Annotated in this window: 45 protein-coding genes and 1 other RNA gene (1 of these 46 running past the window's edge); 15 read left to right on the forward strand and 31 right to left on the reverse strand. The window is 45.0% G+C overall.

From position 1 onward, the window contains the following. Positions 1 to 139: 139 nt before the first annotated feature. A complete protein-coding gene (locus F0231_RS18690; RefSeq protein WP_171761209.1) occupies positions 140 to 907 on the reverse strand; it encodes a general secretion pathway protein GspB in 768 nt (255 codons plus the stop codon). Beyond that, the gene (locus tag F0231_RS18695) at positions 907 to 2,541 is read right to left on the reverse strand and encodes an ExeA family protein (RefSeq protein WP_171761210.1); all 1,635 of its coding nucleotides are present in this window, start codon (positions 2,539 to 2,541) and stop codon (positions 907 to 909) included. Before F0231_RS18695 ends, F0231_RS18690 begins: the two co-directional genes overlap by 1 nt. Positions 2,542 to 2,629: 88 nt before the next feature. Between F0231_RS18695 and F0231_RS18700 the strand changes: the two genes are divergently transcribed. Continuing rightward, positions 2,630 to 3,841 carry a multifunctional CCA addition/repair protein gene (locus F0231_RS18700; RefSeq protein ID WP_171761211.1) on the forward strand — a complete coding sequence of 404 codons (1,212 nt, stop codon included), beginning with the start codon at positions 2,630 to 2,632 and terminating at the stop codon, positions 3,839 to 3,841. 177 nt (positions 3,842 to 4,018) lie between these two features. Here the strand turns inward: F0231_RS18700 and eno are convergent, their stop codons facing one another. The 5 genes from eno to rlmD form a co-directional block, all read right to left on the reverse strand. Continuing rightward, positions 4,019 to 5,317, reverse strand: a complete 1,299-nt coding sequence (gene eno, locus F0231_RS18705) for a phosphopyruvate hydratase (protein ID WP_112418346.1) — start codon at positions 5,315 to 5,317, stop codon at positions 4,019 to 4,021. A gap of 77 nt (positions 5,318 to 5,394) precedes the next feature. Continuing rightward, positions 5,395 to 7,035 (reverse strand): CTP synthase, encoded by a 1,641-nt coding sequence (locus F0231_RS18710; RefSeq protein WP_171761212.1) that lies wholly within the window; start codon positions 7,033 to 7,035, stop codon positions 5,395 to 5,397. Between the two features lie 146 nt (positions 7,036 to 7,181). Continuing rightward, the gene (gene mazG / locus F0231_RS18715) at positions 7,182 to 7,994 is read right to left on the reverse strand and encodes a nucleoside triphosphate pyrophosphohydrolase (protein ID WP_171761213.1); all 813 of its coding nucleotides are present in this window, start codon (positions 7,992 to 7,994) and stop codon (positions 7,182 to 7,184) included. A gap of 302 nt (positions 7,995 to 8,296) precedes the next feature. Then, on the reverse strand, positions 8,297 to 10,516 hold the full coding sequence (gene relA / locus F0231_RS18720; RefSeq protein ID WP_171761214.1) for a GTP diphosphokinase: 2,220 nt from the start codon (positions 10,514 to 10,516) through the stop codon (positions 8,297 to 8,299). Positions 10,517 to 10,586: 70 nt separating this feature from the next. Then, complete coding sequence (rlmD, locus tag F0231_RS18725) at positions 10,587 to 11,906, reverse strand: 23S rRNA (uracil(1939)-C(5))-methyltransferase RlmD (RefSeq protein WP_171761215.1); 1,320 nt, start codon at positions 11,904 to 11,906, stop codon at positions 10,587 to 10,589. A gap of 160 nt (positions 11,907 to 12,066) precedes the next feature. Between rlmD and barA the strand changes: the two genes are divergently transcribed. Beyond that, positions 12,067 to 14,856 carry a two-component sensor histidine kinase BarA gene (barA, locus tag F0231_RS18730; RefSeq protein ID WP_171761216.1) on the forward strand — a complete coding sequence of 930 codons (2,790 nt, stop codon included), beginning with the start codon at positions 12,067 to 12,069 and terminating at the stop codon, positions 14,854 to 14,856. 204 nt (positions 14,857 to 15,060) lie between these two features. Here barA and acpS read toward each other — a convergent pair whose 3' ends face one another. From acpS to rpoE, 11 genes are all read right to left on the reverse strand, one after another. Beyond that, positions 15,061 to 15,441, reverse strand: a complete 381-nt coding sequence (gene acpS / locus F0231_RS18735) for a holo-ACP synthase (RefSeq protein WP_171761217.1) — start codon at positions 15,439 to 15,441, stop codon at positions 15,061 to 15,063. A 5-nt stretch (positions 15,442 to 15,446) separates the two neighbouring features. Beyond that, a complete protein-coding gene (gene pdxJ / locus F0231_RS18740) occupies positions 15,447 to 16,178 on the reverse strand; it encodes a pyridoxine 5'-phosphate synthase (protein WP_171761218.1) in 732 nt (243 codons plus the stop codon). Further along, on the reverse strand, positions 16,175 to 16,900 hold the full coding sequence (gene recO / locus F0231_RS18745) for a DNA repair protein RecO (RefSeq protein WP_171761219.1): 726 nt from the start codon (positions 16,898 to 16,900) through the stop codon (positions 16,175 to 16,177). Before recO ends, pdxJ begins: the two co-directional genes overlap by 4 nt. A gap of 79 nt (positions 16,901 to 16,979) precedes the next feature. Next, positions 16,980 to 17,957: a GTPase Era gene (era, locus tag F0231_RS18750; RefSeq protein WP_171761220.1), complete on the reverse strand. Its 978-nt coding sequence runs from the start codon at positions 17,955 to 17,957 to the stop codon at positions 16,980 to 16,982. Continuing rightward, complete coding sequence (rnc, locus tag F0231_RS18755; RefSeq protein ID WP_004415613.1) at positions 17,950 to 18,627, reverse strand: ribonuclease III; 678 nt, start codon at positions 18,625 to 18,627, stop codon at positions 17,950 to 17,952. The genes era and rnc overlap by 8 nt, the downstream gene beginning before the upstream one ends. Positions 18,628 to 18,647: 20 nt before the next feature. After that, entirely contained in the window at positions 18,648 to 19,544 is an 897-nt protein-coding gene (gene lepB, locus F0231_RS18760) for a signal peptidase I (RefSeq protein ID WP_171761221.1), read from the reverse strand. 202 nt (positions 19,545 to 19,746) lie between these two features. Beyond that, positions 19,747 to 21,540 carry a translation elongation factor 4 gene (lepA, locus tag F0231_RS18765; protein WP_171761222.1) on the reverse strand — a complete coding sequence of 598 codons (1,794 nt, stop codon included), beginning with the start codon at positions 21,538 to 21,540 and terminating at the stop codon, positions 19,747 to 19,749. A gap of 127 nt (positions 21,541 to 21,667) precedes the next feature. Next, positions 21,668 to 22,138: a SoxR reducing system RseC family protein gene (locus tag F0231_RS18770; protein ID WP_171761223.1), complete on the reverse strand. Its 471-nt coding sequence runs from the start codon at positions 22,136 to 22,138 to the stop codon at positions 21,668 to 21,670. Next, positions 22,135 to 23,100, reverse strand: coding sequence for a sigma-E factor regulatory protein RseB (gene rseB / locus F0231_RS18775; protein WP_171761224.1), 966 nt, complete (start codon positions 23,098 to 23,100; stop codon positions 22,135 to 22,137). Before rseB ends, F0231_RS18770 begins: the two co-directional genes overlap by 4 nt. Then, positions 23,097 to 23,711 (reverse strand): RseA family anti-sigma factor, encoded by a 615-nt coding sequence (locus F0231_RS18780; RefSeq protein ID WP_171761225.1) that lies wholly within the window; start codon positions 23,709 to 23,711, stop codon positions 23,097 to 23,099. The genes rseB and F0231_RS18780 overlap by 4 nt, the downstream gene beginning before the upstream one ends. A 25-nt stretch (positions 23,712 to 23,736) precedes the next feature. Next, positions 23,737 to 24,315 (reverse strand): RNA polymerase sigma factor RpoE, encoded by a 579-nt coding sequence (gene rpoE, locus F0231_RS18785; protein WP_004415624.1) that lies wholly within the window; start codon positions 24,313 to 24,315, stop codon positions 23,737 to 23,739. 404 nt (positions 24,316 to 24,719) lie between these two features. Here rpoE and nadB point away from each other — a divergent pair, with 404 nt between their 5' ends. After that, on the forward strand, positions 24,720 to 26,333 hold the full coding sequence (gene nadB / locus F0231_RS18790) for an L-aspartate oxidase (protein WP_171761226.1): 1,614 nt from the start codon (positions 24,720 to 24,722) through the stop codon (positions 26,331 to 26,333). A gap of 33 nt (positions 26,334 to 26,366) precedes the next feature. Here nadB and F0231_RS21270 read toward each other — a convergent pair whose 3' ends face one another. Both F0231_RS21270 and F0231_RS18800 read right to left on the reverse strand, forming a co-directional pair. After that, positions 26,367 to 26,684 (reverse strand): hypothetical protein, encoded by a 318-nt coding sequence (locus F0231_RS21270; RefSeq protein WP_367613487.1) that lies wholly within the window; start codon positions 26,682 to 26,684, stop codon positions 26,367 to 26,369. Positions 26,685 to 26,733: 49 nt separating this feature from the next. Further along, the gene (locus F0231_RS18800) at positions 26,734 to 26,994 is read right to left on the reverse strand and encodes a succinate dehydrogenase assembly factor 2 (RefSeq protein ID WP_171761227.1); all 261 of its coding nucleotides are present in this window, start codon (positions 26,992 to 26,994) and stop codon (positions 26,734 to 26,736) included. 201 nt (positions 26,995 to 27,195) lie between these two features. On the opposite strand from F0231_RS18800, the gene ygfZ reads away from it, so the two are divergent. The 3 genes from ygfZ to F0231_RS18815 all read left to right on the forward strand — a co-directional run bounded on the left by ygfZ (position 27,196) and on the right by F0231_RS18815 (position 29,479). Continuing rightward, on the forward strand, positions 27,196 to 28,164 hold the full coding sequence (gene ygfZ / locus F0231_RS18805; RefSeq protein ID WP_171761228.1) for a tRNA-modifying protein YgfZ: 969 nt from the start codon (positions 27,196 to 27,198) through the stop codon (positions 28,162 to 28,164). After that, the gene (locus tag F0231_RS18810; protein WP_171761229.1) at positions 28,157 to 28,633 is read left to right on the forward strand and encodes an aminoacyl-tRNA deacylase; all 477 of its coding nucleotides are present in this window, start codon (positions 28,157 to 28,159) and stop codon (positions 28,631 to 28,633) included. The genes ygfZ and F0231_RS18810 overlap by 8 nt, the downstream gene beginning before the upstream one ends. Positions 28,634 to 29,272: 639 nt before the next feature. Next, positions 29,273 to 29,479 (forward strand): DUF1107 domain-containing protein, encoded by a 207-nt coding sequence (locus F0231_RS18815; RefSeq protein WP_171761230.1) that lies wholly within the window; start codon positions 29,273 to 29,275, stop codon positions 29,477 to 29,479. 41 nt (positions 29,480 to 29,520) lie between these two features. On the opposite strand, the gene F0231_RS18820 is transcribed toward F0231_RS18815, so the two are convergent. The 3 genes from F0231_RS18820 to F0231_RS18830 are packed head-to-tail and all read right to left on the reverse strand — an operon-like array spanning position 29,521 to position 32,559. After that, positions 29,521 to 30,750, reverse strand: a complete 1,230-nt coding sequence (locus F0231_RS18820) for an FAD-dependent 2-octaprenylphenol hydroxylase (RefSeq protein ID WP_171761231.1) — start codon at positions 30,748 to 30,750, stop codon at positions 29,521 to 29,523. A gap of 22 nt (positions 30,751 to 30,772) precedes the next feature. Next, the gene (gene ubiH / locus F0231_RS18825) at positions 30,773 to 31,948 is read right to left on the reverse strand and encodes a 2-octaprenyl-6-methoxyphenyl hydroxylase (protein ID WP_171761232.1); all 1,176 of its coding nucleotides are present in this window, start codon (positions 31,946 to 31,948) and stop codon (positions 30,773 to 30,775) included. Between the two features lie 29 nt (positions 31,949 to 31,977). Next, positions 31,978 to 32,559, reverse strand: a complete 582-nt coding sequence (locus tag F0231_RS18830; RefSeq protein ID WP_171761233.1) for a YecA family protein — start codon at positions 32,557 to 32,559, stop codon at positions 31,978 to 31,980. Between the two features lie 236 nt (positions 32,560 to 32,795). On the opposite strand from F0231_RS18830, the gene F0231_RS18835 reads away from it, so the two are divergent. From F0231_RS18835 to serA, 5 genes are all read left to right on the forward strand, one after another. Then, positions 32,796 to 33,104 carry a cell division protein ZapA gene (locus tag F0231_RS18835; protein ID WP_171761234.1) on the forward strand — a complete coding sequence of 103 codons (309 nt, stop codon included), beginning with the start codon at positions 32,796 to 32,798 and terminating at the stop codon, positions 33,102 to 33,104. A 20-nt stretch (positions 33,105 to 33,124) separates the two neighbouring features. Continuing rightward, positions 33,125 to 33,308: non-coding RNA, 6S RNA (gene ssrS, locus F0231_RS18840), on the forward strand. 32 nt (positions 33,309 to 33,340) lie between these two features. Then, a complete protein-coding gene (locus F0231_RS18845; protein WP_171761235.1) occupies positions 33,341 to 33,925 on the forward strand; it encodes a 5-formyltetrahydrofolate cyclo-ligase in 585 nt (194 codons plus the stop codon). Between the two features lie 90 nt (positions 33,926 to 34,015). Beyond that, positions 34,016 to 34,672 carry a ribose-5-phosphate isomerase RpiA gene (rpiA, locus tag F0231_RS18850; RefSeq protein WP_171761236.1) on the forward strand — a complete coding sequence of 219 codons (657 nt, stop codon included), beginning with the start codon at positions 34,016 to 34,018 and terminating at the stop codon, positions 34,670 to 34,672. Between the two features lie 258 nt (positions 34,673 to 34,930). Next, positions 34,931 to 36,160, forward strand: a complete 1,230-nt coding sequence (gene serA / locus F0231_RS18855) for a phosphoglycerate dehydrogenase (RefSeq protein WP_171761237.1) — start codon at positions 34,931 to 34,933, stop codon at positions 36,158 to 36,160. Between the two features lie 78 nt (positions 36,161 to 36,238). On the opposite strand, the gene ilvN is transcribed toward serA, so the two are convergent. The 8 genes from ilvN to F0231_RS18895 form a co-directional block, all read right to left on the reverse strand. Next, the gene (ilvN, locus tag F0231_RS18860; protein WP_004744777.1) at positions 36,239 to 36,733 is read right to left on the reverse strand and encodes an acetolactate synthase small subunit; all 495 of its coding nucleotides are present in this window, start codon (positions 36,731 to 36,733) and stop codon (positions 36,239 to 36,241) included. Position 36,734: 1 nt separating this feature from the next. Further along, positions 36,735 to 38,459, reverse strand: a complete 1,725-nt coding sequence (locus F0231_RS18865) for an acetolactate synthase 3 large subunit (RefSeq protein WP_171761238.1) — start codon at positions 38,457 to 38,459, stop codon at positions 36,735 to 36,737. Positions 38,460 to 38,895: 436 nt separating this feature from the next. Next, positions 38,896 to 40,704, reverse strand: coding sequence for a long-chain fatty acid--CoA ligase (locus F0231_RS18870; protein WP_171761239.1), 1,809 nt, complete (start codon positions 40,702 to 40,704; stop codon positions 38,896 to 38,898). 167 nt (positions 40,705 to 40,871) lie between these two features. Continuing rightward, positions 40,872 to 41,831, reverse strand: a complete 960-nt coding sequence (gene leuO, locus F0231_RS18875) for a transcriptional regulator LeuO (protein WP_171761240.1) — start codon at positions 41,829 to 41,831, stop codon at positions 40,872 to 40,874. A gap of 431 nt (positions 41,832 to 42,262) precedes the next feature. Then, complete coding sequence (locus F0231_RS18880) at positions 42,263 to 43,735, reverse strand: outer membrane beta-barrel protein (protein WP_171761241.1); 1,473 nt, start codon at positions 43,733 to 43,735, stop codon at positions 42,263 to 42,265. 216 nt (positions 43,736 to 43,951) lie between these two features. After that, positions 43,952 to 51,115, reverse strand: a complete 7,164-nt coding sequence (locus F0231_RS18885; RefSeq protein ID WP_171761242.1) for a putative Ig domain-containing protein — start codon at positions 51,113 to 51,115, stop codon at positions 43,952 to 43,954. Positions 51,116 to 51,332: 217 nt separating this feature from the next. Further along, positions 51,333 to 52,379, reverse strand: coding sequence for an MJ1255/VC2487 family glycosyltransferase (locus tag F0231_RS18890; RefSeq protein WP_171761243.1), 1,047 nt, complete (start codon positions 52,377 to 52,379; stop codon positions 51,333 to 51,335). Then, complete coding sequence (locus F0231_RS18895) at positions 52,376 to 52,909, reverse strand: phosphatase PAP2 family protein (RefSeq protein ID WP_171761244.1); 534 nt, start codon at positions 52,907 to 52,909, stop codon at positions 52,376 to 52,378. Before F0231_RS18895 ends, F0231_RS18890 begins: the two co-directional genes overlap by 4 nt. 538 nt (positions 52,910 to 53,447) lie before the next feature. Here F0231_RS18895 and leuA point away from each other — a divergent pair. The 4 genes from leuA to leuD all read left to right on the forward strand — a co-directional run. Continuing rightward, positions 53,448 to 54,995, forward strand: coding sequence for a 2-isopropylmalate synthase (gene leuA / locus F0231_RS18900; protein WP_171761245.1), 1,548 nt, complete (start codon positions 53,448 to 53,450; stop codon positions 54,993 to 54,995). Between the two features lie 92 nt (positions 54,996 to 55,087). Next, positions 55,088 to 56,179, forward strand: coding sequence for a 3-isopropylmalate dehydrogenase (leuB, locus tag F0231_RS18905; protein ID WP_171761246.1), 1,092 nt, complete (start codon positions 55,088 to 55,090; stop codon positions 56,177 to 56,179). 71 nt (positions 56,180 to 56,250) lie between these two features. Next, positions 56,251 to 57,648 carry a 3-isopropylmalate dehydratase large subunit gene (gene leuC, locus F0231_RS18910; RefSeq protein ID WP_171761247.1) on the forward strand — a complete coding sequence of 466 codons (1,398 nt, stop codon included), beginning with the start codon at positions 56,251 to 56,253 and terminating at the stop codon, positions 57,646 to 57,648. 11 nt (positions 57,649 to 57,659) lie between these two features. After that, positions 57,660 to 57,671: the 5' portion of a 3-isopropylmalate dehydratase small subunit gene (gene leuD, locus F0231_RS18915; protein WP_171761248.1), read on the forward strand. The gene runs 591 nt beyond the window's last position; 12 of the gene's 603 nt are visible here — the first part of the coding sequence; its start codon is at positions 57,660 to 57,662; the stop codon falls past the right edge of the window.

The raw sequence follows: 57,671 nt of genomic DNA on the forward strand, positions 1-57,671 counted from the left end.
AAGGCGGGATAGAAGTTATCCACGAGCGGTAAAAAGAAGGCCCAGTCGCTACGCGACTAGGCCTTCAAAAAGGTATTAAATGCTTCTTAACTTACAAGCATTACACTCGACGGTGACCTTTTTTATTGCCTGAAAATGACTAACCTTGCCAATCGTAGAGTGCAGGGATCTCAATCAACTCCCCTCTGAATTGAATCAAAGTAGAGTGTTGTTCTATCGAAATGAGTTCGACGCCATTTTTCATAGTCTCACCCTCGTTATATTCAATGCCGTTTATTTTTACCCAGCGCTTATCTGGTCGATTAGAATAAACATGAGTCTGAAAATTCATCGCCGGTAACTCTCCTGACCAACGCTCAGTCTGATGCTCTAAATAAGAGATATCATCGCGTTGAACCTGATCAACATCAGAGGTTGTCTTTATCGCACTTTCAAAGCGATGGGCTAACTCTGGTGACAGCTCAGAGAGATCCAGCCCTTTAAGCAAATCAGACTCTCTTACTTTATTGGCTGCCTTTGGCGGAGGTGCTTGCTCAGAAGCGCTTTCACTTAGACTCGCTTGCGTTGTTTGCTCTACTACCATCATGGCCGGTGGGATGAAAGGTTTGTATGTCGAAACAAGCCCTTTCGGCTCAGGCCACTCTGTTACAGTAAACTCAAATGGCACTTGACTGATAATTGGTTGTTGAGATTGTTTCTCAAACCAAAGGCTACGTTCTTCATGATAAGTTTTTACAGCCATAGCCACAGCAACACCCAATGGAACAGATAGAGCAAGTAGTACTAAAGAGACCAATTTTGTCTGTCTAGGAAGCTCTACTTGAGCCGGATAGTAACTGACGGCATAAGGTGCTGATGCGTTATATTGTGATTCAGAGCTCTCTAATGCTCTCATGACCTTAGACATTAGAGTTCTCCTTGTAAGTGAGATAAGTTGGGGCTGTCCATCTGAGACATTTTCTCCAACAGACGTAACGTTTGCTCCCCAGCAATGCCATCCGCCGTTAATCCTTGCCAACGCTGAAACAGCTCAACTTTGTGTTTCAAAGCTGCATCATAAGTCGAAGTATCAGATTCAGGTTTACCTAAGGCAAAAGAGAGGTGTTTATCTAGCAAGCGTACGGGTTCACCTTGCATGCCTGATTGCAGTGTATCATTCCAGTAGGTTTTCCATATACTAATGTACTGACCTTCCCAAACCGTATTCAGCCATTGCTTATCAAACTCAATCAGCTTGTTCTCAGCAAGCAACTGAACACGAGAGTCTGAAACTCCGCTCAAAACGGCATAACGTTCCTGACCATCAACATTCAGCAACAATACACTCGGTACATCTTGCTCCATAAGTTGTTCTAGCGTCGCTTGTGACTGCTCACAATGGAACAGTGAGCTGACATCACTCAAGCACTGTTTATCTAATATCGTTGCTCTATAACCCCAGACTTTATATAGGTCAGCAATCGCCACCTTTCGGTCATCGACTCGCTCAAGAATCTTTGTCAATTCACTTGGAAAAACCAACTTTTGAATGTTTTCTTGCTCAACTTTGGGGTATTCCCCTTTTAGATACCCAACAAAGAAAGGCTTAACAAATTGAGGGGTATAGACGTAAGCACCAACAGACAAAGCAGCCGCAAACGCCACTGAGACAAATTTAGAAACAAATCGAACTGCACTCTCTTTAGGTTGAGTAGAAACACTGGATAAAGGAGCACTCGATAGAATGGCACTTGTTTGAAAGCTCATGACTTCATTGCATGCAGCTTCCACGGTAGATGCCGAAAGCACTTTTTCACCGAGACTGTATGCACGTTTTAAACTTGCATCACAGACTAAATTAATCAAACGTGGGATACCATGCGCCTGCTGGGCTATATACTTAATCGATTGAGATGGAAATAGCTCTGGGGATCCACCAGCTAGTGATAATCGAAACTTAATATAGTCTCGGGTTTCATCTTGGTTTAGAGGCAATAAGTGATAACGCCCTGTCATTCTTTGTGCAAGCTGCCTCAGTTGAGGCATTTGCAACTTTTGCTGCAATTCAGGCTGACCGATCAGAAGAACTTTCAGCAATTTTTGACTTTCAGTTTCAAGGTTGGTTAACAGCCTTAATTGCTCGAGAACTTCGGCAGACAGGTGCTGTGCTTCATCAATAACTAATAGAGTTTGAATACGATTTGCATGGTTGCTTAAAAGGAACTGATAAATGGTTTGATTTAGCTGCTTTAGCGACGAACGAGGTTCATAAGTCAGGTCAAACTCATCACATATCGCCTCTAGTAACTCAGTGTTGGAGAAAGTAGGGTTAAGAATCAGTCCCGCTCGAACATTTTCACTCAATGTTTTAAGTATAGACTTAGCGATCGTCGTTTTACCGGTCCCGACTTCACCGGTTAACATCGCAAAACCGCCTCCTTCTCCAAGCCCGGCTTGAAGCTGAAAAATAGCTTCTTTATGACGACGACTTTGATAGAGAAAACGAGAGTTAGGCACAATCGAAAATGGCAATTCTGTTAGCGCAAAATGTTGCAGGTACATACTTCTCGTCTCTGGGAATTTCTTGTTAAGAAAAGTACCATTACTCACATAATTAGCCAATGGCAATATCACTAAAAGGGGTTCAAAGGTGCAAAGATACCTTGTAGGCGGCGCTGTTCGCGATCAGCTATTGAATATTGATGTCTATGACAAAGACTGGGTCGTTGTTGGTGCTACACCAGAAGAACTCATCAAGCAAGGTTACACGGCAGTCGGAAAAGACTTTCCCGTATTCCTTCACCCAAAAACAAAAGAGGAACATGCCCTTGCTCGAACCGAGCGTAAAGTTGGTCAGGGGTATACTGGGTTTGAGTGTTACTTTGCCGCCGACGTTACCTTAGAAGAGGATCTACTTCGCCGAGATCTGACCATCAACGCCATGGCTCAAGATCCACAAGGCAACCTCATCGATCCTTATAATGGACAGCAAGATCTCAACGATCGAGTATTACGTCACGTATCTGAGGCGTTTACTGAAGATCCTCTACGCGTGCTGCGTGTTGCTCGCTTTGCCGCTAAGCTTGATCATTTGGGGTTTAACGTTGCACCTGAAACGTTGAACTTAATGCGTGAGATCGCCGATTCTGGTGAGTTAGAGCACCTCACTCCCGAGCGTATTTGGCAAGAGTGGCACAAATCTCTTTCAACCCAGAACCCTCAAGTATTCTTATCCGTACTGCGTGACTGTGGTGCACTAAAGGTTGTTCTTCCTGAACTAGATGCTTTGTTCGGTGTTCCTCAACCGGAAAAGTGGCACCCAGAAATCGATACCGGCATTCACACGCTAATGGTTGCCAAGCAAGCAGCGAAGCTCAGTCACTCTCTCCCTGTGCGCTTTGCCTCTCAAGTGCATGATCTGGGTAAAGGCATCACACCTGAATCGGAATGGCCGAGTCATAAGATGCACTGCCACACTGGACTTAAGTTAATCAAAAAGCTTTGCGACCGTGTACGTGTGCCGAATGAGTTCCGAGATCTGGCGCTAATGGTCTGCGAGCAACACTCAAATATCCATAGAGCGGCTGAGCTTCGACCTGAAACCAAACTCAAAGTACTCAATAAGTTCGACGTTTGGCGTAAACCAGAACGTCTAGAAGATATTCTACTCTGCTGCATGGCTGATAGCCGAGGTCGAACAGGCTTTGAAGATATTGAATACCCGCAGAAAGCGCTTTTTGAGCAAGCTTATCAGGCAGCTTTAGCGGTGAATGTACAAGACATTATCAAAGATGGTTTTAAAGGTGCGGATATTCGTACTGAAATGGAAAAACGCAGAATTGAGGCTATTCGAGGAGCTTGAACGACAGTCATCATCCTCAAGAGTGAGGAATGAATTGGGGATCTCTTGAAGCGACCTGAGTGATTGAGGAGATTCCCTACTCTCTCCTGCGTCGCTCTATGGAATGACGAATTTTAGGCAAAAAAATGCCCCGCATAAGCGAGGCATTCAAAGCTTAGATTAATAATCTACTAGAGATTACTGACCTTTAACTTCTTTAAGACCGTTGTAAGGAGCTTTAGAACCTAGAGCTTCTTCGATACGGATAAGTTGGTTGTACTTAGCAACACGGTCAGAACGGCTCATAGAACCAGTCTTGATTTGACCTGCAGCTGTACCTACCGCTAGGTCTGCGATAGTTGCATCTTCAGTTTCGCCTGAACGGTGAGAGATTACTGCTGTGTAACCTGCATCTTTAGCCATCTTGATTGCAGCTAGAGTCTCAGTTAGAGAACCGATTTGGTTGAACTTGATAAGGATAGAGTTAGCTACGCCTTTCTCGATACCTTCAGCAAGGATCTTAGTGTTAGTAACGAATAGATCGTCACCTACTAGTTGAAGCTTGTCACCTAGTAGTTCAGTTTGGTGCTTGAAGCCATCCCAATCTGACTCGTCAAGACCGTCTTCGATAGAAACGATTGGGAAGTTGTTTGCTAGCTCAGCTAGGTAGTGGTTGAACTCTTCAGAAGAGAAAGTCTTACCTTCGCCTTTCATGTTGTAGATGCCAGCTTCTTTGTCGAAGAACTCAGATGCAGCACAGTCCATAGCTAGAGTAACGTCTTTACCTAGTTCGTAACCAGCAGCTGCAACAGCTTCTGCGATAACTTCTAGAGCTTCAGCGTTAGACTTAAGGTTAGGAGCGAAACCACCTTCGTCACCAACTGCAGTGCTGTAGCCTTTAGACTTAAGAACTTTAGCTAGGTTGTGGAATACTTCAGCACCTACACGTAGAGCTTCTTTAAGAGTCTTAGCACCAACTGGTTGGATCATGAACTCTTGGATGTCAACGTTGTTGTCTGCGTGCTCACCACCGTTGATGATGTTCATCATTGGTAGAGGCATAGAGAACTGACCAGCAGTACCGTTTAGTTCAGCGATGTGCTCGTATAGAGGCATGCCTTTAGCCGCTGCAGCAGCTTTAGCGTTTGCTAGAGAAACAGCTAGGATTGCGTTAGCGCCGAACTTAGATTTGTTGTCAGTACCGTCTAACTCGATCATTACTGCGTCGATTGCAGCTTGGTCTTTAGCGTCTTTACCAACTAGAGCTTCAGCGATTTCGCCGTTTACAGCTTCAACAGCTTTAAGAACACCTTTACCTAGGAAACGAGCTTTGTCGCCGTCACGAAGCTCAAGAGCTTCACGTGAACCAGTTGATGCGCCAGATGGAGCAGCAGCCATACCTACGAAACCGCCTTCTAGGTGTACTTCAGCTTCTACAGTTGGGTTACCACGTGAATCGATGATTTCACGACCTAGAACTTTAACGATCTTAGACATTGAATGTTTCCTTCTCGTTGAATATATAATGTCAAAACTAAGAGCAGCAGCACGACTAACGCTACTGCCCGTATCCTTTACTTCTCTAATTCGCCGCGTTGGTATTCACCAGCCGCTTTCACGAAACCTGCAAATAGTGGGTGACCATCGCGAGGCGTTGAAGTGAACTCTGGGTGGAATTGAGCCGCTACAAACCATGGGTGAGCTGGGTTCTCAATAACTTCTACCAGTTTCTTGTCTGCAGATAGACCCGATACTTTTAGGCCCGTTTTTTCAATCTGTGGACGAAGAACGTTGTTCACTTCGTAACGGTGACGGTGACGTTCATGGATTGTCGCGTTACCGTATAGCTCACGAGCTTTAGTCCCTTTCTCTAGGTGACATAGCTGTGAACCAAGACGCATAGTACCACCAAGGTCAGAGGTTTCAGTACGTTCTTCAACTTTACCTTCACCATCAACCCACTCAGTGATTAGACCAACAACTGGGTACTTCGTCTCTTTGTTAAATTCTGTTGAGTGTGCACCTTCCATACCCGCAACGTTACGCGCGTATTCGATAAGTGCTACTTGCATGCCTAGACAGATACCTAGGTAAGGTACTTTGTTTTCACGAGCGTATTTTGCTGCAAGGATCTTACCTTCAACACCACGGTCGCCAAAACCACCAGGAACAAGGATTGCGTCAAGGTCAGCCAGTGCTTCGTCACCTTTTGACTCAACATCTTGCGAATCTACGTATTTGATCTTCACGCTTAGACGGTTCTTAAGACCTGCGTGCTTCAGAGCTTCGTTCACTGACTTGTATGCGTCTGGTAGTTCAATGTACTTACCAACCATACCGATAGTCACTTCACCCGTTGGGTTCGCTTCTTCGTAGATTACTTGTTCCCACTCAGACAGATCAGCTTCAGGAGCTGTAATGCCAAAGCGTGTACATACTAGGTCATCTAGACCTTGAGATTTGATTAGTTGAGGGATCTTGTAGATTGAATCTACGTCCTTCATTGAGATTACTGCTTTTTCTGAAACGTTACAGAACAGAGCAATCTTCTTACGCTCGTTCGCTGGGATCATACGATCTGAGCGACAAACTAGAATATCTGGCTGGATACCGATAGACAATAGCTCTTTTACAGAGTGCTGAGTCGGTTTGGTTTTCACTTCGCCAGCTGCTGCTAGGTAAGGAACTAGAGTTAGGTGCATGAACATTGCGCGCTCACGGCCTAGTTCAACTGCTAGCTGACGAATCGCTTCCATAAATGGTAGAGATTCGATATCACCAACCGTACCACCAACTTCAACGATCGCTACGTCGTGGCCTTCAGAACCTGCGATTACGCGGTCTTTGATTGAGTTAGTGATGTGAGGGATAACCTGAATTGTTGCGCCAAGGTAATCACCGCGACGCTCTTTTGCTAGAACGTCTGAGTAAACACGACCTGCTGTGAAGTTGTTACGCTTAGTCATCTTGGTGCGAATGAATCGCTCGTAGTGACCAAGGTCAAGGTCAGTTTCAGCGCCATCTTCCGTAACGAACACTTCACCATGTTGAGTAGGGCTCATTGTGCCTGGGTCAACGTTGATGTAAGGGTCAAGCTTCATCATAGTCACTTTAAGACCACGAGCTTCTAGAATAGCCGCAAGAGATGCTGCTGCAATACCTTTACCTAGAGAGGATACAACCCCGCCAGTAACAAAAATGTAATTTGTCGTCATGTTTAACCTGAAATTGGTTGAATGAGGGAAAATGGATTTCTTCTGGACGGGATATAAATATACCAGAAGCCCTTAACCGCCACAACGTGAAATCTATCACACTGCAATTTTTTATTTTTTGCTTCAAATCAAATTAGAGTTGCACATTAACCCCGCTTGGTTTGATTAGCTTCTAACCGCTTCACTTCATCCCAAAAAGCATCCAACTGCTCAAGATTATAATCTGTCAGCTGTTTTCTTTGTTCAGCAACCAATCCTTCGACGGCTTTAAATCGACGCGAAAATTTAATGTTTGCCTTACCGAGCGCCACTTCTGGATCCTTTCCTAGGTGGCGCGCTAAGTTCACGGTAGCAAACAGTAAATCACCAAGTTCAAGTTCGACTTTTTCTTCATCTGGGGAGACTTGCAGCGCCTCCTCCATGACCTCTTCAATCTCTTCTTGCACCTTGCCGACAACAGGCCCTAACGAGTCCCAATCAAACCCAAATTTAGCACACTTTTTTTGAATTTTTGTGGCACGTGAAAGAGCAGGTAGTGAAGCTGGTACAGAGTCTAGAATACTTTCTTCTGTTTTGCCTACTTGCGCCTTTTCTTTCGCTTTCTCCGCTTCCCAATTGGCATTGATTTGCTCATCACTTTCAAACTGAGTATCAGAAAAAACATGCGGGTGACGACGAGTCAGCTTCTCATTAACAGTTTCTACCACCTCAGAGAAATCAAACAGGTCTTGCTCTTTTGCCAACTGACTATAGAAGATTACTTGGAACAATAAGTCACCTAACTCTTCTTTTAAATTAGTCCAATCTCGGTTTTGAATCGCATCAACGACCTCGTAAGTTTCTTCAATCGTATGCGGAACAATAGTGTCAAAACTCTGCTTCAAATCCCACGGACAACCACCCTCTGGGTCACGCAGCTTCGCCATGATCTGTTCTAACTGTTCAATTGGGTGACTCATTGTTCTTTTCCTATTGTTCTGTTCAATTGCTTAAATCTAAATCTTTTCTTAAAACTAAAAAAGGTGAGCAGTAAAAACCACTCACCTTTCATTTCTATCTGTCATCTTCACGAATGAAACTAGAAGTGACTCCCCATCACGTTCGTCCCTCACTGTAAGGAATAACCACATTCATTTTTACTAAGTAGTTGGTTCTTCTAGCAAGGCAGTAAACTTATGAGACTCCTGAGCATAGCTTGCCTATGTGATGGAGCGATATAAGTGCAACTAACGCCGCTAGAAAGCCAAATACGACGTAAAAACTAGCCGAGGCGCTTGACGCTCATAACATCCTTAATTTGCTCTACACGCTTAGAAACACGCGTAAGAATGTCTACGCTTGTTACCTCTAAATCAAAGTCCATGATCGACATTTGCGTGCGGTAGTCGACACGGCTCTTCATGCTGGTGATCTTAATTTTCTCATTGGCATACAGAGTAGTGATGTCTTTAAGTAGCCCACCGCGTTCCATTGCTTCTACACGTACTGTAATGATGTAGGAACCCACAAAACCGCTGCCCCATACCGTATCGATAATACGTTCCGCGGCATGATGTCTGAGCTCTTCTAGCTGCTCACAATCTGCGCGGTGAACTGAGATACCACGACCTTGAGTAATGTAGCCCGCGATGTCGTCCCCCGGAATAGGCTGGCAGCAACGAGCAAGGTGCGTCATAAGGTTATCAACACCTTCAACTACGACTGCATCTTTCTTAGGTCGGCTTTGTGCAGGCGTCTTGTTACCTGCCTCTTTAAGCTTTTCTAACGCTTGTTGATCTTCTTCTTCCGCGGTTGGCTTATTCACCAGTGCATTAATATGGTTAATGATCTGGTTGATACGTAAATCACCACTGCCAACCCCAACATAAAGCTCATCTGGGGTGTTCATGTTGAAGCGCTTGAGGCCATAGTGCTCAGCATCTTTTAGCGTAGCACCAATTTTAGTCAGCTCTTGCTCTAAGATTTCACGACCCGCTTCTAGGTTCTTCTCACGGCTTTGAGCACGGAACCATGCGTTGATCTTGGCACGAGCACGGCTAGAAGTGACGAAACCTGTCGTTGGGTTTAACCAGTCGCGTGATGGGTTTGGCTCTTTAGCAGTAATGATCTCAACTTGATCACCCATTGTCAGTTTATGAGTGAACGGAACAATACGACCCGCCACTTTTGCGCCGATACAGCGGTGACCAACCATTGAGTGAATATGGTAAGCGAAATCAAGTGGCGTCGCGCCCATAGGCAAATCGACTACGTCACCACGCGGCGTAAACGCATAAACTCGGTCATCAAACACTTGGCTTCGAACTTCATCAAGCATTTCACCTGAATCAGACATTTCTTCTTGCCAATCAAGTAGCTTACGTAGCCAAGTAATTTTCTCATCGTAACCACTACGGCCGCCGCCACCTTCTTTGTATTTCCAGTGAGCAGCTACACCGAGTTCAGAATCTTCGTGCATGTCTTTAGTACGAATCTGAATCTCGATGGTTTTGCCTTCAGGGCCAAGAATAACGGTATGGATAGACTGGTAACCATTTGGCTTAGGGTTTGCCACATAATCATCAAATTCGCTAGGAAGATGCTTATATTTGGTATGGACGGTACCTAGCGCGGCGTAACAGTCTTGCAATTTATCAGCAATGATACGCACTGCACGCACATCAAAGAGCTCATCAAATGCTAAGCCTTTCTTCTGCATTTTGCGCCAGATACTGTAGATGTGTTTTGGACGGCCACTCACTTCAGCATTAATCGATGAAGTCTTCATTTCAGACGTTAAATCATCGACAAAGTCGGTAATGTACTGCTCGCGAACAATACGCCTCTCAGAGAGTTGCTTGGCGATTTGTTTATAGGTATCAGGTTGTTGGTAACGGAATGCGTAGTCTTCCATCTCCCATTTAAGCTGACCAATACCGAGGCGGTTTGCGAGTGGAGCATAGATATTGGCACACTCTTTTGCGGCCGCTTGGCGAACTTCTTCTGGCGCTTGCTTAACTTCAACCAGATTGGCGATTCGCTCTGCCAGTTTGATGATAACGCAGCGGAAGTCATCCACCATGGCTAATAACATGCGTCGAACGTTATCGACTTGCGCAGACGCTGCACTGCCTTCCATGGTGATGTTAAGTTGGCCAAGAGCTGCCATCTCTTCCACGCCATCAATCAACTTTATGATCTCTTTACCGAAGTCTTCTTCGAATTGTACACGATCATAAGCTCCGTTACTGACTAACGGGAACAACAAAGCAGCGACTAATGTTGCTTTATCCATAGATAGAGTGATCAGAATTTCGATCATTTCTCGGCCACGCCATAACAGCAATGGGCCTTCTTCGTTGTCCTGAAGGATCACTTCAGCACGTTGGTAAACTTCTTTTAAGCGCTTGGCGATTTTCGCATCTTGGTTGAGGCTAGCAATCCACTTATCTAGCTCAAACTGTTCGTCTTGGTTTAAATGTGCGCTTCTTACCGCAACCATTATTTTCGTCCTGTTATATTTCTTATAGTCACTGATTCTTGATGAGGTTCACGGCACCCAGAGTCAGTCGTTAGTCCTTTACAAATAGCGCCATTGATTCTAAATGACTGGTATGCGGAAACATATCGAGCATACCTAATTTTTGTAACTTGAAACCTTGATTTAGCAAGCTTTGTGAGTCCCTAGCTAGAGTAGCAGGATTGCAAGAAACGTACACGGCCCTGCTTGCTCCTAGCTGAGAAACATGGTCAATCACACCACTTGCGCCGGCTCGGGCTGGATCGAGTAAGATTTTATCAAATTTTTCTGCCGCCCAAATCAGACCAGAAACATCTTGTTCCAAGTTCGCCTGATAAAAAGCGGCATTACTGATGCCGTTCACCTTGGCATTTTGAGACGCTTTTTCAACCATGGCATCAACCCCTTCGACACCAATGACGCTTTTGACACGTTTGGCTATCGGTAGGCTGAAGTTACCCAACCCACAAAACAGGTCAAGAACACGATCATCTTCATTGAGTTCTAACCACTCAAGCGCTTGCTCAACCATAGAGTGATTGACCTCTTGATTGACCTGAATAAAGTTGTTTGGTTCAAAAGGAATCGTCACTCCCGCTTCAAGATAGTGCGCTGACTCTCCGACAACTCGATTTAGTTGATCAGTTTCAGGCATCAAGTAGAGCGTGGCGTTGTTCTGCTTAGCAAACAACTCCAGAGATTGCTGGTCTTGCTCTTTCAATGGTTTCAAATGACGAAGAACAATTACATTGGTGTTGTCGCCTTTGACTAACTCTATATGGCCTAAGCTCTCTTGATTCGAAAAGCTTTGCAGTAGCTGATAAAGCGGAGTCATTAGCGCTTCTAAATCACTATCAAGCACAGGGCATTGAGTGACAGTGACGATCTCTTTGCTCTGTTTCTTACGAAAGCCAAACTCTAGCTGACGCGTTTTCTTATTCAGTTTAATGCTCACTCGAGCGCGGCGACGATAACCTTGAGCCTTACCAACAATAGGCGCATCCAATGCGATGCTTTGACCAGCAAATTTGCTCATCAGTTGGCTCAGAGTTTGTTGTTTGTACTCTTGCTGAGCATCACTACCTAAGTGCTGCATGTTACAGCCACCACATTCGTTGTAATGCGAACAGAAAGGTTCAATACGTTCTGGGCTAGGCTTTTGAATCTTGATGAGGTTCGCTCGGGCAAATTTGCTTTTGCTTTCCGTTAGCTGCGCCAATACCTGCTCCCCAGGCAAAGCCCCTTCGATGAAAATGGGCTTCTTATTTTGATAGGCCATACCCGCACCATGATGATCGAGTTTTTCAATCGTCAACGACTGGTGTTTGGTATTCAGTTGAGTTTTCTTCTTTGGTTGGAAAAAACGCGCCATGCTTTGTGCCTATTTAAATTGCTCTAATTACGGTTCAGGTTCCAGCTTTTATGCCTGAATCATTGTCTGGGCCGTCTGAGTTGATTATGCTTAAGGATTCGACGGCTTCTGTTATATGGAAGTTATTTTCCCATATCCACACCACGATGTTTAGACAATAATGACAAGATATGGCTTACGCGCCCGCGTTATTACCCTCACCTTAGCACCAACGCTAATTATTGGGTTGCTCTTGAGTGCTTTCTTCTCTTTCAACCGCTATCACGATCTTGAAAAACAGGTCGTCAACTCAGGACTGAATATTATCGAGCCATTGGCCATCGCCAGTGAGGATGGTTTAAAGAATAATAGTCGAGAATCCGTACGTCGCATCATCAGCTATGCGCATCGGAAAAACTCTAAGTTCGTGCGCAGTATCGCTGTGTTCGATTACAACCACGAACTGTTTGTTACCTCAAACTTCCACCCAAATTTCGAGTTACTCACCTTTCCTCGCACCGAACCGATCCCTCTTTTAGTAAGCTCTGACCTGCAAGAAAACACGTTAGTTCTTCGCGCCCCAGTAATTGCTGAATCTGGATTAGTGGCGACGATGAAGGGCCAAGGGACAAACCCTGCGTTAGGTTATGTCGCTATCGAACTGGACCTATCTTCATTGCGACTTCAGCAATACCAAGAAATTTTCTCAGCGTTTTTGGTCCTTCTAATTGGTCTTGGGCTTTCGGCGGTATTTGCTCATCGTTTAATGCATGATGTCACCCGACCTATATCGCATATGAAAAACATGGTGGATCGTATTCGTCGTGGTCATTTGGATGTTCGTATCGAAGGTAAAATGCATGGTGAGCTGGATTCGCTGAAAAACGGTATCAACGCCATGGCAGTGTCGCTGTCGGAATACCACGTTGAAATGCAACACAGCATCGATCAAGCTACATCCGATTTACGCGAAACACTCGAACAGTTAGAAATTCAAAACGTCGAGCTCGATATCGCCAAAAAACGCGCTCAAGAAGCGGCTCGGGTGAAATCAGAATTCTTAGCCAATATGTCACATGAGCTACGTACACCACTCAATGGTGTGATTGGCTTTACTCGACAAATGCTCAAAACCACGCTTACCAATAGCCAAACTGACTATCTGCAAACCATTGAAAAGTCAGCAAACAACCTGCTTAACATCATCAATGACATCTTAGACTTCTCGAAACTTGAAGCAGGCAAACTCGCTCTAGAGAACATTCCATTTGATTTCCAAGCTTCATTGGAGGAAGTAGTCAGCCTTCAAGCCACCAGCGCACACGAAAAAGGCCTAGAGCTAACACTAAAAATCGATCCTAAGATACCTGCAGGCTTGGTCGGTGACCCGCTACGTATTCAACAAGTCCTGACTAACCTAGTCGGTAACTCAATCAAGTTTACCGAGCGTGGAAACATCGATATCAGTGTCGAACTGCGCTCACAAAAAGAAGACGCCATTGAACTTCAGTTTATGGTTCGCGATACCGGCATTGGTATTTCTGAGCGCCAGCAAGCACAGTTATTCCAAGCATTCAGTCAAGCTGATGCAAGTATTTCCCGTCGTTATGGCGGTACAGGCCTTGGTTTGGTTATTACCCAAAAACTGGTCAGCCAAATGGGCGGGGAAATCAGCCTAACCAGTCGTCTTCACCAAGGTTCTACGTTCTGGTTCACTCTGCGCTTATCTTCAACGGATATGCCAGTCAGCGATCTACTAGAAACACAAATGCTACGTCAGCGCAGCTTGCTATTGGTGGAGCCGAACATGCAAGCTGCGTCTGTGATTCAGCAAACGCTGGTGCAGGAAGGGTTAATCGTGACTTACCGTTCGTCGCTGCCTGATCAAGAAGAGCGTTACGATTACGTATTGCTGAACCTTTCACCAAACAAAGACAACGACATCGAAGCTGTTGAGGGCTGGGTAGAACAAGCGATGCGCTGTACCTCTCATGTTGTCGTTGGTACGCCGAGTACGACATTGGCTCTGTCTGATCACTTAATTCAGAAGTATCAGATTCACTGTATTACTAAGCCATTGTCACGCAAAAAGTTACTGCAAACACTTGCTGCTAACCAAGAAAGCATCCCACTGCTAGAAAGCCCGGTTGAGAGCAGTGAAACTTTGCCACTCACTGTAATGGCGGTTGATGATAACCCTGCAAACTTGAAGCTTATCAGCGCTCTTCTGCATGAACGTGTAGAGAAAGTGGTGACATGTACGAATGGTGTCGATGCGGTGAAACAAGCCGAGATACAACACTTTGATGTCATTCTAATGGATATCCAGATGCCACACATGGACGGTGTCACGGCCTGCGGCAAGATAAAAGAGACAACAATCAATGGCAACACGCCTGTCATTGCTGTCACAGCACATGCAATGAGTGGTGAGCGAGACCGTCTGCTGCAAGCGGGTATGGATGACTACCTAACCAAACCTATTGAGGAACATGTTCTGCAACAAGTTCTCATGCACTGGAACCCTTACACGTCCGAGCAAGAGCTTGAGAAACTCGATATTTCTAGTACACCGGTCACGATTGAGCAGCAGCCTGAGCCAACTGGACAAGAAACGCATAAGAACATGATCATCGATTGGCAAGCCGCACTGAAGCAATCAGCCAATAAAGAAGATCTCGCGAAAGATATGCTGCAGATGCTGGTCGATTACATTCCAGAGGTTAATGCGATTGTAGATGGGGCATTGGAAGATGATCACTTTGATATTGAGCAGTTAATTCACCACGTGCATAAGCTGCATGGCAGCAGCTCATATTGTGGAGTACCACGATTGAAAAATGTCTGTGCCACAATCGAGAAAGAGCTACGTTCAGGTTCAAGCATTGAAGATATAGAACCAGAGCTTTTCGAACTACAAGACGAAATGGAGAAGGTGGCTGCGAGTGCAAAGCCTTATCTAGAAGGATAATACCAACCTAAATAAATATCTGGTCATTCTTGCTTGCTAAAATCGCTAATAGCTTCGTTATAGATTTTGTAGTTAGGTCCACTAGCTAGCTGCAATCTATGCCTTGCTCTAAGCGATTTTTTCCGCACAATTATCTGAACACCTATTTATCCAGATTGGTATAACTCTCTGTAAAGTAGACATAAAAATAGCGACGTAATGTCGCTATTTTTCTAGGATAACGGTCGCAACTGCGTAGTGCCGTTCATCTGAGATAGAAAGGTGTACGTGAGCGACCCCTTTCTGATCTGCTATTTCGAGCGCTTTGTTGGATAACGTCAGCACAGGAGCGCCATGCTCATCATTGCTCACGTTAAAATCTTGAAAGCTCACACCAAAGGCGATGCCTGTTCCGAGTGCTTTTGAAGCCGCTTCTTTGACAGCAAAGCGTTTTGCAAGAAAACGCCCTTGCTGTTTCAAGCCAAAGAAAGTCTTTAATTCACTTTCAGTCAAAATGCGCTTTGCAAACGCCTCTCCCGATCGAGCGAGCGCTTTTTCTACTCGCTCAATCTCAGCAATGTCTGTACCTAAACCGACAATCGCCATAAAGCTTACTTACGAGCCTCAACCATCAGAGCTTTCATATCGGCAACAGCTTTGTGTAAGCCATCAAAAACAGCGCGACCAATAATTGAGTGACCAATGTTTAGCTCGAAGATTTCTGGAATTGCCGCAATAGGTGCAACGTTGTGGTAAGTCAAACCGTGGCCAGCGTTAACAGTGATACCAAGATCGTCTGCGTAGCTTGCACCTGCTGCGATCTTCTTCAGCTCATCTTGCTGATCTTCTTCTGTTTCTGCGTCTGCATAGTGACCTGTGTGAAGCTCAATAAATGGCGCACCACACGCTTTTGCTGCATCAATCTGCTCACGATCAGCATCGATAAATAGCGAAACTTTGATCCCTGCTTCAGTCAGTTTTTGCGTTGCCGCTTTCACTTTCTCAAGTTGGCCAACAACGTCCAAGCCACCTTCAGTCGTCAACTCTTCACGCTTTTCAGGTACAAGACATACGTACTCTGGCTTGGTCTTTAGCGCGATCTCAACCATCTCTTCCGTTACGGCCATTTCTAGGTTCATACGTGTTTGCAAGGTTTCACGCAGAATACGAACATCGCGATCTAGGATATGACGACGGTCTTCACGAAGGTGGATCGTAATACCATCCGCACCTGCTCGTTCAGCAATTTCAGCAGCATGAACAGGATCTGGGTACTTAGTACCACGCGCATTACGTAGCGTAGCAATATGGTCGATGTTTACACCTAGGTAGATTGAGCTCATTTTCCAATACTCCGTTTGGGAACCATGGTCATAAAGAGTTCCCTGCTTTTTAATGGTTTGCCGCCAAGATACGGCTTTAAGGCTATTCGTGTAAAGCGTTTTGCCGCTTTAAGTTGTTCTTTTGTGGTAAATCTACGCTCACTGATAGCGATAAGTTCACTGCCATAAAACGTTAAGTTGTCTTTTCTTATCGATGCGATAAAACCCTTTTGCTCGCGGTAACGATAGGTCATATCGGGATCAACGGGCTCGCCTGTACCTGCACAATGAAGAAAGTCCACGCCGTACCCCATTGCGGATAACAACGCGAGTTCAAAACGTCTGAGGGCAGGCTCTGGGTTATCACACTGAGCAAGCTCTGTCAGTGAGTGAAGATAGTCATGAAATAGCGCGGGCATGGCGACTTCCGCCATTAATACTCTTCCCACTAACTCATTCACATACATTGCTGAGTAGAGATTAATCCCTGTGAGAGGTAAACCGAGACTGATAGGTTCAGCTTGGCGAAGGGTTTTCATCGAGCCGTTGCCCGACCATTTAAGCAATAACGGCGTAAAAGGCTGCAACGCCCCTTTCAAGTTAGAACGCTTGCTACGTGCCCCTTTTGACATCAACGTCAGTCGGCCAAACTCTTCACTAAAGACGTCAAGAATAAGGCTCGACTCACTATACGGGCGACGATGAAGAACAAAACAACGCTGTAAGCCTTCTGATGAGGACATGTCATTACCAAACTAAAAAAGGAGCCAATGGCCCCTTTTGTACAATGAATCAGGAGCGAAGCGTGTCGCTGCTCACTGCTTATAAATCGTCGATGTAACCTAAAGAGCGTAGAGCTCGTTCGTCGTCAGCCCAACCCGATTTAACCTTAACCCAAGTTTCTAGGTAAACTTTACGGCCAAACAACTCTTCCATATCTAGGCGAGCTTCACGACCAATGGTCTTAATCTTCTCACCACCTTTACCAATCACCATCTTCTTCTGGCCATGACGTTCAACCAAAATAAGGGCATTGATGTGGAAGCCGTCAGTGTCTGGGTTGTAATCGAAACGCTCGATTTCCACTGTCACTGAATACGGTAGTTCTTCACCAGTAAAGCGCATCAGCTTTTCACGCACGATTTCGGAAGCCATAAAACGCTGAGAGCGGTCAGTCACATACTCTTCTGGGAAGTGGTGCGTCGCTTTCGGTAAGTGCTCACGTACGTGCTTACGTAAAACGTCAATGTTCTTGCCGTGTTTAGCCGAGATAGGCACAACATCAACAAAGTCCATCTTGCTCGACATCTCTTGCATGTGCATCATGACTTCGTTGCGGTCTTGTACAACATCCACCTTGTTGACACAAAGTACAACTGGGAAGTTCGACTTTTGAAGCTTGGTCAGAACCATTTCATCGTCAGCCGTCCAATGCGTACCATCCACAAGGAAGAACACAAGGTTTACATCACTCAAAGATGAGTTTGCTGCACGATTCATCAAGCGGTTGATCGCACGTTTCTCTTCAATGTGAAGACCAGGAGTATCAACGAAAATAGCTTGATAGTCCCCTTCCGTGTCAACACCCATGATGCGGTGACGAGTCGTTTGAGGCTTACGTGATGTGATCGAAATCTTCTGACCTAAGATGCGGTTAAGAAGCGTCGATTTACCTACGTTTGGGCGACCTACAATCGCCACAAAGCCACAATGCTGATTTTCTGGTGAGGTCGCTTGCTCGCCACCTGAAGAGAAAAATGCATCGATATCAAATTCGTTGTTGTCGTTTGAATCAGTCATTGGTCAATTGCTCTAGTGCTAATTCAGCAGCCGCTTGTTCTGCCTTGCGGCGGCTGGTGCCTTTACCAATAACAGGTTGTCCAATACCTGCCACTTCGCACGAAACCGTAAATTCTTGGTTGTGTGCTTCACCTTTAATATTAGTCACTGTGTAAGCAGGTAGCGGCTTTCTTCGACCTTGAAGGAACTCTTGAAGGCGAGTCTTCGGATCTTTTTGTGATACACCCGGCTTGATGGCATCAAGGCGCGTTTTGTACCAGCTAAGAATAATGCCACGTACGACTTCAATGTCGCTATCAAGGTAGATAGCACCAATGATCGCCTCCACAGCGTCGGCAAGAATTGAATCACGACGGAAACCGCCACTTTTTAATTCACCTGGACCTAATTTTAAGTGATCTCCTAGTTCGAATTCACGACCTAGTTCCGCTAGCGTATTTCCACGTACCAGTGTTGCACGCATGCGGCTCATATCCCCTTCGTTTACTTTAGGGAAACGGTGATAAAGATCATCAGCAATGACAAAACTTAAAATTGAATCGCCCAGAAACTCAAGACGCTCATTGTGTTTTCCATTAGCGCTGCGGTGTGTCAGCGCTAAACTGATTAGCTCAGCATCATTGAATTGATAGCCGAGCTTCTTCTCTAGTTTTGGTGTAGGAGAATTCATGCTCTCTCGATATCTATTAATTAGTGAATGCCACCGATGCGGTTAAAACGCACACCAGTTGGAATCCATGAAGGTAAAACACTGTCTTCGCCACGTTCAAACTCGAAGCTGATCCAAATGGCAACGGCTTTACCTACTAGGTTTGCCTCTGGAACAAAGCCCCAGTAACGGCTGTCTGCACTGTTGTCACGGTTATCGCCCATCACAAAGTATTGACCTTCTGGCACTACCCATTCATTCACGCCATTGCGTGGTTGATACATTTCAACACGATCACGACGTAGCGGATTAACCAGGATTTGGTGACCAGTCTCACTCAACTGTTCATCAAGCTGAATCAGTGGAATCCCGTTTTGGATAAACTGACTCTCTTCCACATTAGACAATTTCACTGGCTGACAACTTGTTTCGCCAGGAGATTGAATGCAGATTTCTTTCTTACTGTTATAGCGAACCGTATCACCTGGTAGACCAACGACACGTTTAATGTAATCAATATTTGGCTGCGGTGGGTATTTGAATACCACAGTATCACCGCGCTCTGGCTTGCCTGTTTCTACCAGTTGAGTGCGCCATACCGGATCTTTCAATCCATACGCGTACTTCTCAACTAGAATAAAATCACCCACTAATAGGGTTGGCATCATTGAGCCCGATGGAATCTGAAACGGTTCATAGATAAAAGAGCGCAATACGAGTACTGCCGCGATAACGGGGAAAATAGACACACTATTTTCAATCCACCACGGTTGAGTCTTCACTTTTTCCAGAACAGCAGCGTCTAAGCCATTAGTTTGAGCTTCAACTTCCGCGACTTTTGCTTGGCGCTTCTTTGCAAAAACAAGCTTTTCTAGCACCCAAACAATTCCCGTTACCAAAGTAACAATTACAAGGATGAGTGAAAATGTATTCGCCATTGACTTCCCTTATCTCAAAAATACGAAAGTGAAAGAGCCGAAACCCTTCCACTTACTCATTGAATTTAATTCTAATAATCCCATAAATAGTTGGCGTTACAGCTAGGCGACTAGCAAACTCAGCCCTATGAGCATAGAGGCTCTATGTGATTAGGGTGAGTTTGCGCTGGCAACAACGCTGTAGCGTCAAATATGACAGGGATTAATCTTTGCCTACGTGAAGAATTGCTAAGAACGCTTCTTGAGGCAGCTCTACGTTACCGATCTGCTTCATACGCTTCTTACCTTCTTTCTGCTTCTTCAGTAGCTTTTTCTTACGACTCACGTCACCACCGTAACACTTCGCGATTACGTTCTTACGCAGCTGTTTCACTGTTGAACGTGCGATGATGTGGTTACCGATCGCTGCCTGAATAGCAATGTCGAACATCTGACGAGGGATGAACTCTTTCATCTTCTCTACCAGCTGACGACCACGAGTCTGAGACTGATCTTTGTGTGTGATCATCGCTAGGGCATCAACCGTATCACCGTTAAGAAGTACATCCACACGAACCATGTTTGAAGCTTCAAAACGTTGGAAGTTGTAGTCCAGTGATGCGTAACCACGAGAGGTAGACTTCAGACGGTCGAAGAAGTCTAGAACCACTTCTGCCATCGGAATATCGTAAGTCACTGCAACTTGGTTACCGTGGTAAACCATATCAACCTGAACACCACGCTTCTCTACACATAGTGTGATTACGTTACCTAAGTAATCTGATGGCACAAGGATGTTACAACGAGCAATTGGCTCACGAATTTCTTCGATGTCATTAACCGCAGGAAGCTTCGCTGGGCTATCAACGTATAGAGTATTACCGTTCGTTTCTTCAACTTCGTACACTACTGTTGGCGCAGTGGTGATCAGATCTAGGTCGTATTCACGCTCTAGACGTTCTTGGATGATCTCCATGTGCAGCATACCAAGGAAGCCACAACGGAAACCGAAGCCAAGTGCTGCTGAGTTTTCTGGCTCGTAGAATAGCGATGCGTCATTCAGACTTAGTTTACCCAGTGCATCACGGAAGCTTTCGTAGTCATCAGAAGATACAGGGAATAGACCCGCGTATACCTGAGGTTTTACTTTCTTAAAGCCTGGTAGCGCCACGTCACTGCCGTTTTTAGCCAGTGTTAGCGTATCACCTACTGGTGCGCCTAGGATGTCTTTAATACCACAAACAACCCAACCAACTTCACCAGTACGCAGAATATCTGTATCGACTTGCTTCGGTGTGAAGATACCAAGACGGTCTACCCCCCAAACCTGACCAGTACTCATTACTTTGATCTTGTCGTTCTTCTTAAGAACGCCGTTCTTAATTCGAACTAGAGAAACTACACCTAGGTAGTTATCGAACCATGAGTCAATGATCAATGCTTGTAGCGGCGCTTCTGGATCACCCTCTGGTGCTGGAATCGCAGACACAATGTTTTCTAGAACATCGTCAACACCGATACCAGTCTTCGCACTACAGCGCGTCGCTTCCATCGCGTCGATACCAACGATTTCTTCAATTTCTTCTGATACACGTTCAGGATCGGCTGCAGGAAGGTCAATCTTGTTAAGGATTGGCACAACCTCAAGATCCATTTCGATCGCTGTGTAACAGTTAGCAAGAGTTTGAGCCTCTACACCCTGACCCGCATCAACAACCAGTAGTGCGCCTTCACAAGCCGCTAGAGAACGTGATACTTCGTAAGCGAAGTCAACGTGCCCTGGAGTGTCGATGAAGTTAAGCTGGTAAGTTTCACCATCTTTAGCCGTGTAGTTTAGAGTCACACTCTGTGATTTGATGGTGATACCACGCTCACGCTCTAGATCCATGGAGTCCAGAACCTGTGCGGCCATTTCACGGTCGCTCAATCCACCACATACTTGGATCAAACGGTCTGATAGGGTCGACTTACCATGGTCGATGTGGGCGATAATCGAAAAGTTACGAATGTGCTTCATGATTTGGTGTGACTAAACTCTTTTAAATAGGGACAAGAAAAACCGCTGCGATACTGGGTTTAAGCAGTGCTAGCGACGGCATTTCAATCAAGTTGGCAGATTCTACCCAATTTCTAGCCGCTTCGCACTAGCTAATTGGTTCGCCCAATATCCTTAATAATATGACCTGTTGAGAAGATTGCTGCTCTAATCTGGCGGAAAATCGCTTTGCAAGGTAGATACCAACCGCCGTAGCCAGTGCTGATATCAAGATGACACTGCCTTCGCCAAGATCAAATTGAGGAGCAATAAACCATTGGCCAACAAATGCACCAATGATCATGGCAAAGAGAGGAACGAGATACACAAGAGCCGCTGATTGCAACAAGCTCTTTTCTGGTAAACCAATTTCAACCACTTGACCTTCTTTGACCATTTTGTCTGTGAACAGATGCCAGTTGAGTGATTTATTGCCGACTGCTTTAGATACGATGCCTGTTCCACAGCTTTTTTGTGACGAACAGCTGCTGCAACTGGTTTGTTGCTCGCAGCTTAGTTCAACATCAAAACCGTTAGAGTGAGGCGTAACCTCAGACACGGTCGCTAATGCCGTCATCATTGGGTTTTGCTCTCGTTGTTAGTGAACTTGACCGACTGAGCGATACGCTTTGCGGTCGCTGGCGGGATATCACCTATCACAGAGATTTCGTGTTCACCGCGAACAAAACTGTGCAAGGTTCGACGCCCCTGACGCACCAATTGGCCTTTCAAAGAGAGGTTATCGCTCTCGGAAATATAAACAGAGAAGCTGAATAGACCATCACTATACATTTGGCTCTCAACCATACGTTCAGTGTCATTCATTCGGTAGCGATTGAGCTCTTTTGGCTCAAAACCATTAGGTATCCAATCAACGGTCCAATACGCACTTTCGAGGCGACCTTTCGGTAATGATAAGACCTCTGGAAGTTTGACGTCATTCAAGCCACTTAAGATGGTCTCAATTTGGTCGTTCACTGTGTAAGAGATGGTTCGATATTGCTCTAGCACCTCTCCGTCACGGTCAACCAAGTCGGCACGCAAAGGCAGTTTGCTTTTTTCATCAACCCACAACACATAAGAGTATCGTTGCCCGTCTTTTGGCACTACGCGTAATACTTGGCAAGCCACACCAGCCTCGCGCGCTCGACCTACTTGAACGAAATCGTAGAAGTCATTCAGTTCATTGACATCAGAGTTGAGTAGCGGGATGGTTGGCGCCACCATATTGCCAGACTCTATGGTAAAAGGCTCAACACCAGGCTCGATATAGCTGACTTCATCCCCACGGCGAATCACTTCACGTACGGGACCACTTAGATAGACAAGGTGGGCGAGCTGCTTTTCTCCCGACACAGCGTGTCGATACAGTAAAGGCTCGATACTGTTTTTCTTTATCAGTATGTAAGAAAGCTCATAATTTAGATGCTGACTTGCTTCGTTCATTTGAAACAACAAAGCCTCTGCAGCATTTTCTTCCGCAAAGGCCAGTGGAGTGTTCAAACTGAACAGTGTCAGCGCACTGATCAGAATTTTTTTCATTCAACTACCGTTTCAGGATTATCGCTATGCTCGATCGTGTTTTCACTATTCAAGCGTAGTTGTAATTCGTAGTCGCGCAGCATTGCATTAATGCGACGGCGCTGTTCCTGTACGTTGGTCTCGCTTGCCTGTGGTTGTTCCACCGATGAACGAGTCAAACTTACTGGTTCAACACTTCCAGCAAAAGGAATGGTTTGAAGCACAGGCAAGACATCAGATTCTGGGGCTCCTGCATCAGTGCCACCATATTGTTGAACACCTAAGATCACGGCAAGTGACACACAGGCAGCCATCGCAACTTGGCCAAATTGATTTAACCAAGCTGGCAACTGGCGACGAGCTTGAGATGGCGTAGGCTGAGACTCGACATTGCGATGCTCATTCAACTGAGTCACTGTCGAGTGCGCTGGCTCATCTTCTAATGCTAATGCAACGCTTTCAGCAATGTTCCACTCCGGTTTTTCCGGCGCATCGCCACGCATTACATCACCAATTAAATGGTAATTTTGCCATGATTGCAGGCTTTCTTGGTCTTGCTCTAATTCTGAAATTAAAGCTTTATCAACCAACTCTCCGTCCATGAGTGCTGAAAGTTTCTCTTTGTCAGCCATTATTTTCACCATTAATGTTACTGGTCTAGCGTTGTAAAAGGGGTTGAATTTTTTTCTCAACCGCTTCACGAGCACGGAAGATACGTGAACGTACCGTTCCCACAGGGCAATCCATAACCGCTGCTATTTCTTCGTAGCTTAAGCCATCGAGCTCGCGCAACGTCATTGCGGTTTTTAAATCATCAGGTAGTGCTTCTATCGCACTGAAAACAACACGTTTCAATTCGTTGGACAGCGTTAAGTTCTCAGGGTTCGATATTTCTTTTAATGCACTACCCGTTTCGTAATATTCAGCATCTTCAGTATCCACATCTTGTGCAGGGGGCCTACGGCCTTGAGCGACAAGGTGGTTTTTTGCAGTATTAACAGCAATCCGATATAACCAAGTATAGAAGGCACTTTCACCACGAAAGCTTGGTATCGCTCGGTACGCCTTAATAAATGCTTCTTGTGCTACATCGGGAACATCCCCAGGATTATTCACATAGCGAGAAATAAGGTTGCACACTTTGTTTTGGTACTTAGTCACCAACAAATTAAATGCTTGCTTATCCCCATTCTGAACTCGCTCAATTAATACTTGATCGGTCAGCTGCTCGTTCATTCGAGCGGGTACTCCTATTGTTATTCGCTCCCATCTTTTTAGATATGAGCATTAATTATGCAAAATGTAGTATTGACACCACTGCTTACTTGAGCACTATTGTGACCTAGCAGATAAATATAAGTTCAATAAATCTTTAAACTATTTTTACAAAATGAAGCGCCAATCTACCTCTTAGTCGAATTGTGAGGATGAGTGTAGAGAAAAGCAATGGTATTTACGAAGAATTGCACTCAATGCAAAGCCACGCTCGCAATGATATTATAGTGGATTGACTTCCAAATTTCGTGAAGTCGCATTGGCAACTCAATGACAGATTTTGAGCGGGATCGCTCGGCTACCGATGTACGCCAGCCGTTTGGCATCTATATCGGTACAATTTAACTCGGGAATTTAAAAGTTTTATGAACGCAAACCGTGAACATCAGTGTGATGTGTTAGTGGTGGGTAGTGGCGCAGCAGGACTTTCACTAGCGTTACGTGTCGCAGAGTTCGGCAAGGTTATCGTACTCAGCAAAGGGCCACGCAGTGAAGGCGCAACCTTTTATGCACAAGGTGGTATCGCCGCCGTATTTGATGAATCAGACAGCATCGAATCACATGTACAAGACACCCTAGTTGCTGGTGCAGGCATCTGTGAGCAAGAGACCGTTGAGTTTATCGCCAAGAACGCAAAAGAGTGTGTGCAGTGGTTAATCGATGGTGGTGTACCCTTTGATCGTGAAGAGAACGACACTGATGAAGCCCCTCGCTACCATCTGACTCGCGAAGGTGGTCATAGTCATCGCCGCATTCTTCACGCCGCAGACGCGACGGGTATGGCAATGCAAACCTCATTGCAAGACAATGTTCATAATCACCCTAACATTACGGTTTTAGAGCGTCATAATGCATTGGATCTCATCACAGAAGATAAAGTCGGTGGTGATAGCAACAAGATTGTCGGTGCTTACATTTGGAACCGTAATCAAGAGAACGTTGAGACGGTTCGCGCTAAATTTGTGGTTCTTGCAACCGGTGGCGCTTCAAAAGTTTATCAGTACACTTCAAATCCAGACGTTTCGTCAGGTGACGGCATTGCAATGGCTTGGCGCGCAGGCTGTCGAGTAGCAAACTTAGAGTTTAATCAATTCCACCCTACTTGTTTGTATCACCCTGAAGCACGTAACTTCCTGCTGACCGAAGCACTTCGCGGTGAAGGCGCTTATCTGCGTCGTCCAGACGGCACACGCTTTATGCCGGACTTTGATGAGCGAGAAGAACTTGCACCTCGTGACGTCGTTGCTCGAGCGATCGATTTCGAGATGAAACGACTGGGCGCTGATTGCATGTACCTTGATATCAGCCATAAGCCCGCTGACTTTATTGAGAAGCACTTCCCTACAATAAATTCTCGCCTACTCGATCTTGGTATCGACATGACTAAAGAGCCTATCCCTGTCGTACCTGCTGCGCACTATACCTGTGGTGGTGTCATGGTTGAACAGACTGGTCAAACCGATTTGTCCCAGCTCTATGCGATCGGGGAAGTAAGCTATACAGGCCTGCACGGTGCAAATCGCATGGCATCAAACTCTTTGCTTGAATGTGTGGTTTATGCGTGGGCAGCCGCGAACGATATCATCGCTAATCTTGATCAAGCTAGCTTGCCGCCAGAACTTCCAGCATGGGATGAAAGCCAAGTAAACTGTTCAGATGAAGAGGTCGTCATTCAGCATAACTGGCACGAATTACGTCTATTTATGTGGGACTACATGGGGATTGTACGTACCGACCGCCGTTTAGAGCGTGCGCTGCGCCGTATCCAACTCCTGCAACAGGAAACACTGGAGTACTACAGTAACTTCAGAGTATCGAATAACCTACTTGAGCTAAGAAACTTACTTCAAGTGGCTGAACTTATGGTGCGTTGCGCGATGGAGCGCAAAGAGAGCCGCGGTCTACACTATACGTTAGACTACCCTGAGCTTGCCGAAGAGAGTGGCCCTACAATTCTGGTACCTGAAAAACAAAAATAACCTGTTTTCAAAGAGTCATTAAATAGAAGGAGCCTAGTGCTCCTTTTTTAACATCACGACTAAATGCCGGTAGCTTCTCTCAGAAAGACTATCACGCCATAAAATGGTGCGCCGATTATCTTGTCCAAAAATAATCAAACCAAAAGACATGGCAATAAACACCACTTTCTTTATCTCAATCGTCACTCCGTCGACTTGGTAGTGAGTAGGCGAGATAAAGGTGACATCACCACGCATGGGCTCAATGAACAACCCATCTTTCAAAGTGACCCGGGCGACAATCAATAAAGCAGGAAAAACGGCAGTAAGTGGCAAACTAGAAGCCACAATTAAACAACAGGCCAACATCATAAGAATAATGTTGGCCTGCAATGCATAGTATGAGTGAGAGAGGCTAAGCCTAACGGACTTTGCTGAGGTTATGGGCGACAATCTTATCTACCATTGAAGCATGACCTAGGTTTTCGCTGCGGCCGTGCCCCATAATCCAGGTGAAAAGGTCTGGATCATCACACTCAAGAAGTGACACAAAGTCACGTTGTTCGTTTTCTTTAAGGGCTTCAAAACATTCTTCGAAAAAAGGCATGATCACAACATCGAGCTCTAGCATTCCTCGGCGACATGCCCATTTGATACGCGCTTTTTCTTCTGCGGTATACATTCTAATTCCTCACCTTATCGGTTGATTTTGGCCGAGTGTAACAAGCAAATTCACCAACAACTAGTGCGCCAGTCACACTCCCGAGCAAGGTCTCGAATTTCCTTCTCAAGAGTCGAATCAATGACACACAACTCTAAAGGTTGTTTCTCGATAGCCATCAGCGATAACATACAGTCATCAAGACTTTATTAGGTAACGATCATGGATTGGCAGAACGACTTTACTCCTTTAAACCTCGCATCAACAGACGCGACACCTGAATTAGCGATTATCCACCTAACATCATGGGGCACGATCACCATGCAAGGTGATGACAAAAAATCCTACCTTCAAGGGCAAGTAACGTGTGATGTCGTAACATTGGATACTGAGTCATCAACCTTTGGTGCCCATTGTGATGCCAAGGGTAAGGTTTGGAGTGTATTCCGCCTATTTCACCACAATGGTGGCTACGCAATGTTTCAACCAAGCTCTGTGATTGAAAAAGAGCTCGCTGAACTCAAAAAATACGCCATTTTCTCTAAAGTAGAGATCACTCAAGGCCAAGATATTGCTCTAGGGCTCATCGGTGAAAACGCAACGAGCGTCATTGATACTCTGTCAGATCAAACAGGTGATGTGCGTGTTATTGATGGTGGCAGCGCAGTAAAAATTGATGAGCAACGTTGGCTTCTTTTGGTTTCTGCAGATCAAGCTGAAAAACTCCTGACCACTATTGATGCTGAAAAAGCCGATGAATCGCTGTGGACACTGAATGACATCAAAGCAGGTCTTCCACTATTGACGGCTGAGCAGCAAATTGAGCACATCCCTCAAGCACTCAACGTGCAAGCAGTGGATGGTATTAGTTTTAGTAAAGGCTGCTATACCGGCCAAGAAACCGTAGCTCGCGCTAAGTATCGTGGTATCAACAAGCGCGCACTTTTCATCGTGAAAGGACAAGCTGATTCAGAGATTGACCTTAATGCTGACATTGAACGCTCAGTGGGTGAAAACTGGCGCAGTGCGGGTAAGCTGCTAGCAAGCTATCGTTATAGTGATAACGTTGCGATCGGCATTGTTGTGTTACCAAATAACTTGGATTCAGACACCACTCTGCGACTAAAAGATCAGCCGGAACACTCATGGACATTTGAAGCACTGCCATACTCACTTGATGACGATGAATAACGACTTTTCAACTCACATTACTCAGTATCTTGATGCGCAGCAGGTGCCTTTTCGCCTGCTGCCACACCAAAGAGCTGCAACAACGATTGAAGATGCTGCCGAGCAGCGTGGTATCCGCCCAGCCCAAATGGTGAAATCCATTGTGCTTCGTGACATGAGCAATCGATACGCCATTGCCTGCGCCCCAGGAGATCAATCTGTTGATCCTAAAAAAGTACGAGCATTGCTAGATTGGCGTCGAATGACTTGTGTCTCAATGAGCGAAGTCGCCAGTCTGACGGGTTATCAGGTTGGAACCGTCGTGCCTTTACTGTTAAGAACGCCGATGGAGATCATTTTTGATCAGCAGCTTCTATCAGAGCCTGAAGTCACGATCAGTAGCGGGTCAAACATGGCTGGAGTTGCACTCAATATTCAGGATCTTATCCAGCTCTGCCAACCAAAGATCGCAAGCATCTGTCGAAACTAAACTTTAGATCTACCACCATAGAGTTAATCCGTTAGCTATTGATTGCAATCCATTACATTAAAGGTTTGATCAGTTTCGCATCATTAAACATGACTCATTAAATTGTTATTCATTTTTAAAGCATAAGTAGTCACTAAGTGTTTTTTGGGGTAATCTAAACACGTTGGTTAAAGTTCAGACAGCAAGCTATGCAGGTCTGGCACTAACTCGGGAGTTTTAGAATACAACTCCTGAGTGATGTGTTTTCCTTCTCCAACAGAAAAGTGAATCCACTGATTGTTTCAGGACATCCACTTTTTGTGTAATGCATCTGTGACTATTCGCCCGCCACTAAGCGGGCATTTTTTTGGCAAAAAATCACCCAAATCTCACATCTAAAGCAAAAGTTAAACTATTCTTTAAAGTAACTGTCACACAGTTAAGGCTTAATACTTTCCGTGCTCCTCAGGAGAGTTCCAGAACCAGAACATAAATGAGGTAATAATCACAATAAATTGGATATTTATCCGAATTTTTGCCTACGGCAACACAAATATCCAAACAAACCTAATTTACTGCATATTCCCCCACCATAATCACAAACTTTTAGGCGGAATATTCGTATAATTTGCAGTGCTTGCTAAACATAAGGATAAATGTATGAGACTGTTTAAGCGCTATACACCAGGTATGATTGCTAAACACATTAGTCGGCTATTCAAGGGAAGAATATACATCTACGGCGTCGGTAAATTTGAATTCGATAACGGCAAACTCATTTTGCCAGAGAGTGCTGAACGCAGGCACTTCCAAGCGGTTAAAGAAATTAACCGTGAGGTCATGAAACTCCGATGCGCCTATGCGTAACAGATGAAAAAAGGGTTGGCAGTGCCAACCCTTTTGCATTTTTATGATTGCGATTTAATGGCAGAACGCTGAGCAAGCCTCGGTAAATGCCCAGACAACCCTAACGCACGTTTCATGATTTCATCTTTAGCACCAGGCAATTGGCCAATGACTTTCATGCCGATACCACGAATCAGCTTCTTCGCTGGATTGTTCCCTTCAAAGAGATCTTTAAAGCCCTGCATTGCAGCAATCATCTTCGCCGCTTCAGCCTTTCGCCAACGCTCGTAACCTCTTAGGTTTCGCTTAGTGCCTATATCTTCTCCTGCCTGCCAAAGTTCAATGACTTCTTGCGCTAAGCTCGCAGCATCCAATAGGCCTAAATTAACCCCTTGCCCAGCCAGAGGGTGAATCGTATGCGCCGCGTCACCAACTAGAGCGACTCGTTCAGTGACAAAATCACGTGCGTAACGCATCTTTAAAGGGAACGCAAAACGCTCACCAACTACTTCACATAGACCCAGTTTGTTATCGAACTCAGCAGTGAGCACTTTATTAAACTCACCTTTCGACATCTCGATAAGACGTTCTGCACGATTCGGTTCCGTAGACCAAACAATGGAATTAAGGTTGTCATCTCCTAGCGGCAAGAATGCCAACGGACCTTGTGGAGTGAAAATCTGGCGTGCAATGCGTTCATGTGACTCCTTGGTTCGAATATTAGCAACAACGGCACTGTGGCCATAATCCCAATGAGTCAGTGGAATATCTTGCTGCTTTCTCACCCAAGAGTTAGCGCCATCGGCACCGACGACTAACTTCGCGGTTAGTGCTTGGCCGTTATCAAGCGTCAGCCAAGCTTCACTTTCTCCGATCGCCATACTTGCACATTTAGCAGGCATAAAGAGCGTCACATTGCTCTGCTGTTTAACTTGCTCAAGTAAGGCCAGTTGAATGACTCGATTTTCCACAATATGCCCAAGGTCAGGTTGAGCGAGCTGTTGTGCTTCGAACTCAATACGGGCAAAGCTGTCTTGCTCCCAAACTTCCATTGCTCGATACGGAGCAGCGCGACGTCGGGTTATCCCTTGCCATGCTCCCAAGTTACGCAAAATAGTTTCACTAGAGCGACTTAATGCAGAAACTCGCACATCAGGTAACTCATCAAGTTCTACCTGTGGCTCACGACTTTCTATAACCGCAATTCGTAGGTCTGTCTCTTTGAAAGCCGAAGCCAGCGCAAGCCCAACCATTCCACCGCCAACAATGGCGATATCTACACTTTGCATCATACTGTTTCTGTCCTTGTGTGGCTTAACGTGCCACCAAACCTAATGTTCTTTTTAATAATGGCATTTTCAGTGGTGCGATGTTGTCCATTGCAAATAAACCTAAATTGCGGCCTATTCGCATCGTAAGGTAATCATTGGAAAAGATATGCACCAATGAGGAAGTCATCGCAATCGTCGCTTGCCTATCTGGCTCTCGTTGCGTTTTAAAACGGCTAAGCACACTATAATCACCAGGATCTTCACTGTTTTGAGCAATACTTTCTGCCAATGTAGCGACGTCTCGAATGCCTAAGTTAAAACCTTGCCCTGCTATTGGGTGTAAGGTTTGTGCAGCATTGCCAACGATAGCAAAGCGGTGCGAGACGTTTTGCTGGCGATAACGAAGTAAAAGTGGGTAATGAGCGCGTTTTCCGACCTTTTCTAATTGACCAAGTCGCCAACCAAAACTGTCTTGAAGCGCTGACAGGAAAGCTTCTTCATCATAGCTCATCACCTTTTCAGCCACATCTGGTCGCAAACACCAAACCAGTGACATACGACCTTCTGACATCGGCAACAGCGCAACAGGGCCTGACTGCGTAAAACGCTCAAAAGCACGCCCTTCGTGCTTAACTTGTGTTGTGACATTGGCAATGACGGCGACCTGGTCGAAATCATGCTCAGAAAGCTCTAGACCAATTTGCTGACAACACGTCGAGATGGCGCCATCTGCGGCAACAAGTAGCTTGCCTTGTATGGTCTGCTCGTCACTGAGTTCAACGGTAACTTCTTGCTGCTGACGAGATACGGTCTTAACCGACGCATGCATCACTTCAATGTGATTATCTTGCTGCGCGAGTTGATGATAGATACGCCCTACGTCCGCCAGTTCAACCACATACCCCAGTGCATCAACGCCCACTTCATGCTTTGAAATGTCGGTAAGCCCCGCGTGTGAACGATCAGAAACATGAATATGCTCTATTGGCGTCGCAACTTGTGCTATCTCATCCCACAACTCAAACTGTTTAAGTATATTGACGGTACCGTAAGAAAGGGCAATCGAACGAGAATCAAAACCGGGGTGTGCTTGATGATCAACCGGAAAAGGCTCGATAACTGCAATGGAAAGAGGTCTGGTCGCTCGCTTGTTGAGTGCAAGAGCCAGAGTCATTCCCGCCATTGCACCACCAGCAATAACCACATCGAACTGCTTCATGGACGTACCTATATCTGAGTCACTCTATCTTAATGAATTGTTGGAGCAGGCTGCGTTTCAGACGTTGGACGCTGGCCAAATTCAGCATGCACCGTCAGCGCACATGCTTTCACATGCTCAATCACTTGCTCTAAAAGCTGTGCTTGCTCCTGCAGGTCATCATCCTCGTCGATGCCCAGTTTTGCGATCTCTTCAAGATCGGCTAACGCTTCTTTCACATCACTTGACGCTTTTTTCAGTTCAGCCCCAACAAGACCAACACCTGAAATAAAGTGATTAACCCACTCAGCTAAACCATCTGCGATATCAAACAAAGAAGCGCTGGCTTCTTCATTCGGTAGTAGGAGATCAAGCTCTAAGTCGGATCCAGTTAGCTCATTTTTCGTCGCATCCAACGTAGCTTGTGCAAGTTGAAGGGCTTTACTAGGCCACCCCATGCCTTCACTCACATAGTCGAACACCATTGGTTGCCAGCTTTTGTCATTCAGATTTAAGCCACCGCTTAACATGCCTGTCAGTAAGCCGTGTAGCTCAGCAGGGTTAACCGCTAAACCAGCTGACTGAAGTTCACTTGCAAATGTCAGGTAATCAGGGAGTTTTGTTTCGCTCATTTGAATGGCCTAAATTAAGATAAATAATCTCAATCGTACCATTTACCTAAGCACGCGAAAACGAACGATTATCGAATGTGAGTAGCTTTTATTCAATTTGCCCAATTACTGTGTTGTTGTGCGATGATTTTCAGTTGAGGTTCTGGAAAAGCTTGAATCTTAATGGCCGTTTTTCTATAGTTTCTACCTCGGTGATTGTCTGCTTTATCACCTTAGACAACAGATATAGAGTCGATATGAGTAATCAAGCGGTAGAAGTTGAAATCTTAGGCAAAGTAACTCTGGTAAACTGTCCTTCAGGGCAAGAAGAGTCTTTGGTTAGTGCCGCTGCTCGCTTAGATGAACGCCTCAAAGATATGGCCTCTAAGACGAAAATTACCAATGAAGTTCAACTTCTCACATTTGTTGCCTTAAACTTTTGCCACGAGCTCGTAACTCGTGAAGACGATTCAAAGCAAGAACAAAGCGCACTGCTTGAGCGAATGGAACTGCTCACATCATCACTAGACAGTGCGATAAGTAAAGTAAAGCCAGGACAGCAATAACCTTTACAGCAAAACAAGAATTTACCCTGGAGTGTTCGTTAGGGGGTTACGTCCCTGAGCCGATAAGCAATGCCAAAGGGTTAGTACTTGGTTGCTATTGAGCAAGCTCGGCTCGAACCGAGAAGCCTACGGTAACCATTGCTGACCCGCCCTGAACCAGCTGGTTCATGGGTCAAAAACTTCCAACGGCACTCTGGGGTATCCTACTCTGATACCCATCAACTATGGGTAACATCATGCCACTCTCTCGCTCAGACTTTCGCAAAGACATCCGCCAAAAACGTAATCGCCTCAGTGATTCTTTTCAGCGCCAAGCAGGTTTAGACCTTTGTCGCCAATTTCTCTCCATGCCTGAAGTGGCTTCGGCCAAACACATTGCTCTTTACCTCTCAGCCGATGGCGAAGTAGAAACTCAACCACTCATCGAATCGTTATGGCAACAAGGCAAGCATGTTTATTTGCCCGTCATCCATCCGTTTTCTAAAGGGCACCTGCTGTTTTTACGCTACACAAAGCAAACGCCTATGGTGCTCAATCAATACCGAATTTCGGAACCTAAGCTCAACCAAACTCAAATCATACCCGCTCAGTCTCTCGATTTAATTTGTACTCCTTTAGTCGCTTTCGATACTCAGGGTCATCGTCTAGGAATGGGCGGAGGGTATTATGATCGAACACTCGCGCCTTGGTTTGCGACCGGTCATGGACCTAAACCCATTGGTCTTGCTCACGACTGCCAGCATGTAGAATCATTGCCAACGAAATCTTGGGATGTCCCCTTACCGAAAGTTGTGACTCCAACCAAGGTTTGGCAGTGGTAACCCTTAGGTAAAGTTGTCACTTCAAGTATGATAACGATAAGGCTATAATCGCCGCGCAAACGTTAATATAACCTCTTTTAGGAGATGAGCATGACTCAAGATGAAATGAAGAAAGAAGCTGGTTGGGCAGCACTTAAATATGTCGAAAAAGGCAGCATTGTGGGTGTTGGTACAGGCTCAACAGTGAATCACTTCATCGACGCCTTAGGCACAATGAAAGAGGAAATTAAAGGTGCTGTTTCTAGCTCTGTTGCATCAACTGAGCGTCTGAAAGAGCTAGAGATTGAAGTATTTGATTGTAACGAAGTTGCAGGTCTAGACATTTATGTAGACGGCGCAGATGAAATCAACGCCGATCGTGAAATGATCAAAGGTGGTGGCGCAGCACTGACACGTGAAAAAATCGTTGCAGCTATCTCTGATAAGTTCATCTGTATCGTCGACAACACCAAAGCAGTTGACGTACTTGGTGAGTTTCCATTGCCAGTTGAAGTCATCCCAATGGCACGCTCATACGTTGCTCGCGAACTAGTAAAACTTGGCGGTGACCCAGCTTACCGTGAAGGTTGCACGACTGATAATGGCAATATCATCCTAGATGTTTACGGCCTTAAGATTACCAATCCAAAAGAGCTTGAAGATAAGATCAACGCACTTCCAGGCGTTGTGACTGTCGGCCTATTTGCTCACCGTGGTGCTGATGTCGTTATCACTGGCACACCAGAAGGTGCGAAAATCGAAGAGTAACCCATACTCCCGATTCTTGTTATTTCATTACAAATGGCACCTAAGGGTGCCGTTTTTGTTGTTTCTCCTTATAAAAATTATTCCTTATTCCGTAATTTTCTTACCCAAACTGTATTTTTTTTGTTAACTTAGTGAGCAGAAGACGCACAAGGAAAACGTTTGCGTCACTCTTTGTAGTAACAAAACGTTTGCTTTTATTACATTACACCGATTGTGCGCCAGTTAAGCCCCAATTTCCCCATTTTAAGGACGAAGATAATGGCCAAAGTTTCACTGGAAAAAGATAAGATCAAGATCCTCCTGCTAGAAGGACTTCACCCATCTTCTGTAGAAGTACTTCAAGCTGCAGGTTACACAAACATCGAATACCACAAAGGCTCGTTGCCTGAAGAAGAACTGCTTGAAGCAGTAAAAGATGTTCATTTCATCGGTATTCGCTCTCGCACTAACTTATCGGCAGAGGTTATCAACGCTGCTGAAAAGCTTGTTGCTGTAGGCTGTTTCTGTATTGGTACTAACCAAGTTGATCTTAAAGCCGCTGCAGTGCGCGGTATTCCAGTGTTTAACGCACCATTCTCTAACACTCGTAGTGTGGCGGAACTGGTTCTTGGGCAAGTTCTACTTCTGCTTCGCGGCATCCCTGAAAAGAATGCGCTTGCGCACCGTGGTATTTGGAAGAAGAGTGCAGATAACTCTTACGAAGCGCGTGGAAAGCGCCTTGGTATTATCGGTTACGGCCATATCGGTACTCAGCTGGGTATTATTGCTGAAAACCTCGGTATGCGCGTTTACTTCTATGATATTGAGAACAAACTCTCGCTGGGTAACGCAACTCAAATTCATACGATGAGTGAGCTACTGAACAAATGTGATGTGATTACTCTGCACGTACCAGAAACGCCAGAAACCAAGAATATGATGGGTGCAGAAGAGTTTGCTCGCATGAAACCTGGCTCAATCTTTATCAATGCTGCACGCGGAACGGTAGTAGATATTGAGGCACTATGTCATAGCCTAGAAGCAGGCCACCTTGCTGGCGCGGCGGTTGATGTATTCCCAACTGAACCTAAAACCAATGCAGACCCATTTGAGTCTCCACTGCAAAAATTCGACAATGTTATCTTAACGCCACACGTTGGTGGTTCAACGCAAGAAGCGCAAGAGAACATCGGCGTAGAGGTTGCGGGTAAGTTAGCGAAATACTCAGACAATGGTTCAACCCTATCAAGTGTTAACTTCCCTGAAGTATCACTGCCTGAGCACCGTGACTGTTCGCGTCTACTGCACATTCACCAAAACCGCCCTGGTATCTTGACGCAAATTAACACCATCTTCGCTGAAGAAGGGATCAACATTGCAGGTCAGTACCTACAGACAGCAGCTGATTTTGGTTACGTAGTGATCGATGTTGAGACTGAGCGTTCTGAAGAAGCTCTAGCTAAACTGAAGAACATCGAAGGCACGATTCGCGCGCGTATTCTTCACTAATCGCTTTCAGCCTATTTAGTTGTAAAACGAAAAAACCACCGACATGTCGGTGGTTTTTTGTATATGGACAACAGAAATCTAAGGCTTCAATGCACGTTCACCGCGAGCAATACCAACGACACCGCTACGTGCCACCTCAATCACTTCCGTCACTTCTGAAAGTGCCTGGATAAACGCGTCGAGCTTTTCGCTTGTGCCTGCCATTTGCACTGTGTATTGAGAAGCCGTCACATCAACGATCTGACCACGGAAGATATCCGCAGTACGCTTCACCTCAGCACGTGAGAATCCGCTCGCCTTCACTTTTACCATCATCAATTCACGCTCAATGTGGTCAAGTTCTGAAACTTCTTGAACCTTGAGCACATCAATTAGCTTATTAAGCTGTTTTTGAATTTGCTCAAGTTCCATATCATCAGAAATAGTGGTGATATTCAGACGAGAGAGCGTTTCATCATCTGTCGGCGAAACGGTTAATGATTCAATGTTGTAAGCACGCTGAGAAAACAGACCAACCACTCGAGACAATGCACCCGGTTGGTTCTCCATCAATAGTGAAATAATGTGTCTCATATTATGTTCTCTCCGTTTTGCTTAGCCACATCTTATCCATACCCTCGCCTTTTATCTGCATCGGGTATACATGCTCAGTTTCATCAACATTGATATCAACAAACACCAGACGATCTTTCATATCCAGTGCCTGTTTTAGACCAGACTCAAGCTGATCTGGTGACTCAATGCGAATACCAACATGACCATACGCTTCTGCGATGGCAGCAAAGTCAGGAACAGAACTCATGTACGAGTTAGAGTGTCGACCTTGGTAAATAATGTCTTGCCACTGCTTGACCATGCCTAAGAAACGGTTGTTTAGGTTAATGATCTTCACAGGAATATCGTATTGCATTGCAGTCGACAGTTCCTGAATGTTCATTTGAATACTGCCATCACCGGTAACAACCACAACTTCTTCATCAGGTTTTGCAAACTTAACGCCCATACCTGCCGGTAGACCAAAACCCATGGTGCCAAGACCACCTGAATTTATCCAACGACGCGGTTTATTAAATGGGTAATAGAGTGCGGCAAACATCTGGTGCTGACCAACATCCGATGCAACATAAGCATCGCCGTTCGTTAGCTTGTGCAGTGTTTCAATAACCTGTTGTGGTTTGATACGCTCAGGAGAGGTTTCATAAGATAAACATTCACGGCCACGCCACTGTTCGATTTCGTCCCACCAGCGATTAACGGCATCTTGATCATTGGTACTGCCCTGCTCTTCCATCAGGCTGAGCATTGCCTTTAGCACTTTATCTGCCGAACCTACAATCGGGACGTCTGCTTTCACATTCTTAGAGATCGACGACGGATCAATATCAATGTGCATGACTTTCGCATTCGGGCAATACTTTTCTAAGTTGTTGGTTGTACGATCATCAAAACGAACACCAACACCAAAGATTAAATCTGCGTTGTGCATCGCCATGTTAGCCTCATACAGGCCATGCATGCCGAGCATACCAAGGGAGTTTTTATGTGTTCCAGGGAAAGCACCAAGCCCCATCAAGGTACTGATAACTGGTAGGTTTAGCTTTTCTGCCAGTGTTATCAAATGCTGATCGGCTTCAGAGATCACGGCGCCACCACCGACATAAAGAACTGGCTTTTTCGCTTCAAGCAGAGTTTTCACTGCTTTTTTAATCTGACCTCTATGGCCAGTTGTCGTTGGCTTGTAAGAGCGCATCGAAATCGATTGAGGATATTCGTAAGGCAGTTTGATCTGTGGGTTCATCACATCTTTTGGCAGATCGATCAGAACTGGACCAGGGCGGCCTGTAGTCGCAATGTAGAAAGCTTTCTTCACCGTTTCAGGGATATCTTCGGCTTTCTTAACTAGGAAGCTGTGTTTCACCACTGGGCGAGAAACACCAACAATGTCACACTCTTGGAATGCGTCATTACCAATCATATTGTTTGGTACGTTACCCGAGATAACAATCATCGGGATAGAGTCCATGTAAGCGGTTGCGATACCCGTAATGGTATTGGTTGCCCCAGGACCGGAACAAACGAGAACCACCCCCGGCTTACCCGTAGCACGTGCATAGCCATCGGCCATGTGTGTTGCGGCTTGTTCATGACGAACAAGAAGGTGCTTAATTTGGTCTGTTTTTGCGTGAAGCGCATCATAGATGTCGAGAACAGAACCACCAGGATACCCGAAGATCTGCTCAACATTTTCTTCGATCAGAGATTGAACCACCATCTCTGCGCCGGATAACATTGCTGCCATATTTTTCTCCTTAACCAGTTTACCAATGTGTAAGGTCAACACCTTGGGCTGGTTTTACATAGTCTAGGTCTTATTCGTAGCCTAATTCGAAATACTTCCACTTTTTCGGCTATGTCTTGTTTGTAAATAACATCAAACAAGCTGAGCAACAAATGTAACGTTTTATTAGCATCGGGTCTAATGCGATATCTCTCCCACTTTAAACAATATCCCGTTTATCAAAAATATATAGCAACTTCAAGCTACAAACCCAACATCATTTAGATTTAATCTCTAATTTTAACTTTAAATACAATTTAAAATATTAGACAAAAAACAGAGAGGTAGAACAAAGTTAACTTTTACATCTCATACGTAAGCATGAAAAAAATCCCCCACTGCATGATTTATGCAGTGAGGGATTATTAAACAATCGAAAAATTAACTCAGCGAAAAACTACTTTTTCTCTGCCTTATCACTGTACATTTCTTCGATTTCATCCTGATATTTGTCGTTAATCACTTTGCGGCGCAATTTCTGAGTTGGAGTTAACTCTCCATCGTCCATTGAGAAAGCTTTCGGTAACAACTTGAATTTCTTCACTTGCTCAAACTTTGCCAACTCTTTCTGCAGGTCGTTAACACGCGCTTCGAGCATCTCAACGATCTGGTGGTGCTTGATGAGTTCCACGCGGTCGTGATACTTGATGTTCAACTCTTTGGCATATTCTTCAAGTGAGTCATAACAAGGCACGATCAATGCTGATACGAATTTACGCGTGTCGGCAATAACCGCAATCTGCTCAATAAAGTGATCTTTACCGATAGTACCTTCAACCATTTGTGGTGCGATGTACTTACCGTTCGAGGTCTTCATCAATTCTTTAATACGGTCAGTGATAAAGACATTGCCGTTTTCATCAATATGGCCAGCATCACCCGTTTTAAGGAAACCATGCTCATCAAAAGTCTTTGCTGTCTCTTCAGGCATTTTGTAGTAGCCACGCATCACCATTGGACCACGAACAAGAATTTCGTTGTTCTCACCAATTTTCACTTGCGCGCCTGGCATCGACATACCAATAGAGTCAGGGTTGAAACACTTGTCATCCCAACAAGAGACGGTAGCTGTCGTCTCAGTCATGCCATAACCTAACTTAACGTTGATGCCCATCGCATGGAAAAAGCGCCCAATGGTTTCATCTAACTTCGCACCGCCACACGGCATAAAGTTGATTTTTCCGCCAAGCAACGCACGCAGCTTAGACAACACCAATTTGTCAGCCAATGCGTGAGACTTTTTCAGCATCAGTGATGGCTTGCGACCTTCTTGGTGACATACCGCCATTTTAGCCCCCATGTTCACAGCCCAGGTAAATAGGACTTTGCGAATGAATGGCGCTTTAGCCACTTTTTCATGGATAGCAGAGAAAATCTTTTCGTAGAAACGAGGAACCGCACACATCACTGTCGGTTGAACTTCACTCAGCGCATCACGCACTTGCATGGTGTCTTGAAGGTAGCAGTTAGTTGCACCTTTATACAAAACGTAGAAAGTCCATGCGCGTTCAAAAACGTGAGATAGCGGAAGGAAACAGAGAGACACATCCGACTCTGACAAACTTAAGCGCGTATCGTGCCCTTCAAGCTGAGAACCAATGTTGGCGTAGTCAAGCATTACCCCTTTGGGTTGACCTGTCGTACCCGAGGTATAAATGAGAGTCAGTAGATCATCAAGGTTTGCTTGCTCAAGACGACTATCTAGCTCAACTTGATGTTCATTGCCGGCGTTGGCAATGAACTGCTGCCAGCTGATAGCAAATTGATGTTCACCAAGGTCAATATCATCAGACATCGCAACGATAAGCTCGAGCTGTTGGCATTCATTAAAAATAGAAACGGCCGCATCAAACTGAGGTTGCTCACCAACAAATAACACTCGAACATCGGCATCTTGCAGAATGTAGGCAGATTGCGCCGCGGTATTGGTTGGATAGATAGGAACGGTGACGGCGCGCAGTTGTAGCGCTGCAAAGTCGGCCACTGTCCATTGCGGCATATTGTTGGAGAAGATACCGATCTTATCCTGAACTCTAATTCCTTGAGCCAATAGAGCAAGTGATAGGGAGTCAACTTGCTGTCCAAACTGCTTCCAGCTAATGCCATTCCATATATTGCCCACTTTGTGCTTGAGAGCAATACGGTCACCACTTTTAGCAATTTGGTCACGAATTCGTTTTACGATATGAAAATCTAAGTTGGCCATCTTTAATCTACCTTTAGCTTACACCTGTAAGCTTTAATCAGCGCACAAGTGTACATTTCGGGTTAGAAAAGGCAACTGATGAGCATCAAAGTTATCAATATAAGTGACAAAAAAGCCCTGAGAAGCGTTCACTCCTCAAGGCTTTGTGATTGGGACTATTTTGTAAATTAATCTAACGCGACAACTTCACCACAAATCATCATCAACTGGTCACGTAACCAGATATGACCTTTGTCTTTTTCACTCGACTCGTGCCAGCTTAGGAAGCCGCTGATCTTGCCATTTTCGAATGGGAAATCGATCACCTGAAGTTGATCCTTATTGGCTGCATTTTCAACCATCCAACGTGGGGCTATCGTCACAAGCTCTGATTGACCAACAACATAAAGAACATTACTTAGGCTTGTACCTTCGTAGTACGCCTGAACATCTAGATCACGATACGCTTGCTCAGAGAAGCTGCGCTGGCCGTGTACTTTAGACAATTTTGCGTGGCGCTCACGTAGCAACATATCAGCTGTCACTTCGTTTTGGATTCGTGGGTGTGCTTTTGATGAAACCACAACAAGCTCATCTTGGAAGATTTCAGTGCTTGAGAAACCTTGCTCATCAAAACGAGCGTAGTCGATTACAAAATCGATCTCTTGGTAGCGCATACGCTCTGCAAGTTGGCGATCAAATTCAGCATCAAGGTGAAGCTGAACATTTGGTGCAAGCTCGTGAATTGTTGACATGATCTTAGGAGCAAAACGCATATCACACGGGCTACAAATCGCGAGTTTGAACAGGCGAGTTGATGTTTCCGGTGAGAATACAGAACTTGGTAGTTCATTACGCACAAGTTGAAGAGCTTGACGGATAGGGCCAAACAGTTGGCGAGCGCGTTGAGTAGGCTGGATACCGCGACCTTGACGCATGAACAGCTCATCGTTGAACATCACTTTTAGACGTGCCACAGCATTACTTACTGCTGGTTGTGACATACCTAGGTTATGTGCTGCTCGAGTAATATTTTGCTCCTGCATCACTGCATCAAATACAGTTAACAGGTTTAGATCTACTCCACGTAATGTACTTTCCATACGGTAGCTAGCGATAGCTCCCATAGACTCTTTCTTGTCAATCATCGGGCAAGCCTCTTTAATCTTCAGCGTAAATGGTTCTTTAAAATTCAAAATGAGTTAGGAATAGAAAACCCAGTAACCGCCCTATCCGTTATATTTATGTGTTAGATAGTTCGTGGCGAATTCCTACTATCGGCGAATCATTCAGCAATTAGCAATAAGATTGACAATTAATCAGTATTTTTTACTTAACGATTAGTAAAAACCAAACTTTACAACTACTTATGGCATTTATAAAAAAAGATAAATCCATTATTTTTACTTTCTTATATAAAGACTTGATATCAATTTGTATTGTTAAAGTAGCGTTTCACTTATGCAATAAACCTATGCATCTAACATTGGAAACAAAAATGGCATCAATAATTGATGCCACTAGAAAAAAACTGAGCACATGGGTGCTCAGCTTTCTATGGTAAGGTCGTTCAAGTGCTCTAGTTTAGCTTCGCTAGTAACTTCGCTTTGTGTCCTTTGATTTCAGAATCCATCACAACCTCTAGTTTTTGGCTATCTATACCACGGTCGCTTAAATACTTACTCAAGAAGTTCGCACGTTTCTTAGCTAGCTTAGAAGAGACACCTTCAGAGCTCACCGCTAAAGTCACTTTCTTTGATGACTCTGACTGTGCAATGAATCTATTAACCTCAGTAATATTAATGCCCATTGGCACGTAGCTGTCACGGTTGAAAACAAAATCCATTTCTTGGGTTTGCTTCGCTGCCGCTTCTTCAGCTTGAGCTTTCGCTAAGGCTTCTTGCTCTGCTTTAACACGCGCGGCTTCTTCAGCTTGAGCTTTCGCTAAGGCTTCTTGCTCTGCTTTAACGCGCGCGGCTTCTTCAGCTTGGGCTTTCGCTAAGGCATCTTGCTCTGCTTTAACGCGCGCGGCTTCTTCAGCTTGGGCTTTCGCTAAGGCATCTTGCTCTGCTTTAACGCGCGCGGCTTCTTCAGCTTTCGCTAAGGCATCTTGCTCTGCTTGCAGTCTTGCGGCTTCAGCGGCAATCAATGCTTCTTGCTCTGCTTTTAAACGTGCCGATTCTTCCGCTCTAGCAATCGCTTCTTCTTCAGCAATTTTTCGCGCTTGAGATTCTGCTTCTAATTGAGATTGAAGAGCTGCTTTTTCTTTTGCTTTCTGGGCTGCTGCTAACTCAGCCACTTCAATTCGTTGAGTTAACTCTGACTGATAATTGTCAATTTCTTTCAGGAGGTCATCATATTGATCACCCTGTAAGTTGACATTAATAGTAGGCTGATTCGTATGTGTTACAGGCTGTGCATAAGCGCCAAAACGGTAGAAAAGAGAGACTTCAACCATATCTACAGGGAAATCATCTAGAGATACTCGCTGCCAGCCCGTTTGCAACTTCCAGTTCTGAGAAATATTAAGCGCAGCACCAATACCAAATAAGGCACTGGTTCCACTATAATCTTTACTCACTCCATAAAAGTCTCTGGTACCTGACCACAACATCGCACCCAAACGACCATACAATTCAACATCATTGGATATGTTGTATGACGGTCGTAACACTGCGGTGAAACCGGATGCATCGATCGGCAGCTCTTTCTCGATAGCATTAAACGCTTCTTCTGCCTCTACCGTTAAAACACCCGTTCCTTCATAGCTAGATGAGCCCAAGTTCAAATAACCGGCCTCAATAGCAATATGTTCATTGAAGTCCATACCGAATGTCAGGGACGTCGCTATACGTGAATCACTTTCCGGTGACTCAAACGTAAGGCCGGTATCCGCCAAAAGCTCATTAACTTGTGAATCTTCAACACTAATAGGAACGTATCCAATACCAGCACCGATATAGAACCCTTGGGGAAAAGTCTCTGAGGCATGTACTGCTGAGTTCGCAGATAAAATCAACGACGTCAGTACCGCAATTTTTGTTTTTAGCATTGTAACTCCTTTCACAACTATCAATGCATTCGGCACTTAACAATATGCCATCTCGTATTTATACAAAATACCATACTGTGAAATTAAATTTCAACTAATTTTATGTAATAGTCATAAATAATTGGAAATAAACAATGGAGCATAAACCCTACTGCTCTTTATTAGAGGTACAAAAAAGCCGGCCATATAAGGCCGGCTATATTTGAGCTCACAAAACTATGAAGATCCTGCTCTACGTTTCTGTACCAGACGAACTAGGAAAGCGAACATCAGCAAGGCGATTAAGTACTTAATAGGAGCACTACCACCCGCCGCACCACTACCCGTTCTAATCGTTTTAGGTGCAATTTCTGTTTCACCAAAAGCATACCCTAGTGGATCAACAACAACCCCATTAATCACACCATCATCATCATTTGGACCACCATCTTGAATCGTGATCTGTAGACAATCCGGTGAGTGCCCTAGAGCCGCTATTTCAATGTAAGCTTCATCTCCAGGTGTAGGACATTGCCCCGTAGCACCAACAGCACTCGCCCCTAGGATATGATTGTCACGATCAGTTTCGAAATCGAACCACTCCCCATCTCGGTACTTCTTGAAGTAACCGTCAGCACGGTAAACACCGTTAAATGGAGCTGTTAACACACCAGACTGCCCTGGTACTAGGTTATACATTTCAAAATCAAACACGGAGTCCACGATTGATCCCTCCGGAAGTACAATCCCAAAGGTTTCAAGCTCAGCACCTGAAACAACAATGCTTTTATCCGCAGATTGAGCTCCTAGCAGGCCAAGACGCAGCTTACTTCCTTCTTCGGATTCAAACTTAACCGAATCTGTCACAATAACATTGCCAGGTAAGTTCAAGTCGTCCATGTAATCTGGTACTAAGTCACCGTCACTGTCAGATAGCTCTTCCATTGTCCTACCTGAATATTGAGTTAGGTAATAAGCCGAAGAAACAATAATAGGTCGAACCGTTGTCGCGGTAGTAAAGCTCCCCTCTAGATCTACAACCGTAGCGGTAATGTCGATTGCTTTTTCTTTCAGCCCATTCATCTCAACTAAAGACGTATCTAACAGGTATAAGTTACGCCCTTTATTTTGACATGCGAGTCCTTCACCACAGTTTAGAGTCAGATCATGACTTGATGCTGATACGCCATCGGGGTCTTGAATATCAACCTGAATTGCAAGCGTATCGCCATGTGAAACCACCATCACTGCTGACTCCAACCCAATACCATTGTATGTGCCATATTGCGCGCTAACGACTGGGCGAACATTCGACTCTGAAATAATGACTTCCGTTGATCTTAGCTTCTCACTAACAGCCAACAACAAGGTAACGTCATCATTATCCACACCGTCTTTTTTCAACAGCATTAGATCTTCGAAAACAGTCACATTAAAGGTTTCATTCCCTTCAACGCCACCCACCTTAGTCGTGTTCAATTCGACAGATTGCTCTCTTTCGTACAGCTCTTCAGCTGACGTACGATCCGAAGTAAAGACAAACTCATTAGCGTCTGGTGCGAAATAATCGAGATCTTCTACCGCCGAGACATCAATTAAAGAAAACGGCACGGTTAACTCACACACAGAACCAACCGGACAAGGTAACGGACCACTTAAATACGCATTTACCGTAACAGGCTGACCTTCTGCAGTTTCTGCCACACGATCAAGAAAGACTTTCGGATAGACATCCACATACAGATCTGCTCTTACTTCTTTACCACCTTTCCGTGCCAAAATTGACAATGTGTTACGCCCTGTTGGCAACGAGACATTTGACAATAGCTCACCAACGACTTCCCCATTCAACTTTTCAAGAACCAATGGAATTGGAGAGGTACCAAATTGACCGTAAACATCCGCTTCAGGTACCTCGACGTTAGTATATGCACCTGTCGCAGTCACAGAAAGCGTCGAGTTCACCGGCAGAATGATCTCTGGATCAATAGCTGAATCATCCACACTCGGATCTTTACCTAAACGGAACTCATCAAAGTTCGTCAAACCATCACGATCATCATCTTTATTTGCATCTGATGCGTCTTTAGGATCATAGCCATGAGCAATTTCCCAATCGTCAGGGATTGAGTCGTTATCATCGTCTTCATCAACTTGACAAGGTACTGAGCCGATACAGATATCATTGAAACCATCATCAGGAAGCCCATCGCCATCTGTGTCTGTTAAAACACTAATTGAAAAACTGAGGCTGTCGGTCAGTCCTGAATCATCAGAAACGGTCAGGTCCACTGAATAGGTACCAACATATCCAATATTTGAGGTTCCAAGTAGTTGACCTGTAATTGAGTTCAATACCAACCAATCATCACCGTCATTACTAATTGTAACACTGTAGTTGTGACGCTCATCAGTATTCCCATCTGTTACCAAAGGTTGGAAGAAATAACTACTTCCAGAGGCAACCTCAGAAAGCGGTGCTGGAATCGTTCTAATGACCGGAGCAATAGGTGCTTCGGGTACAGAAACGTCAAATAAATTGAGACATGCAGTGTCAAGATATTGATCCTCTACACAAGCAAGCACATTACGGTACTCCCCACCTACAAGTGGTGTACCAGTAATAGAAGGTGCTAACAATACCCATTGCCCATTGCTGACTTCATCAGCAAAATCGTCCGCAGGATTGTGGGAATAACCCGAAATGGCTTCATAGTTCTGTTGGGCCATAGTTACTCGTGTTCCAGTGGAATAGCTAACAGCATCAACGGGATTCCAAGCATCATAACGAGTTACATCAAGCCAAGCAGGTGCATTGCGAAGAGTCAGAGTCAAGGAACTGCTCAAACTATCGATATCATTGATTGTTGGGATGAACTCATAACCCACTCCAACCTCACCAACACTAGGTGGTAAACCAGAGATCGTAGGTGCTTGGTTTACACTTTGAACAATCAACGAAAACGGTAGCATACACGTTTGCACGGCAAAGCTTGGATTGTCAGACGCACAAACTTTAATATTGTCATATTGACGCTGGGTATCGCCCAAATTAACCATCGAGTCAGTATTGCTTGGCGTTCCGGATAACACCCCTGTTACACGGTCAATTGACAGCCAGCTTGGTGCATCTACTAGCTGATAATAAACTAGGTCTCCCTGCGGATCGGCAGCAGTAGCAATATAAGTATATGGCTGACCTTCGATCGCACCAGTTGGCGCCGGTAGACTGACAAATTGAGGTAACGTCGCTGTCGACACTACATCAATATAAAACTCCGGCAGTTGGACATCTAAATTAAGAGCGTTTGTAACAGTAATCTCAAAAGGGCCATAGCTACCTAAATCATGAGGAGTCGGTGTCCCACTTAAAACACCCGTATTAGGATCAAAACTTAACCAACCTGGAATAGTGCCATCCATTGTAAATACATTCGGCCCACTTCCTCCATCTGTTGAAATAGGCTCAAAACGGTATTCACTAGCGACAAGAGCCGCCGTAGAAGGTACACCTCCGATTGTCGGTCCTGACTGAATATCAGCGATATTGAACTTAAGCGTGATATTACTAGACAAGGCATTGATAGCCCCAGTGTTATCGTTCGCTTTTAGAGCAATGGTTTGCGGTGTAGAAGTAACATCCCCGTTCATTGGCATGCCCGACAATACACCATCGTTGAGTGTTAACCACCCTAGAACTCCTGCATCCACTTCGATAGAAACAACATCCGCTGGATCAATATCATTAAATTGAACACGATGAGTAAAGAAAGAACCCTCCGCAATATTGAATGTCATTTCACCGTCATTTGTGCCATCAGTATCTAATATTTCAGGCTGATCATTCACATTTTGTACAGTAATAGTAAATGGAGAAGAGGAAGTCGTCGTCGTGCCATCTGATACCGAAACCACAACGGTATGAGTGCCTACATCGTCATTAGTTGGAGTTCCAGACAGAGAAGGGACATTCGGGTCAGTGAAGCTTAGCCAACTAGGACCACTGACTACTGCGAATGTATAGTCCTCAGAATGAGCTTCCCAATTTGTCGCATCGGTTGATGGAGTGATTAAAGATGTAGCCTGTGTACGAATAGAACGATAATTTAAACCACTATCGTTGACGATAGCGCCAATAGGGTATGCACTTCCGGAAACCCAATTAGGGTAAACCACGCTGTCATCTGGATCCGAGAATGCAAATGTAAAACGATAGGTAGAGTCTTGGATAACACTACTCGTAGGAGCTCCCGCTGAAAAAGTGGGAGCATCAGATGTATTCAGTACCAATATATCAAAGTTCAAGCTTGATACAGTTCGCCCATCGAAAGCATTCACCCGGAAAGAGTGCACCAAACCTGCATCAATATTTCGAGGTGTTCCGGAAAGCTGGCCATCTGGCGATATTGTCAACCAACCAGAATGGTTTGTTCGATCGAGAGAAAACGATACGCTATCACTGTCACCATCTGTTGCTGTAAACAAAGACTCAAAACGTACACCTTGGTTGACTGACGTTGGGATAAACCCACTTAGAGCAGGACCATCGTTAACGTTTGCAACACTAAGGTCGATCCCTTCCGAACGCGATGAGAACGTATCCACAGATACTTGTTCCCATTGAGTTGGGGTAACCGAGGGAGACATACCACCACTACTAATATTAGCTTTGGCAATATAAGCGGAAGTCCCTACTTTGACATATTCACCAATAGTGTATGAATTCGAGTTGTTCCAAGCTGGTAAATTCAAGTCAACAAGTAAGTTATTACTACCATCTAGAGTCATGAAGTGATTGTTATAGGCTTCAAGCTGAATATTAAAATAGCTACCGACGTCTGAGTTGTTTGGTCGGTCTACCTTATTACGCAGCTTCCATGAACCACTACATGAGGCAGGAGGGCAAACTTCAAGCCAATCTGGTAAGTTTCTGCCAACAATGGAGAGCTCTCTAGCTGTTATACCAACATCCGGTTCATCAATAATGATAGGCTGAGAAATAACGCTACCAGCAGCGATGCTTCCCGCAGCCATTCCCGTAGTGAAAGCTTGATTATGGGTTGGGGCTAATCCTTGAATACTTGTTTTTGGCGCATCATTTTTATCATGAACCATGATAGTAAATGTATTAGCAACACCACTTATACCTCCATCGACAGATGCATATATTGTGGCCGCCTGAGCGCCAGTAGTCACATCATTAACACCAGGTGTACCACTGACAGTACTTCCGCTGATCGTCAACCAATCGGGAAGATTATTGGAGAAATAGGAGATCGTCTGAGTACGATCTGGGTCGGTCGCATTTAAAGTAAACGAGACAGGGTGCCCCTGAAGTACATTCACATTCGATATAACTGGGAATTGTGTCGCTTGGTTAACCTCTTCAACCGACAAAGTGAAAGTAACCTGGTCAGTCAGTCCTAAGCTATCTGTAACTCTTAAAGTAACATTTTCGGGAGTTAATGTTACATCATTGTTCGTAGGTGTACCTCGTATCTCAATGAAACGATCTGAGGTCGTCACAGTAGTTAAACCGTTAACTGAGCTACGAGCTGAGTCAACAAGCTCTAACCAAGATGGAGCGGCTTCAATATCATAGGTAAATGTATCCGAGTTATCGGAGTCAGAAATTGTAATGTTCTGGCTAAACGCATTACTTTCAGTTGCCACTAGTCCAGAAACAGAGTCAAAAACCGGAGGTTCATTGACATCATTAACCGTCACAGATATGGTTGCGCTCTGCATACCTGTGCCATCATCTACCAATGCAAAGACTTCATAAACCCCATCACCATCACTATCCGCAGGCGCTTCGAAATTCTTTGCCTCTTTAAACTCTAAAAATCCCGACGCAGACAGTTCAAACTGAGCAATGTCATCACCATTGTACATTCTAAATGAGGCCGCTTCGTCCTCAAAATCAAAGTACCTTAATTGCTCAATATCTGTTTGACCCTCATCTACTGTCAGAGAAATCGATTTTGCAAGCGAGTATTGCTTTAACTGCCTTAAATTTATATGAGTCGCAATAAACTCATTGGTATTATTGTGGTCGAAATCACCAAGGACAACGCCTTGCGACTGTTCGCTGACTAAGTTCACTTTGGTCCACGTAGCAAAGTTCGTAGTCGTACCGTCGTTAGCTAATACCAAGATCCCATCATTACCAGTACCGACGACATCCAGCGTGCCGTTATAGTCAATATCATAGACTTTAACAGCGCCTCGCATATCAGTTGCAGTTCGTGTTATCTTACCCGCGGAGGCTGTTGTAGGTGTATCTATTGTAAGATTTGAAAATAGGTATACCGTACTACCTATTGTAGTCACAACGATATCATTTTCACCATTAGCATCAAAGTCAGCCAAAGCCATACCTGTTACGAGACCTAGGCCAGTCTCGACTTCAATAGCCCCACCAAATGATACCGCCCCCCCGTGCGTACTGGTATTCTCAAAGACCATTAATCGTCCTGAGTTAGTGTCAGTTACGAGTACATCCAAGAAATTATCATTATTAAAGTCGGCAACTAAAACGCCCTTAGGGTAGTTAAAACCGTGATCATTATTTACCAAACGTACATGGTTAAATACAGGCTCCGTATCTGAAGTATTAGCCCCTATTGAGGTTGTATTCTCACGTACCGAAACAAAGGCTGCGCCGTCAACATTCCCCCCAACATAAACAAAGTCATTTTTGCCATCACGGTTAAAATCAGCAATTTTAACATCGCGTACAAATCGACCGAGTGTTCCCAAAGTGGGATGAGCATGGTCAGTATCAACAGAAATCAAATTACCATCGAGGGTTTCATCCCCGTTTTGTAAACCTGTAGGGGTCACCATGCTATTTGTGTTGATATCATATGCTGCCATACGAATGTCTTTACCCACATACAAGATATCTGTTGCAGGATTCACAGAGTTACCATCAAGGTTAAGGTCACCGGCCGCCATCGCATAGTTACGACGAATCAATTTATGGGTAAACGTATCAGTTGCACTGTCATAGTCGGACTTAAGATTTAAGTAACGAAAGCGCGGTGTATGAACGTCATCTAATTCATTGATATAAATACCAACCTGACCATGACGAACAAAAGTGTCAGTTATATCAGTACCATTGGCGTCATCACCATCATTGTTGTCCTCTCCTGGGGCATAATCAGTCGCATAATCAGTGGCTCCAGTCGGGATGTCACTCCACACAAGAAGGTCGTCATAGCCATCGCCGTCAAAATCATACTCCAGGACTCCAGAGGCTTGCATAAAGTCCGCAACTTTCTTTTCAGAACTAACTGATGTCACGCCATTAACAAAGCTAGGAGGACGAGCATGTCCCGCTAAAGCGATCACTGTGGCAGTACAGAATACATACCATTTTAATGTTCTATTCATATCCCCCTCCCAAACAAGGCGACATTAGTCATTTGTTTAATTTGTAACCTCCACTTTTTTAACACGTCATACCATAAAAAGTCAAAGCATTATTAGTACGCAGTTCTATAAAGTAACTGTTGCAGATTTAACTTAAAGTTAAGACCTTACGGGCTTGCATTAGCAGAAACAAAAACGGCATCAATAAGTGATGCCGTTTGGTTCGTTTTATTGTTGATTAACTGCGCGTTGCGTAACTTGGTAAATCTACTTTATCCCACAAACTTTCGGTCAGCTTTGAGGTATCATCCCACTCGCCTCGTTTTATCCATGCCACCAGCGCGTCAGCAACATTTGGGTAGTTAATACTCTCACCGCTAGCCTCATCCAGCCATCGACGAACAACGGCTGCATCCAAAATGTCCATACTACTCGCTAACCCCAACTCTTCGAGAGTGGCAACATTGCTCACTTGTTCAAATTGACCACTGAGTGGTTTGAGTAGCAGCTTTTTACCGAGAGTTAATGCTTCTGACGGCAGTTCAAAACCACCATTAGCAATCACACCATTGCAACGTGCTAGGGAAGATTGAAACTTGTCGAGACTCAATGGTGAAAAATCGATGTTGTCTACTCGATTCTCTTCCATCACTTCAGGGTGGAAGCAAACAAACTGTTGAGAGGTAAATCGTAAGAGCAAATCGGTAATGTCATCGATGTTTTCAAATGGTAGATATACCAAGATAAATGGCTCTGGTTCGTAGCTCGTACGTTCGGTATGAATGATCGGTGGCAAGATAGGTTGATCAAAGTGATACCAGTGCAAGCCGATATGATGATCTGCGGGAGCAAAATGATTGATCACTTGCTTGTCGATCCAATTCGCTCCAACCAAAGGAACTGAATAGCGAAAAGCGTTCTGATGGCTAATGCTGATAATGGGAACATTTTGCTGCTTTGCGGCCCATGCCGAGACTGGTTCAAAATCATTTAAGACGAGATCATAGCTCTTCAGATCGAGGCTTTGAACATCTTGCCAAAAGCGCCACAGATTATTCTTTAAAGCCGTTTGCCAATAATCGACCTTTCCACCTTGCGTGATAAATGAGAGCCCTTTGCGAGTCTGATACTCACCAAACACATCCATAGAAAAGTACTTATCTTCGGCTCTTCCGGTAAACAAGAAATCCACCTCAAAACCATGTTCGGATAAACTCTGAGACATCGCTCGCGCTCGCGCAATATGCCCGTTTCCAGTTCCTTGAACGCCATAAAGAATTTTCATGCAAAGCCCCCAAACAGGTTAAGTGATAACGTTGCGCAGCCAATACCCAATGCCGCACCAAGTAAAACATCAGTTAAAAAATGCACACCCAATAACACTCGAGAAGTCGCGATCATAGTCGCCCATATCAACGTTACGGCTTCCAGTTCTACATAAAAGTGACCAATGATCGTAGCCATTAGAAATGCGGCAGCAGTGTGACCAGACGGAAGACTATATCTATCTGAAGGGGTAATAAATGATGTCACTAAATCGGAACAGTCATTTGGGCGGCGACGTTTGAAAAGGTTTTTCACCAACCAATAGATAGGGAGCTCCAACGCGAAAGCGGCTAGCCCTATCATCAGAAAAAGCGTTCCCGCTTCTCCTCCAAACAAATAGGTGCACAGGCCAACAACAGCATAAAGTGGCCCGTCTCCTGTACGTGAAATCATCCGACTCACTTTCGATAGCGGGAGAGAAAAACGATGTTGTAAGCAGAATAAAGAGAACGCCAGATCAAACTTGGCAATAGGTTCGATTGAACGCATCACCGACTCCTTTTTATCACGGTATTGCGTTCAACTTAGTTTCGCTTAGTGACAAGCTCGTGACGCTTTCGCTGAGTTTCGGTTACACCGTCGATTTAACGTTCGAACAGTAAAATTAAGATACATACCCGCTAATGAGAACCCTCCCCTTTTCTCATTCACTCAGTTGATAAAGCAGCACAATTATGCCGCTATTTTGTAGGATTCTAGAACTAACTGATCTGACTTGAACAAAAAAAACACTTTAGGGTTGACGTACTCGCCTGAGTGCGGTACTAATTTGTTAACTTAAATATGTGGATTATTTAACGCCCTTAAAGGAATCGTTAACAATGATGAACCGTTTTTCTTTCCTGCTGCGCCTCCTCCTTATCGTGAAAAGTTCGCGCGGGTAGGCTGTGGAAGAAAAATAACCACAAAGAATTTCAAGAAGCCCGCACTCAGATGCGGGTTTTTTTATACCTAGCTCTTTATCGCTAAGTAATGGAAGTAAACGATTAACAGATGCGGTAAGCATCGAATCACTAAGGAAGCACTCATGAACGATCAAGTCATTATCTTCGACACCACTTTACGTGATGGCGAACAAGCGTTGTCAGCAAGCTTGACGGTTAAAGAAAAACTGCAAATTGCCTATGCGCTTGAAAGGCTCGGCGTTGATGTGATCGAAGCGGGCTTCCCTGTTTCTTCACCAGGTGATTTTGAGTCTGTACAAACCATCGCACGTAACATCAAGAACAGCCGAATCTGTGGTCTTTCGCGAGCCGTTGCAAAAGATATTGATGCTGCTGCTGAAGCACTAAAGGTCGCAGATCAGTTCCGAATTCATACGTTCATTTCGACTTCTACTGTTCATGTCCAAGACAAACTACGTCGCAGCTATGATGATGTTGTCGAAATGGGCGTGAAAGCAGTAAAACATGCTCGTAAATACACTGACGATGTTGAGTTCTCATGTGAAGATGCCGGCCGCACCCCAATCGACAATCTATGTCGCATGGTCGAAGCCGCTATCGATGCTGGTGCGAATACCATCAACATCCCAGATACAGTCGGCTACACCGTCCCTAATGAATTTGGCGGTATCATCCAAACGCTTTTCAACCGCGTTCCAAACATCGACAAAGCCATCATATCTGTTCACTGTCACGATGATTTAGGCATGTCAGTTGCGAACTCAATCGCTGCGGTTCAAGCAGGTGCGCGTCAGATTGAAGGGACGATCAATGGTATCGGTGAGCGTGCTGGTAACTGTTCGCTAGAAGAGATCGCAATGATCATCAAGACTCGCCAAGAGTTACTAGGCGTTCATACAGGCCTAAAACATGATGAAATCCACCGTACCAGTAAGCTAGTTAGCCAACTGTGCAACATGCCAATCCAAGACAATAAGGCAATCGTGGGTTCAAATGCTTTCAGTCACTCTTCAGGTATTCACCAAGATGGGATGCTAAAAAACAAAAACACCTACGAGATCATGACCCCAGAGTCGATCGGTCTTAAAAACCAAGCGCTTAACCTAACCAGTCGCTCAGGCCGTGCTGCAGTTAAGAGTCACATGGACACCATGGGCTACAAGGAAGAGGAGTACAACCTAGACGCTTTGTACGAAGATTTCTTGAAGCTAGCTGACCGTAAAGGCCAAGTATTCGATTACGATCTAGAAGCGTTAATGCATTTCTCTAACCTGCGTGAAGAAGATGACTTCTACAAATTGAACTACCTAAGCGTTCAATCAGGCAGTGTTATGGCAACCACCAGTATCAAGCTTCAGTGTGGTGACGAAGAGCAAGCCGAAGCCGCTGTTGGTAATGGACCTGTCGATGCACTATATCAGTGTATCTATCGTGTGACTGGTTATGATATTGTTCTAGATAAGTTTGATTTGACCGCAAAAGGCGAAGGTGAAGATGGTTTAGGCCAAGCCGACATCATCGCTAATTACAAAGGTCGTAAGTACCATGGTACAGGTGTATCAACTGATATTGTTGAAGCTTCTGGTCAAGCGCTATTACACGTAATCAACAGCATTCACCGCGCTGATAAGATAGCTGAAATCAAACAGAAAAAAATCGCAACCGTTTAAGCCCAATCAATGTCCTTGAGCTTGTCGGAGCTCAAGGACGAGTAAGAATTTAGGGCGCTAGCCCAGCAAGAAATAAAAATTAAAGGATTAACATGACAGACAAAACTTACAAGATCGCCGTATTACCAGGCGACGGCATCGGCCCAGAAGTAATGGCTCAAGCAGAAAAAGTGCTTAATGCGATCGAGACTAAACACGGCATCACATTTGAGCGTGAAGAGCATGATGTCGGCGGTATTGCGATTGATAACCACGGTTGCCCACTTCCAGAGAGCACAGTAAAAGCATGTGAAGAATCAGATGCAGTACTATTCGGCTCAGTAGGCGGCCCAAAATGGGAACACCTTCCACCAAATGACCAACCAGAGCGTGGCGCCCTACTTCCTCTGCGTAAACACTTCCAATTGTTCTGTAACCTGCGTCCAGCACAGATCCATCAAGGCCTAGAAGCATTCTCACCACTGCGTGCAGATATCTCAGGGAACGGCTTCGATATCGTGGTTGTACGCGAGCTAACTGGCGGCATCTACTTCGGCCAACCGAAAGGTCGTGAAGGCGAAGGTCCAAACGAAAAAGCTTTCGATACTGAGGTTTACCACCGTTTCGAGATTGAGCGTATTGCTAAGATTGCTTTTGAATCGGCACGTCTACGTGACAAAAAAGTCTGCTCTATCGACAAAGCAAACGTACTGCAAAGCTCTATCCTATGGCGCGAAGTGGTTGAAGAGATCGCAAAAGATTACCCAGATGTTGAGCTGTCACATATGTACATCGACAACGCAACCATGCAGCTAATCAAAGATCCTTCACAGTTCGACGTGATGCTGTGTTCAAACATCTTCGGCGACATCATCTCTGATGAGTGTGCAATGATCACTGGCTCAATGGGCATGCTTCCATCAGCATCACTAAACGAGAGCAAGTTTGGTCTTTACGAACCTGCAGGTGGCAGCGCGCCAGACATCGCAGGCAAGAACATTGCAAACCCAGTAGCGCAAATTCTATCTGCGGCACTAATGCTGCGTTATAGCCTGGGTGAAGAAACAGCAGCACAAGACATTGAAGCTGCAGTTTCTAAAGCACTATCAGCAGGCGAGCTAACCGGCGACCTATCAGGTGACAAACCAGCGCTATCAACGTCAGAGATGGGCGATAAGATCGCTGAGTACATCCTAAATTCTTAATTTAAGCAGACAGATAATAATTATTCGCTCCTGATAAGCCGTTGTCAGGAGCTACACACAGGATAGTGATAATGGGCAAAACATTATACGAAAAGGTCTACGACGCACACGTTGCCGTAGCCGCAGAGGGTGAAAACCCAATTCTTTACATCGACCGTCACTTGGTTCACGAAGTAACCTCACCACAGGCATTCGATGGTCTGCGTGAGAAAGGTCGTAAGGTTCGTCAGGTAAGCAAGACATTTGCAACCATGGACCACAACGTTTCAACGCAAACTAAAGACATCAACGCATCAGGTGAGATGGCGCGCATTCAGATGGAAACTCTATCGAAGAACTGTGAAGAGTTTGGCGTTACGCTTTACGACATCAACCACAAATACCAAGGTATTGTGCACGTAATGGGTCCAGAGCTAGGTATTACGCTACCAGGCATGACGATTGTTTGTGGTGACTCACACACGGCAACGCACGGCGCATTTGGCTCACTAGCATTTGGTATCGGTACATCTGAAGTTGAACACGTACTAGCAACTCAAACGCTAAAGCAAGCACGCGCTAAAACCATGAAGATCGAAGTGAAAGGCAAGGTAGCATCCGGCATCACGGCAAAAGATATCGTACTAGCAATCATCGGTGAAACGACGGCTGCAGGCGGTACTGGCTACGTAGTTGAATTCTGTGGTGAAGCGATTACTGATCTTACGATGGAAGGTCGTATGACGGTATGTAACATGGCTATCGAGCTAGGTGCGAAAGCTGGTCTTATCGCTCCAGACGAAACCACATTCGAATACATCAAGGGTCGTAAGTTCGCGCCAGTTGGTGAAGATTTAGAAGCCGCAATTGAATACTGGTCGTCACTAAAAACTGACGATGATGCAGAATTTGATGCCGTTGTAACGCTTAACGCTGAAGACATCAAGCCACAGGTAACTTGGGGTACTAACCCAGGTCAAGTAATTGCTGTTGATCAACCTATTCCGGCTCCAGAAAGCTTTGCAGATCCTGTAGAAAAAGCATCAGCTGAAAAAGCGTTGGCTTACATGGGTCTAGAAGCAGGCAAAGCACTATCTGACTACAAAGTAGATAAAGTATTCGTTGGCTCTTGTACTAACTCACGTATCGAAGACATGCGTGCAGCCGCAGAAGTGGCAAAAGGTCGTAAGGTCGCGAATAACGTGCAAGCGCTAATCGTACCTGGTTCTGAGCAAGTTAAAGCGCAAGCGGAAGCAGAAGGCTTAGACGTAATCTTTAAAGAAGCTGGTTTTGAATGGCGTCTACCAGGTTGTTCTATGTGTCTAGCGATGAACAATGACCGTCTAGGTCCACATGAGCGTTGCGCGTCTACCTCAAACCGTAACTTTGAAGGTCGCCAAGGCCGTGATGGTCGTACCCACCTAGTGAGTCCTGCAATGGCAGCGGCGGCGGCGATTGCTGGTCACTTTGTTGATATTCGTGAATTATAAGGAGAATAGTCATGTCAGGTTTT

This window comes from Vibrio sp. RE86 (assembly GCF_013114545.1).
Taxonomy (GTDB): Bacteria; Pseudomonadota; Gammaproteobacteria; order Enterobacterales; family Vibrionaceae; genus Vibrio.

Coding starts and splice junctions, on each gene's coding strand:
- acpS (WP_171761217.1), bottom strand. CDS start 15,441: ATGGCGATTGTCGGTTTAGGTACAGACATTGCTGAGATTGAGCGAGTA.
- leuO (WP_171761240.1), bottom strand. CDS start 41,831: ATGATTGACAAGAAAGAGTCTATGGGAGCTATCGCTAGCTACCGTATG.
- F0231_RS18800 (WP_171761227.1), bottom strand. CDS start 26,994: ATGTATACCGCAGAAGAAAAAGCGCGTATCAAATGGGCATGTCGCCGA.
- F0231_RS18690 (WP_171761209.1), bottom strand. CDS start 907: ATGTCTAAGGTCATGAGAGCATTAGAGAGCTCTGAATCACAATATAAC.
- rnc (WP_004415613.1), bottom strand. CDS start 18,627: ATGAATTCTCCTACACCAAAACTAGAGAAGAAGCTCGGCTATCAATTC.
- leuA (WP_171761245.1), top strand. CDS start 53,448: ATGAACGATCAAGTCATTATCTTCGACACCACTTTACGTGATGGCGAA.
- F0231_RS18880 (WP_171761241.1), bottom strand. CDS start 43,735: ATGCTAAAAACAAAAATTGCGGTACTGACGTCGTTGATTTTATCTGCG.
- F0231_RS18830 (WP_171761233.1), bottom strand. CDS start 32,559: ATGAGCGAAACAAAACTCCCTGATTACCTGACATTTGCAAGTGAACTT.
- barA (WP_171761216.1), top strand. CDS start 12,067: ATGACAAGATATGGCTTACGCGCCCGCGTTATTACCCTCACCTTAGCA.
- F0231_RS18820 (WP_171761231.1), bottom strand. CDS start 30,750: ATGATGCAAAGTGTAGATATCGCCATTGTTGGCGGTGGAATGGTTGGG.
- leuC (WP_171761247.1), top strand. CDS start 56,251: ATGGGCAAAACATTATACGAAAAGGTCTACGACGCACACGTTGCCGTA.
- F0231_RS18780 (WP_171761225.1), bottom strand. CDS start 23,711: ATGGCTGACAAAGAGAAACTTTCAGCACTCATGGACGGAGAGTTGGTT.
- F0231_RS18710 (WP_171761212.1), bottom strand. CDS start 7,035: ATGACGACAAATTACATTTTTGTTACTGGCGGGGTTGTATCCTCTCTA.
- rlmD (WP_171761215.1), bottom strand. CDS start 11,906: ATGGCGCGTTTTTTCCAACCAAAGAAGAAAACTCAACTGAATACCAAA.
- F0231_RS18815 (WP_171761230.1), top strand. CDS start 29,273: ATGAGACTGTTTAAGCGCTATACACCAGGTATGATTGCTAAACACATT.
- ubiH (WP_171761232.1), bottom strand. CDS start 31,948: ATGAAGCAGTTCGATGTGGTTATTGCTGGTGGTGCAATGGCGGGAATG.
- F0231_RS18885 (WP_171761242.1), bottom strand. CDS start 51,115: ATGAATAGAACATTAAAATGGTATGTATTCTGTACTGCCACAGTGATC.
- F0231_RS18895 (WP_171761244.1), bottom strand. CDS start 52,909: ATGCGTTCAATCGAACCTATTGCCAAGTTTGATCTGGCGTTCTCTTTA.
- ygfZ (WP_171761228.1), top strand. CDS start 27,196: ATGGATTGGCAGAACGACTTTACTCCTTTAAACCTCGCATCAACAGAC.
- rpiA (WP_171761236.1), top strand. CDS start 34,016: ATGACTCAAGATGAAATGAAGAAAGAAGCTGGTTGGGCAGCACTTAAA.
- mazG (WP_171761213.1), bottom strand. CDS start 7,994: ATGAGTCACCCAATTGAACAGTTAGAACAGATCATGGCGAAGCTGCGT.
- F0231_RS18695 (WP_171761210.1), bottom strand. CDS start 2,541: ATGTACCTGCAACATTTTGCGCTAACAGAATTGCCATTTTCGATTGTG.
- eno (WP_112418346.1), bottom strand. CDS start 5,317: ATGTCTAAGATCGTTAAAGTTCTAGGTCGTGAAATCATCGATTCACGT.
- ilvN (WP_004744777.1), bottom strand. CDS start 36,733: ATGAGACACATTATTTCACTATTGATGGAGAACCAACCGGGTGCATTG.
- lepB (WP_171761221.1), bottom strand. CDS start 19,544: ATGGCGAATACATTTTCACTCATCCTTGTAATTGTTACTTTGGTAACG.
- F0231_RS18865 (WP_171761238.1), bottom strand. CDS start 38,459: ATGGCAGCAATGTTATCCGGCGCAGAGATGGTGGTTCAATCTCTGATC.
- F0231_RS18770 (WP_171761223.1), bottom strand. CDS start 22,138: ATGATGACGGCATTAGCGACCGTGTCTGAGGTTACGCCTCACTCTAAC.
- F0231_RS18810 (WP_171761229.1), top strand. CDS start 28,157: ATGAATAACGACTTTTCAACTCACATTACTCAGTATCTTGATGCGCAG.
- recO (WP_171761219.1), bottom strand. CDS start 16,900: ATGTCCTCATCAGAAGGCTTACAGCGTTGTTTTGTTCTTCATCGTCGC.
- rpoE (WP_004415624.1), bottom strand. CDS start 24,315: ATGAACGAGCAGCTGACCGATCAAGTATTAATTGAGCGAGTTCAGAAT.
- F0231_RS21270 (WP_367613487.1), bottom strand. CDS start 26,684: ATGATGTTGGCCTGTTGTTTAATTGTGGCTTCTAGTTTGCCACTTACT.
- F0231_RS18845 (WP_171761235.1), top strand. CDS start 33,341: ATGCCACTCTCTCGCTCAGACTTTCGCAAAGACATCCGCCAAAAACGT.
- F0231_RS18835 (WP_171761234.1), top strand. CDS start 32,796: ATGAGTAATCAAGCGGTAGAAGTTGAAATCTTAGGCAAAGTAACTCTG.
- nadB (WP_171761226.1), top strand. CDS start 24,720: ATGAACGCAAACCGTGAACATCAGTGTGATGTGTTAGTGGTGGGTAGT.
- leuB (WP_171761246.1), top strand. CDS start 55,088: ATGACAGACAAAACTTACAAGATCGCCGTATTACCAGGCGACGGCATC.
- F0231_RS18890 (WP_171761243.1), bottom strand. CDS start 52,379: ATGAAAATTCTTTATGGCGTTCAAGGAACTGGAAACGGGCATATTGCG.
- rseB (WP_171761224.1), bottom strand. CDS start 23,100: ATGAAAAAAATTCTGATCAGTGCGCTGACACTGTTCAGTTTGAACACT.
- era (WP_171761220.1), bottom strand. CDS start 17,957: ATGACTGATTCAAACGACAACAACGAATTTGATATCGATGCATTTTTC.
- lepA (WP_171761222.1), bottom strand. CDS start 21,540: ATGAAGCACATTCGTAACTTTTCGATTATCGCCCACATCGACCATGGT.
- F0231_RS18870 (WP_171761239.1), bottom strand. CDS start 40,704: ATGGCCAACTTAGATTTTCATATCGTAAAACGAATTCGTGACCAAATT.
- relA (WP_171761214.1), bottom strand. CDS start 10,516: ATGGTTGCGGTAAGAAGCGCACATTTAAACCAAGACGAACAGTTTGAG.
- pdxJ (WP_171761218.1), bottom strand. CDS start 16,178: ATGAGCTCAATCTACCTAGGTGTAAACATCGACCATATTGCTACGCTA.
- serA (WP_171761237.1), top strand. CDS start 34,931: ATGGCCAAAGTTTCACTGGAAAAAGATAAGATCAAGATCCTCCTGCTA.